This is a genomic window from Emticicia fontis, from assembly GCF_054779675.1.
The window spans coordinates 1-43,712 of sequence record NZ_BAAGXU010000019.1; the positions used below are offsets into that span (position 1 = coordinate 1).

At 39.4% G+C, this 43,712-nt stretch carries 59 protein-coding genes and 1 tRNA gene; 34 read left to right on the forward strand and 26 right to left on the reverse strand.

Annotated features, from left to right (window positions below):
* Window positions 1–47: 47 nt before the first annotated feature.
* The 5 genes from ACYVFA_RS10995 to ACYVFA_RS11015 form a co-directional block, all read right to left on the reverse strand.
* A complete protein-coding gene (locus ACYVFA_RS10995; RefSeq protein ID WP_460471866.1) occupies window positions 48–470 on the reverse strand; it encodes a DUF4256 domain-containing protein in 423 nt (140 codons plus the stop codon).
* Between the two features lie 41 nt (window positions 471–511).
* Entirely contained in the window at window positions 512–886 is a 375-nt protein-coding gene (locus ACYVFA_RS11000) for a DoxX family protein (RefSeq protein ID WP_460471867.1), read from the reverse strand.
* A 148-nt stretch (window positions 887–1,034) separates the two neighbouring features.
* Window positions 1,035–1,616, reverse strand: a complete 582-nt coding sequence (locus tag ACYVFA_RS11005; protein ID WP_460471868.1) for a YdeI/OmpD-associated family protein — start codon at window positions 1,614–1,616, stop codon at window positions 1,035–1,037.
* Window positions 1,617–1,622: 6 nt separating this feature from the next.
* Entirely contained in the window at window positions 1,623–2,090 is a 468-nt protein-coding gene (locus ACYVFA_RS11010; RefSeq protein ID WP_460471869.1) for an SRPBCC family protein, read from the reverse strand.
* Between the two features lie 6 nt (window positions 2,091–2,096).
* Window positions 2,097–2,420 (reverse strand): ArsR/SmtB family transcription factor, encoded by a 324-nt coding sequence (locus tag ACYVFA_RS11015; protein ID WP_460471870.1) that lies wholly within the window; start codon window positions 2,418–2,420, stop codon window positions 2,097–2,099.
* 222 nt (window positions 2,421–2,642) lie between these two features.
* Here ACYVFA_RS11015 and ACYVFA_RS11020 point away from each other — a divergent pair.
* The 5 genes from ACYVFA_RS11020 (at window position 2,643) to ACYVFA_RS11040 (ending at window position 6,015) form a co-directional block, all read left to right on the forward strand.
* Window positions 2,643–2,726: transfer RNA gene (locus ACYVFA_RS11020), tRNA-Leu, on the forward strand.
* Window positions 2,727–3,113: 387 nt separating this feature from the next.
* Window positions 3,114–3,371 (forward strand): hypothetical protein, encoded by a 258-nt coding sequence (locus tag ACYVFA_RS11025; protein WP_460471871.1) that lies wholly within the window; start codon window positions 3,114–3,116, stop codon window positions 3,369–3,371.
* Between the two features lie 80 nt (window positions 3,372–3,451).
* Entirely contained in the window at window positions 3,452–3,742 is a 291-nt protein-coding gene (locus ACYVFA_RS11030) for an HNH endonuclease signature motif containing protein (RefSeq protein ID WP_460471872.1), read from the forward strand.
* 4 nt (window positions 3,743–3,746) lie between these two features.
* The gene (locus ACYVFA_RS11035; RefSeq protein WP_460471873.1) at window positions 3,747–4,256 is read left to right on the forward strand and encodes a P27 family phage terminase small subunit; all 510 of its coding nucleotides are present in this window, start codon (window positions 3,747–3,749) and stop codon (window positions 4,254–4,256) included.
* Window positions 4,234–6,015, forward strand: coding sequence for a terminase large subunit (locus ACYVFA_RS11040; protein WP_460471874.1), 1,782 nt, complete (start codon window positions 4,234–4,236; stop codon window positions 6,013–6,015). Before ACYVFA_RS11035 ends, ACYVFA_RS11040 begins: the two co-directional genes overlap by 23 nt.
* Window positions 6,016–6,253: 238 nt before the next feature.
* On the opposite strand, the gene ACYVFA_RS11045 is transcribed toward ACYVFA_RS11040, so the two are convergent.
* Entirely contained in the window at window positions 6,254–6,574 is a 321-nt protein-coding gene (locus ACYVFA_RS11045) for a hypothetical protein (protein WP_460471875.1), read from the reverse strand.
* Between the two features lie 101 nt (window positions 6,575–6,675).
* On the opposite strand from ACYVFA_RS11045, the gene ACYVFA_RS11050 reads away from it, so the two are divergent.
* From ACYVFA_RS11050 to ACYVFA_RS11170, 25 genes are all read left to right on the forward strand, one after another.
* Window positions 6,676–7,944 (forward strand): phage portal protein, encoded by a 1,269-nt coding sequence (locus ACYVFA_RS11050; RefSeq protein WP_460471876.1) that lies wholly within the window; start codon window positions 6,676–6,678, stop codon window positions 7,942–7,944.
* Window positions 7,919–8,518: an HK97 family phage prohead protease gene (locus ACYVFA_RS11055; RefSeq protein WP_460471877.1), complete on the forward strand. Its 600-nt coding sequence runs from the start codon at window positions 7,919–7,921 to the stop codon at window positions 8,516–8,518. Before ACYVFA_RS11050 ends, ACYVFA_RS11055 begins: the two co-directional genes overlap by 26 nt.
* A 17-nt stretch (window positions 8,519–8,535) precedes the next feature.
* Window positions 8,536–9,828 carry a phage major capsid protein gene (locus ACYVFA_RS11060; protein WP_460471878.1) on the forward strand — a complete coding sequence of 431 codons (1,293 nt, stop codon included), beginning with the start codon at window positions 8,536–8,538 and terminating at the stop codon, window positions 9,826–9,828.
* A 139-nt stretch (window positions 9,829–9,967) separates the two neighbouring features.
* Complete coding sequence (locus ACYVFA_RS11065; protein WP_460471879.1) at window positions 9,968–10,150, forward strand: hypothetical protein; 183 nt, start codon at window positions 9,968–9,970, stop codon at window positions 10,148–10,150.
* Entirely contained in the window at window positions 10,150–10,722 is a 573-nt protein-coding gene (locus ACYVFA_RS11070) for a head-tail connector protein (RefSeq protein WP_460471880.1), read from the forward strand. The genes ACYVFA_RS11065 and ACYVFA_RS11070 overlap by 1 nt, the downstream gene beginning before the upstream one ends.
* Window positions 10,713–11,060, forward strand: coding sequence for a phage head closure protein (locus ACYVFA_RS11075; RefSeq protein WP_460471881.1), 348 nt, complete (start codon window positions 10,713–10,715; stop codon window positions 11,058–11,060). Before ACYVFA_RS11070 ends, ACYVFA_RS11075 begins: the two co-directional genes overlap by 10 nt.
* Before the next feature lie 2 nt (window positions 11,061–11,062).
* A complete protein-coding gene (locus ACYVFA_RS11080) occupies window positions 11,063–11,206 on the forward strand; it encodes a hypothetical protein (protein WP_460471882.1) in 144 nt (47 codons plus the stop codon).
* Complete coding sequence (locus ACYVFA_RS11085) at window positions 11,206–11,631, forward strand: HK97-gp10 family putative phage morphogenesis protein (protein WP_460471883.1); 426 nt, start codon at window positions 11,206–11,208, stop codon at window positions 11,629–11,631. The genes ACYVFA_RS11080 and ACYVFA_RS11085 overlap by 1 nt, the downstream gene beginning before the upstream one ends.
* Entirely contained in the window at window positions 11,628–12,014 is a 387-nt protein-coding gene (locus ACYVFA_RS11090) for a DUF3168 domain-containing protein (RefSeq protein WP_460471884.1), read from the forward strand. The genes ACYVFA_RS11085 and ACYVFA_RS11090 overlap by 4 nt, the downstream gene beginning before the upstream one ends.
* A 17-nt stretch (window positions 12,015–12,031) precedes the next feature.
* Window positions 12,032–12,442 carry a hypothetical protein gene (locus tag ACYVFA_RS11095; RefSeq protein ID WP_460471885.1) on the forward strand — a complete coding sequence of 137 codons (411 nt, stop codon included), beginning with the start codon at window positions 12,032–12,034 and terminating at the stop codon, window positions 12,440–12,442.
* Between the two features lie 13 nt (window positions 12,443–12,455).
* Complete coding sequence (locus tag ACYVFA_RS11100) at window positions 12,456–12,881, forward strand: hypothetical protein (RefSeq protein WP_460471886.1); 426 nt, start codon at window positions 12,456–12,458, stop codon at window positions 12,879–12,881.
* A gap of 50 nt (window positions 12,882–12,931) precedes the next feature.
* Complete coding sequence (locus ACYVFA_RS11105) at window positions 12,932–13,195, forward strand: hypothetical protein (protein ID WP_460471887.1); 264 nt, start codon at window positions 12,932–12,934, stop codon at window positions 13,193–13,195.
* Window positions 13,195–15,588, forward strand: coding sequence for a tape measure protein (locus tag ACYVFA_RS11110; RefSeq protein ID WP_460471888.1), 2,394 nt, complete (start codon window positions 13,195–13,197; stop codon window positions 15,586–15,588). Before ACYVFA_RS11105 ends, ACYVFA_RS11110 begins: the two co-directional genes overlap by 1 nt.
* Window positions 15,588–18,185, forward strand: a complete 2,598-nt coding sequence (locus ACYVFA_RS11115; RefSeq protein WP_460471889.1) for a hypothetical protein — start codon at window positions 15,588–15,590, stop codon at window positions 18,183–18,185. The genes ACYVFA_RS11110 and ACYVFA_RS11115 overlap by 1 nt, the downstream gene beginning before the upstream one ends.
* 35 nt (window positions 18,186–18,220) lie before the next feature.
* Window positions 18,221–19,399, forward strand: a complete 1,179-nt coding sequence (locus tag ACYVFA_RS11120; protein ID WP_460471890.1) for a hypothetical protein — start codon at window positions 18,221–18,223, stop codon at window positions 19,397–19,399.
* A 1-nt stretch (window position 19,400) separates the two neighbouring features.
* Window positions 19,401–22,670, forward strand: a complete 3,270-nt coding sequence (locus ACYVFA_RS11125; RefSeq protein ID WP_460471891.1) for a hypothetical protein — start codon at window positions 19,401–19,403, stop codon at window positions 22,668–22,670.
* A gap of 24 nt (window positions 22,671–22,694) precedes the next feature.
* A complete protein-coding gene (locus ACYVFA_RS11130; protein WP_460471892.1) occupies window positions 22,695–22,982 on the forward strand; it encodes a hypothetical protein in 288 nt (95 codons plus the stop codon).
* A gap of 2 nt (window positions 22,983–22,984) precedes the next feature.
* Window positions 22,985–25,300, forward strand: a complete 2,316-nt coding sequence (locus ACYVFA_RS11135) for a hypothetical protein (RefSeq protein ID WP_460471893.1) — start codon at window positions 22,985–22,987, stop codon at window positions 25,298–25,300.
* A 31-nt stretch (window positions 25,301–25,331) separates the two neighbouring features.
* Entirely contained in the window at window positions 25,332–26,195 is an 864-nt protein-coding gene (locus tag ACYVFA_RS11140) for a hypothetical protein (protein WP_460471894.1), read from the forward strand.
* Window positions 26,182–26,433: a hypothetical protein gene (locus ACYVFA_RS11145; RefSeq protein ID WP_460471895.1), complete on the forward strand. Its 252-nt coding sequence runs from the start codon at window positions 26,182–26,184 to the stop codon at window positions 26,431–26,433. The genes ACYVFA_RS11140 and ACYVFA_RS11145 overlap by 14 nt, the downstream gene beginning before the upstream one ends.
* The gene (locus tag ACYVFA_RS11150; protein WP_460471896.1) at window positions 26,430–26,840 is read left to right on the forward strand and encodes a hypothetical protein; all 411 of its coding nucleotides are present in this window, start codon (window positions 26,430–26,432) and stop codon (window positions 26,838–26,840) included. The genes ACYVFA_RS11145 and ACYVFA_RS11150 overlap by 4 nt, the downstream gene beginning before the upstream one ends.
* On the forward strand, window positions 26,837–27,292 hold the full coding sequence (locus tag ACYVFA_RS11155) for a lysozyme (protein ID WP_460471897.1): 456 nt from the start codon (window positions 26,837–26,839) through the stop codon (window positions 27,290–27,292). The genes ACYVFA_RS11150 and ACYVFA_RS11155 overlap by 4 nt, the downstream gene beginning before the upstream one ends.
* Window positions 27,293–27,322: 30 nt before the next feature.
* A complete protein-coding gene (locus ACYVFA_RS11160) occupies window positions 27,323–27,784 on the forward strand; it encodes a hypothetical protein (RefSeq protein ID WP_460471898.1) in 462 nt (153 codons plus the stop codon).
* Between the two features lies 1 nt (window position 27,785).
* Window positions 27,786–28,205: a hypothetical protein gene (locus ACYVFA_RS11165; protein WP_460471899.1), complete on the forward strand. Its 420-nt coding sequence runs from the start codon at window positions 27,786–27,788 to the stop codon at window positions 28,203–28,205.
* 19 nt (window positions 28,206–28,224) lie between these two features.
* Complete coding sequence (locus tag ACYVFA_RS11170; protein ID WP_460471900.1) at window positions 28,225–28,461, forward strand: hypothetical protein; 237 nt, start codon at window positions 28,225–28,227, stop codon at window positions 28,459–28,461.
* 57 nt (window positions 28,462–28,518) lie between these two features.
* On the opposite strand, the gene ACYVFA_RS11175 is transcribed toward ACYVFA_RS11170, so the two are convergent.
* The 19 genes from ACYVFA_RS11175 to ACYVFA_RS11265 form a co-directional block, all read right to left on the reverse strand.
* The gene (locus ACYVFA_RS11175) at window positions 28,519–28,770 is read right to left on the reverse strand and encodes a hypothetical protein (protein ID WP_460471901.1); all 252 of its coding nucleotides are present in this window, start codon (window positions 28,768–28,770) and stop codon (window positions 28,519–28,521) included.
* A gap of 345 nt (window positions 28,771–29,115) precedes the next feature.
* Entirely contained in the window at window positions 29,116–29,919 is an 804-nt protein-coding gene (locus tag ACYVFA_RS11180) for a ubiquitin-activating E1 family protein (protein WP_460471902.1), read from the reverse strand.
* Window positions 29,916–30,638: a PRTRC system protein B gene (locus ACYVFA_RS11185; RefSeq protein ID WP_460471903.1), complete on the reverse strand. Its 723-nt coding sequence runs from the start codon at window positions 30,636–30,638 to the stop codon at window positions 29,916–29,918. The genes ACYVFA_RS11180 and ACYVFA_RS11185 overlap by 4 nt, the downstream gene beginning before the upstream one ends.
* An 8-nt stretch (window positions 30,639–30,646) precedes the next feature.
* On the reverse strand, window positions 30,647–31,795 hold the full coding sequence (locus ACYVFA_RS11190) for a hypothetical protein (protein ID WP_460471904.1): 1,149 nt from the start codon (window positions 31,793–31,795) through the stop codon (window positions 30,647–30,649).
* Window positions 31,796–31,799: 4 nt separating this feature from the next.
* Window positions 31,800–32,021 (reverse strand): PRTRC system protein C, encoded by a 222-nt coding sequence (locus tag ACYVFA_RS11195; RefSeq protein WP_460471905.1) that lies wholly within the window; start codon window positions 32,019–32,021, stop codon window positions 31,800–31,802.
* A gap of 26 nt (window positions 32,022–32,047) precedes the next feature.
* Window positions 32,048–32,668: a PRTRC system protein E gene (locus ACYVFA_RS11200; RefSeq protein ID WP_460471906.1), complete on the reverse strand. Its 621-nt coding sequence runs from the start codon at window positions 32,666–32,668 to the stop codon at window positions 32,048–32,050.
* 213 nt (window positions 32,669–32,881) lie between these two features.
* Window positions 32,882–33,676, reverse strand: coding sequence for an AAA family ATPase (locus ACYVFA_RS11205; protein ID WP_460471924.1), 795 nt, complete (start codon window positions 33,674–33,676; stop codon window positions 32,882–32,884).
* Window positions 33,677–33,758: 82 nt separating this feature from the next.
* Complete coding sequence (locus tag ACYVFA_RS11210; protein ID WP_460471907.1) at window positions 33,759–34,637, reverse strand: DUF6291 domain-containing protein; 879 nt, start codon at window positions 34,635–34,637, stop codon at window positions 33,759–33,761.
* A 50-nt stretch (window positions 34,638–34,687) separates the two neighbouring features.
* Window positions 34,688–35,785: a DNA polymerase III subunit beta gene (locus tag ACYVFA_RS11215; protein WP_460471908.1), complete on the reverse strand. Its 1,098-nt coding sequence runs from the start codon at window positions 35,783–35,785 to the stop codon at window positions 34,688–34,690.
* Window positions 35,782–35,997 carry a hypothetical protein gene (locus ACYVFA_RS11220; protein ID WP_460471909.1) on the reverse strand — a complete coding sequence of 72 codons (216 nt, stop codon included), beginning with the start codon at window positions 35,995–35,997 and terminating at the stop codon, window positions 35,782–35,784. Before ACYVFA_RS11220 ends, ACYVFA_RS11215 begins: the two co-directional genes overlap by 4 nt.
* A 9-nt stretch (window positions 35,998–36,006) precedes the next feature.
* Window positions 36,007–36,300, reverse strand: a complete 294-nt coding sequence (locus tag ACYVFA_RS11225; RefSeq protein WP_460471910.1) for a hypothetical protein — start codon at window positions 36,298–36,300, stop codon at window positions 36,007–36,009.
* Complete coding sequence (locus ACYVFA_RS11230; protein WP_460471911.1) at window positions 36,284–37,246, reverse strand: reverse transcriptase domain-containing protein; 963 nt, start codon at window positions 37,244–37,246, stop codon at window positions 36,284–36,286. The genes ACYVFA_RS11225 and ACYVFA_RS11230 overlap by 17 nt, the downstream gene beginning before the upstream one ends.
* Before the next feature lie 211 nt (window positions 37,247–37,457).
* Complete coding sequence (locus tag ACYVFA_RS11235; RefSeq protein WP_460471912.1) at window positions 37,458–37,826, reverse strand: hypothetical protein; 369 nt, start codon at window positions 37,824–37,826, stop codon at window positions 37,458–37,460.
* Between the two features lie 4 nt (window positions 37,827–37,830).
* The gene (locus ACYVFA_RS11240) at window positions 37,831–38,289 is read right to left on the reverse strand and encodes a hypothetical protein (protein WP_460471913.1); all 459 of its coding nucleotides are present in this window, start codon (window positions 38,287–38,289) and stop codon (window positions 37,831–37,833) included.
* A 39-nt stretch (window positions 38,290–38,328) separates the two neighbouring features.
* On the reverse strand, window positions 38,329–38,817 hold the full coding sequence (locus ACYVFA_RS11245) for a hypothetical protein (protein ID WP_460471914.1): 489 nt from the start codon (window positions 38,815–38,817) through the stop codon (window positions 38,329–38,331).
* Between the two features lie 33 nt (window positions 38,818–38,850).
* A complete protein-coding gene (locus ACYVFA_RS11250) occupies window positions 38,851–39,090 on the reverse strand; it encodes a hypothetical protein (protein ID WP_460471915.1) in 240 nt (79 codons plus the stop codon).
* Between the two features lie 4 nt (window positions 39,091–39,094).
* The gene (locus tag ACYVFA_RS11255) at window positions 39,095–39,427 is read right to left on the reverse strand and encodes a hypothetical protein (protein ID WP_460471916.1); all 333 of its coding nucleotides are present in this window, start codon (window positions 39,425–39,427) and stop codon (window positions 39,095–39,097) included.
* Window positions 39,428–39,490: 63 nt separating this feature from the next.
* Window positions 39,491–39,778: a hypothetical protein gene (locus tag ACYVFA_RS11260; RefSeq protein ID WP_460471917.1), complete on the reverse strand. Its 288-nt coding sequence runs from the start codon at window positions 39,776–39,778 to the stop codon at window positions 39,491–39,493.
* The gene (locus ACYVFA_RS11265) at window positions 39,775–40,026 is read right to left on the reverse strand and encodes a hypothetical protein (RefSeq protein ID WP_460471918.1); all 252 of its coding nucleotides are present in this window, start codon (window positions 40,024–40,026) and stop codon (window positions 39,775–39,777) included. Before ACYVFA_RS11265 ends, ACYVFA_RS11260 begins: the two co-directional genes overlap by 4 nt.
* A 149-nt stretch (window positions 40,027–40,175) precedes the next feature.
* Between ACYVFA_RS11265 and ACYVFA_RS11270 the strand changes: the two genes are divergently transcribed.
* From ACYVFA_RS11270 to ACYVFA_RS11285, 4 genes are all read left to right on the forward strand, one after another.
* Window positions 40,176–40,610 (forward strand): helix-turn-helix domain-containing protein, encoded by a 435-nt coding sequence (locus ACYVFA_RS11270; RefSeq protein ID WP_460471919.1) that lies wholly within the window; start codon window positions 40,176–40,178, stop codon window positions 40,608–40,610.
* A 90-nt stretch (window positions 40,611–40,700) separates the two neighbouring features.
* Window positions 40,701–40,853 (forward strand): hypothetical protein, encoded by a 153-nt coding sequence (locus ACYVFA_RS11275; protein ID WP_460471920.1) that lies wholly within the window; start codon window positions 40,701–40,703, stop codon window positions 40,851–40,853.
* Window positions 40,854–40,906: 53 nt separating this feature from the next.
* Window positions 40,907–41,119 carry a hypothetical protein gene (locus ACYVFA_RS11280; protein ID WP_460471921.1) on the forward strand — a complete coding sequence of 71 codons (213 nt, stop codon included), beginning with the start codon at window positions 40,907–40,909 and terminating at the stop codon, window positions 41,117–41,119.
* 4 nt (window positions 41,120–41,123) lie between these two features.
* A complete protein-coding gene (locus ACYVFA_RS11285; RefSeq protein WP_460471922.1) occupies window positions 41,124–41,939 on the forward strand; it encodes a hypothetical protein in 816 nt (271 codons plus the stop codon).
* Between the two features lie 36 nt (window positions 41,940–41,975).
* On the opposite strand, the gene ACYVFA_RS11290 is transcribed toward ACYVFA_RS11285, so the two are convergent.
* Window positions 41,976–43,499 (reverse strand): tyrosine-type recombinase/integrase, encoded by a 1,524-nt coding sequence (locus ACYVFA_RS11290; RefSeq protein ID WP_460471923.1) that lies wholly within the window; start codon window positions 43,497–43,499, stop codon window positions 41,976–41,978.
* Between the last annotated feature and the right edge of the window lie 213 nt (window positions 43,500–43,712).

A 43,712-nucleotide genomic window follows, 5' to 3' on the forward strand; every position in this document is an offset into this window, starting at 1 on the left:
TACAGACTTACTCAAATCTATGCTTAACGATACCTACCCCACAGCTTTTATACTTGATCCTCGAAATGCCCCAATTGCTGTAGATCCTTATATTGTTGTTCTGTTAGTAATTCAATGCCCATTTCAGCAGCCATATTAATGGCACTATCAGCTGGCTTGTATTCTTTACGGGCATTCAGGGCTTGGTGGTCGTAACAAATACTTCTGCGACCTTTTGGGCTTTCTGCTGAGCAATCGCAAAATAAATACTCATTGGTCTTTTCATCAAATCCAACCACGTCAGGTTCACCTCCTGTCATTTCCATTTCATTAAGTGACCATAATTTATCTGTATTGCTTTCAATTCTTGATTGTATAGCCGACCATTCGATATTCTTATGTCTGCCAATGTTTTTCTCAAAGCGAGTCCTTAGTGTTTTAATTAGTTCACTTTGCTCTTGAATTGATAATTGGGATTTATTATTCTTCATGATTCTACGTTTTGTTTTTATTTGTGGAATTATTATTAGTGTTATGCGATAACTTTTCTATCTGCTGGTCTAAAATACCAAGACACAATTGTCAGAACAATAAGTAAAGTAGGACCAAATAGTTCTTTAAGTTCGTCTCCCATAACTATATGAGAAATTATAGCGCCGGTCATAGTAATAAAGAATCCCGCATATGCCCATTCTTTTACTAAAGGAAATTTAGGAACAAGTATCGCAATAACTCCAAGCATTTTCCACACGCCAATAATTGTGAGGAAATATATTGGATAACCCAGGTGAGTCATCATATCAACTTCTTCTTTTAAGTGTATCAATTGTACGACTCCACTAGATACCATTCCTAATGAAAGCCATATAGTGGCAATCCAGTAAATTATTTTATTGGTCTTTGTCATGGTAGTAAAATCTTTGTTTTGACTTTATAAATCTCTTGGGTGATTTAAATGTGTATTTGTATTATTTCGTTTATCCTGATATGAGCAAACCGTGATGTATAAACTTTAAAAACGGGATAATCTTTATAAATAGATAAACTCTTTACAATTAATCGTCCAAACCTTTTCCAATTAGAATTTTTTCAATATATTTCTCAACTCTCGCTTCTCTGGTTTTAGATTGTTTAGCTTGCGAAAAATGAAAAATATAGGCTCTTTGCCTCCCAGGTGTTAAGGTTTCAAAAGCAGTTTTTAACGCAGGCATTCCGTTTAATTTTCTTTGAAATTCTTCTGGGACTATAAAATCTTCTGTTTTCTTCAGTGTAACTTTTAACCCTGCTTTTTCTATCTCAATTGCTTCAAATATATAAGCTTTCAGGGTAGACTTCATTTCAATGATTTCTCCTAAACTAGTAAATCTGATTTGCCTTCCAGCCTGTACATTTTCTGTTTGCTGAATTAAAATACCATGAGAGTCATTTAATAAAGCGCCTTTAAAAAACAATAAGGCACAGTATTCTTTAAAACCATGCATCAGAACAATATTGGTTCGCTGATAAGTGTAGCAGGGTTCTCCCCATTTCAATTCCTCATTCAGCCCGCATTCCAAAACTATTAATCGCAACGCTTCAAATTCTTTTTTCCATTTAGAATCTTTATTGAAATAGAAATCAACTTTTGGATTTGTCATGATTTATTATTTTAGCTGACTAACGACACTTTCTAATCTATTATGAGCCATATTAATTCCTTGAGCGAATGGTAATTTTAAAACCTGGTCTCTGACGGCAACTGATTTGTAAACTATGTGCATGGTTAACTTACTGGTTTCTTCACTTAGTTTTTCAAATTCCAGAAATTCAAGCTGTGCATCAAATGGCGCATTGACCATTTCAAACGTTCTGGTAATTTTCTGATTAGGCAGGAAGTCATGAATTACACCATTTGCTCCAAATAACATATTTCCATTCTGATCAGTTGTTTCAAATTGCCAGCTACCATGCTTTTTGTTTTCAAGTTTCACAACTTTCGTTCCCATCCACTGCTCAATAATTTCAGGGTCTTCATAAGCTTTAAAAAGTAATTCTAAAGGCAAATCAAACTCTCTGGTTATGATTAGGTCTTGCTTATCATCTTCGGCGTGGACCTTTGTCTTTCTTTCCATGTCTTTTTATTTTTTTGATTGATAATTTTTCATGACTGCTTCTAATTTGTTAAAGCGTTCATCCCACATCTGACGGAATGGTGCGATAAAGTCTGCTACCTCTTTCATTTTTTTTGCATTGATGTTATAGTATACTTCTCTACCAGTTTGTTTTTGCTCAAGCAATTCGCACTCGGTAAGTATTTGTAAATGCTTTGAAACTGTTGGTCTCGCAGTATCAAAATTTGCTGCAATAGCCCCGGCCGTCATAGATTGTGAAGCCACTAGAAGCAAAATTGCTCTTCTGGTTGGGTCTGCAATGGCTTGAAAAACATCTCTTCTTAAATTCATTATGTAGTTATTTGGCTACAAATATATGTGTAGTTATTTGGCTACGCAAATTGATATTATTATTTTTTTGTTAAACACTGATATATTTTGTAGCCGCATTATTGAATCCCAAAAAAAGAAAGAAAAAGTATTTTGATAGCTTAACACCTGGATAAGTTAAGCAATTAAAAAGGCTAATATTTGGAATAATCTTATGCCTTGCGTAGTTTTGCATTTGCAAATGGCGATGTGGTGGAATTGGTAGACACGCTACTTTGAGGGGGTAGTGGGCGTTAGCCTGTGCGAGTTCGAATCTCGCCATCGTCACAATTAAGATTTAAGTTTAAGTTGAACATTTGTTATTAGATACCTGTTTGTCAATGACTTACAGGTATTTTTTTTTGCTTTTCTACTATACTCTACTTATATTTACCTACGTTTTACTGAAATATTACTGAAACATTTTAGCCTTTCATTACTTCAACAACTTCGTTATGGCAATTATCAAAGTAACGCACAAATTCGTTATGGCAATTATCAAAGTAACGCACAAACAGTTCTTAAATAGACATATTGCTTTTTTCAAGTTTGGTAACTCTATAAGTATATGGGTTAGAATCCCATTGACAAGGATGTGTATTCGCTTTAAGTACACCAAAGGCAGGAAAGCTTTATAGATAGTCTTTATGATTAAAACTCCAAAATGATATAGAGATGAGGTTATTAATTGATACAGATGCCAAGACTATTGAGGTCATAGGTACAGTAGATGTAACTGCATTAGGAGACTATTTACACAAGATAGGAATCAATCAAACCTACACTATCATATCAGGACTAATCAATCATGGTGCTTATATCCTAGATGCTTCTTTGAGTCCTTTAAAGTTATATATTATGTGTCAAAGCATGAATGGTCTGCATTTTTGCAATCCACTGGCGAGGTCATTGAATGAGGGGAGGGGGAGGTAAATCTTCAAGCCTCCATTCTTAGCAACCGCATCGGCAGACACGCGTATCTCTTGTCAAAATTCAGCGTTAGGGGGGGTGTTATGATTTTGGTTAAAAAAAATCCGGGAAAAAATTTTGAGAAAAAGGCAGAAAGAAACTCGGAGCCTAATCGGTGGGTGTATGATAATAAGCTTTGGCGGGGTAAGGATGGCGTGAGGTTGCAGCGCTTGATGATTGAGCCCTTTTGCCGTAACTGTGCAGCACCTGGGCAAATGGTTGACCATATAAAACCTGTCAACGAAGGCGGAGAGCCTTTTGATATTGAAAACACACAGACACTATGCAATAGTTGTCATGCCAGAAAATCAGCTATAGAAGGATATAAAAGATAATATTATGGGAACCGCTGGGCGTCCTGCCAAACCCTCAGAATTGAAAGTACTCCAAGGCACTGCAAGAGCAGATAGAATGCCGAAAAATCCTATCAAGTCGCAAAGGCTATTGAAGCGACCAAATAAAATTCCAGATACAGTAATCACTGAGGTTGGAAAGAAAAAGTTTAAAGAGATTTGTGATATTCTACTTTTTGAAGGCCGCTTATTTATTCCAGATCTGGAATTGATTGAGCGCTATGCTGGCGCTTATGAGATGTACCATAAGGCCAAATTTAAACTGGAGGGCAATGATTATCCATTCGAAAATATGGTGATTGAGCAAACAAATCAAGCTGGGAGTTCATATGAAACACTTACGCAATGGAAGAAAGTGTATGACCAAGAGGAAAAAAAGCTTTCAGTTTTAGCAAATGACCTTGGTTTGACACCTAAAAGCCGGGCTACTACTGGCAATGGAAATTCAGGAAATCCTTTAAGAAGTTTGATGGATGCACGTAAAAACAAAGAATGAGTTAGATACAGCATTCAAGTATGCTCAGGATGTACAGGACGGAAAGATTGAGGCCTGTAAGTGGGTGAAACTTGCCGTCAAAAGGTTTTATGATGATCTAGAAAAGGGTGAAGCGCGAAACCTCTGGTTTGATTATGATAGAGCTCAGGCAGATTTGTCGTTTTATGATTTTGTCAATATCAAGCAATTTGAACAGGTAAAAGATAGGAAAGGTAATATTGTTACCCGGTCGAAATATGATCCGTTTATATTGCAGCCTTGGCAATCATTTATCAAGGCCAATCTTTATGGATTTATGCAGGGTGACGTCAGGCGTTTTACTGAAAGTTGTGTTTGCGTATCAAGAAAAAATGGCAAAAGCACAGATGCGGCTAGTTTTGGGTTAAAGGCCCTGATGTTTGATGATGAGGTCGAAAGTAATGTTTTTTGTGCAGCCACTAAAAAAGACCAGGCAAGAATTGTATTTGATGAGGCAAAGAAAATTATCCGAATAAGCCCTAACCTGAGAGAGTTTTTCAGTAAGGACGATTTAACAAAGGATGCCATCGCTTTTCAGGAAACGGACTCGAAGTTTCAGCCCATGAGCTCAGATGCCAATACCCTTGATGGTTTGAATCCTCACGCTACTATTCTGGATGAAACACATGAATATAAGAATTCGGGGCTTTATGACATATTTGTAAGTGCGATGGGTTCCCGTTTACAACCTATTTTGTATCAAATCAGTACAGCCGGGTTTCATAAAGATTATTGGTTTTATGAGTATTTGATGAATTTGCTACAAATACTTGAGGGTAAATACTTAAACGATAACGTTTTTGTCATTTACTACACACTTGATAATGCCGATGAAATATATGACCCCACAAAATGGATCAAAGCAAATCCGAACCTTGGGGTAAGCGTCTTAGAAAAGTATTTGCGGGACCAAGTGAATCAGATGATTCAGATTCCCGGCCGGCGTACTGGGGTACTGACTAAGAACTTCAATATGTTTGTTGACAGCTCTGAGACCTGGATAGCATCAGAGCTTTGGGAAGAATTGACGCACGTTGATAGATTGAATGAGGTTGGCATAAAAAAAGTTTGGGGCGGTATTGACGGAGCAAGCAGTCGGGATATATATGCTTTCTCGCTCCTTTTTCATCTGGTAGATGATACGTATTTTATCAAGCATAAATTTTTCATTGCAGAACAGCAACTCAACAGACTTCCTATCGAAACCAAAGGGCTTTTTGAGCAATGGATAAGAGATGGATGGCTGACAACCACAGAAGGAAAAACGATTGACACTGAGCACGTAGAGTTAGAAATAGCAAAATCGTATAAAGAGTATAGTGAATATTTCGCATTTATAGGTTACGATCCGTATCGTTTGACAGACACAGTTAAGCGACTCAATGCAGAATTGCCCGAAGAGTATATTTTTGACGAAAAGAAAGGTGATTATGTGTTGATGGAGAGGTTACAGCCAGTAAATCAAAATCTTTTGAATATGTCTGCCCCATCAGCGCATTTTCAACATTTGATTGAAAATAAACAGATGTTTCATGATGGAAGCCCGGTTATGAGTTGGATGATGGGTAATGTGGAACTGATATTTGATTCTAACTTGAACTTCAAGCCAGACCGGAAGAACGCGAAGAAGAAAATTGATGGAGTAATGAGTACTTTAGACGCCATTAAATTGAAGTTGGCCTATACTGAGGTTGATGAGGAAGACGATAAAATTGTGACTGTTCCTAAAAAGAAAAAATAACAATGGTTATTCGGCCAAACACTATCTTTTTTAATATTTTCGACTCGGTGCAAAGTAAGTATGCGAGCCGGAGAGATGCTTATCAGGAAGCCGAAAGGCTTTTTGGTGAAAAGTGTTTGAAAGGGTTTGGTGTAGCTTTTCGAAAGTTCGATTCTTATGAAAGCTTTTTGAATGCTTATAACAGGGAAACCAGCAAAGTTATCACCAACAAACATTCAAGCACCTCTAATTCCCTTGATTACACCAAGCTATAAATACTCAATCCGGTTTCACGAGAGCGCCTGATTGTGGATTTACATTTTTCTATATCTTTGAGTCTTGTATAAAGATATTTGGCATCAATAAAGGATAAGCCTGAATTCATAGAAAGTTGAGCGACAATTTTTATATCACCCTTTTCCATTTCTCTCATTGAATTATGAAGAGCTGTAAGTTTTTCGACTGAATCGCCACCAACTAATTTTCGCACTTCAATAAAAGCATTGAATAATTTTGCCCGATTTTTATATTCTTCAGGCAAAACCGCTTCTTCTCTCAAAAGTTCAAGTCCGGCTTTCATAATTTCAATAGTTTTTTCTTGAACAAATATAACAAAAAACTGTGCATTTGTTTAGGGGTGCTGCCAATTTCTTATCCGAATTTTATAGCCAAAAGGGAGAAATGGGGCTAAAGAGTCAAATACGTAATTGGTTAGGTCTTGAAATCAAGCATACTCAGATAGAAAAACGCTCTGCTTCACTGAGTGATGGCGAAGGATTTCTGAAAATGCTTGGTATTGACCCTATCAATGTCACAGTAACTCCCGAAACTGCCCTTGGTTTGTCTGCTTTGTATCGTTGTGTGTGGCTCATCGCTTCTTCTATTGCTGTTGCGCCTAAGAAAATTTTCAAGGAAGAGCTAAACGGAGATACAAACGTAGACAAAAATCACCCGCTTTATACCTTATTCTATTTGAGGCCCAATCGACACCAGAGTTCTTTCGTTTTCTGGCTCACAGCCTGGACACACGTATTGATATACGGCAACTGTGTGATTGAAATGGTGGCCGGGCAATATGGCAGACCTAAAGAGTTGAAAATCTTATTGCCTTGGGAGTTCTCTTTTATGGAAACTGCAAGTGGCGAAATGCAAATATTGAAAAACACAGGTAAAATCCTGATAGAAGAGGATTTTATTCACTTGCAGGATTTGTCACTTGATGGGAAAATAGGTAAAAGCCGGGTAGGCTTGATCAGGAATAGCCTAAAAACGCAGATGCGGGCAGAGGCTTTCCTTGATAAGTACTATGAAAAAGGAACTTTCACTAATGGGTACCTGCAGGCAGATAAAAAACTGACTCAGGCAGATATGGAAGAAGCTTCGAATGCGTGGGATGATAATTTCGGAGGAATTGGGAATAATTTCAGAACTCCAGTACTGTCTTTTGGTACTAAATACGAATCAATCGCAAAATCGAACGTAGAAAGTCAGTTAATGGAGTTTTTAAATGCAGCTCCTACTAAAATATACCAGGTGTACGGTGTACCACCCCATCTGGCCAGTGATACCACCAAAAGTACAAGTTTTGGTAAAGGTATTGAGGATTTAATGATTCAGTTCTGTCAGTTTACGCTATTGCCACTCACTGTGCAGGCAGAGCAAGAGATCAACTACAAGGCATTCCGGACAAATGAAATAGGCACTTGGTATGTGAAGCACAATTTAGATGTGCTGTTGCGTGCGGACTTCAAGAGTAGAATGGAAGGTTTTGCTCAGGCAATTCAAAACGGGGTCATGTCGCCAAACGATGCTCGCAAACTCAATGACATGAATCAGTATACCGGTGGTGAAACTTATATGGTCAATGGTAATATGCAACGAGTGGAAGATGTGGCAAGTGGTAACTCAATCATGAATAAAAACAATGAAAACTCTGGACAAGGAAAATAGATTTTTTGACGGAAGTGAATTCCGGATAGTGAAAGAAGGTGACAAAACCTATCTGGAAGGGTATGGTATAGTTTTCAATTCTGATAGCCGATTGCTTTACGGTTTTTTCAAAGAACGCATTTTGCCCGAGGCTGTAGTTGGTGCGGATATGAGCCGCATGGTTTCTAAGTTCAATCATGACATTAATCAGGTTTTAGGCACTACTTGGGCTGGCACATTGACTTACACCACTGATGCCAGAGGGGTAAAATATAAAGTGGAACTGCCTGATACGCAAGTTGGGAGAGATGTAGCTGTTTTAGCAGAAAGAGGCGACTTACGTGCAAGCTCTTTCGAATTCAGAACAGAAGAAGATCAGTGGTTTACTGAGACTCATGAAGGAAAAGAAATTGATGTAAGAGTAATTAAGAAATTTTCTGCTATCAGGGACCTTTCGCCCGTCATTGACGAAGCCTATGAAGGTACTCAGGGACTTGGGTTGACCAAACGAGATTACGAAGAGTGTAGAGGAATGCCCGAACCTCCTACGCCACCAGAAAAAGACGGGTATTTAAAATTATTGTGCAATGTATAAGCTCTAAATAAATTACAATGAAAAGAACACTTAAAGAAGCCAGAGACTATTTTAACAGTTTGTTGGAGGCGAGAAACAATGCTAAAAAGAAAGCTCAGACAGAGGGCTTTGATAAGTTGACACCTGAGGAACGTGTGCATATTACCAAATATGACGATGAACACCTCGACGTTTTAGAAGAAATTCGCGCTCTCTCGCCTGATCCGACTAATCTCAACCTGAACAATGGCGTTCTAGGCAATCGCGATTTTTCAGAAGGTGATATGAGAAATTTTGGCAGATTCCGACTAACGCGCGCCTTACGGTCATTGTCGGACGGAAAACCGTTTGAAGGGATTGAAAAGGAAGTTCATGAAGAAGGTGAACGTCAGGCAAAAGACCAAGGAGTATCAGTGAGCGGCTCAGGTTTTGTAATGCCTGATTTATCGGAGTTACGTGCTGGACAGTCGGCAACCGGGCAGACATCAGCTGCAGGCGATCAGGGAGGTATTACAGTTCCTACTGTTCTTGGAGGTTTGATCGAGCAATTCTGGTCAAGATCAGTATTGCCATCTTTAGGCGTTACTCGTTTGACTGGATTGCAAGGAAATTTGAAATTCCCAGTACAAACAACAAAGCTAAGCGTTTCGGAACTGACGGAAATTGAAGCTTTGACAGATACTGAAATCTTGTTTGACGATATAGATATGGCTCCTAAACGCAGGGGTGTCACCGTGCCTTATTCAAAACAATTACTTCTACAAACATCGCTTTCTGTAGAGTCTTTCTTGCGCGAACAGTTTTTGAAAGCTTTTGGCGCAAAGGCAGATGTAGAGACAATTGCAAAGATTTTAGCTACTGTTGGCATCGGTGCAGTTGTAGGTGGTACCAATGGCGCGGCTCCTACATGGAACCACATTGTGGCTCTGGAAACTGCTGTGGCTGCTAATGATGCCGATCAGGGGTCATTAGGATACTTGACCAATACAAAAGTGAGAGGCAAACTGAAAACCACTGAAAAATATACAGGCACAAATGGTGCTTCTGTTTGGACTGATGGCAATGCGCCTTTGAATGGTTATCCAGCGTTGGTTTCAAATTATGTCCCTTCAAATCTAACAAAAGGAACGGCCAATGCTATTGCTTCTGCTATTATATTCGGAAACTTCCAGGATGTATTTATTGGTCAATGGGGTGTGATTGATTTTGTAGTTGATCCTTACACGCTGGCTAAAAAGGCTCAGGTACAAGTTACTGCCAATACCTTCTATGATATTGCAGTGGCCCGTGCAGTTTCTTTCTCAGCTATGAAAGACGCTTTAACCGCCTAATACTACCGATATATTGTAAAATGCCTCTTTCGAAAGATAGAGGCATTTTTTGTTTCGAAAAACTGTGCATTTGTTTAGGGCTACTCTAAAGCCCTATTCTGAAATTTATGCAATCATTCAAAACCCAAAATATCAGTTTATGTCAAAAGTACTTTGGTTGAAATCTCATCCGCTGAGCGGCTGCCATGTGGGAGAGATAGAAAATATTCAAGATGAAAAACGTGAAGCAACTTTGAAAAAAGGTGGTTTTGTACGTGACATCACAAAAGAAGAGGAAAACGCTCTGAGTAAGGAACAAACTGAAAAAGCAACCGGCAAGTAATGAAAAGAGCTTTTATATCTTCTTCTGCTACCTCTTCAATAGTGCCAACACTATTGCCTTATGCTACCCTGGACGAATGGTCGCGAGGCTATGGCACTACTGAAGAACATTCCCGTTTAGGACTGTTAGTAGAAGAGATACGGGCAAAAGTTGAAAACGAGTCTGGTTTGAGGATTGGATCAAGAACATTTACTGTAAAAACTGATCATTTTCCTCATAATGAGGTTTTCGATATATACCCGGTGACAGCTGTAACTAAAGTGGAATGCTGGAATGAAGAAACGGAAGATTATGAAGAATTAGCTGCTGATCAATACCAACTTGAGCACAAAGACGAGAAAATGAGTGTAGTCCTGTTTTCCGGTCAATTGCCCCAACTACCTTGCAAAGAAACGGCTGTTCAGATTACCGTTACAGCCGGGTGTGCGGATTGGGACAAAGTGCCGGCAATGGCCAAAGGCGCTATCCGGACTTATGTAGAAACCTATTTTCGAGATAAAATGCCGTCCGAGGTAAAAAGTGCAACAGAAGCAATTGACAGAAGCATCAATAGTTTGAGATTATGGCTTTGAGGGTTCGCTTAGATAGGAAAATTGAAGTACTGGCTTCTTCTACCATCATCGAAAATGGCGAATCTGTCACTACTTATACGCACCTTTTTTATACCTGGGCCGAACGAAAGGATTTGACAGATAAGCAAGGAGAAGAGGTAGAAGCCATGACGGTTAGTAGCAATACATATACTAACTGGATTATCGCGTATCCTCCGGATAATTTGATGCCTGACACAAAAATGAAGGTAAAAGAGCTGGCTACCAATGCTGAATATGACATTGAAAATATATCTGAGCCGGAGAAAAGTGTAAAAGAGTATCTGGTGCTAAGGTGCAAGCAAAAACAACAAAGATAGCCATGAAAATTTTAGCTATAAAAAATACAAGTACTCACTGCAAAGGGGTTGTTTACGATTTGTCTGACGAAGAGGCAAAAGTCTTGATTGATAGTAAATTGGCGATTGTATACGTAGAGCCAAAAGTTAAAAAAGCTAGAAGCTGATGTCTGGCTTTGGGTTCAATATAGGAGTAGATGGGGGCGATTCTCTTGATGCGCTCGCAGTGCAATTGAGAAATATCCCTAATCATTTGACTCCTGAAATACACCTGAAGGCTTTGACTAAGGCTGCACAACCTTTGAAAGTACGAATGGATTTGCTTGCACCTGAAGATACTGGATTGATGGCAGAAGACTTAAGGATAGCCAGAACAAAGTTCAAGAAATTCGGATCACATGAGGTGATTGTTGGGTACAGAAAGCTTAGAGGAAGACATGGGTATATTGCCCATTTTCCAGAATATGGAACTGAGAATCAGCCTGCCAAACCTTTTATGAGGCCCGCAGATGAGCAGACTAAAGGAGAGCAAGAAAGAATTTATCTGGACGAACTACAAAAAGAGGTTGATAAAAGGCTAAATGGGTTATGATTGAAGATGCATTGAGAAATAAACTATTGTCTAATTCTGCACTTTCTGCATTGATTGGAGATAGAATATATGTCCTTCAAGCTCCACAAGGTGTGCAAGGTAATTATGTAGTTTATCTGATAGTTTCTGAGCAAGGTGTTTATACTGCTACCGATCATTGCGACGAAATTATTATTCAATATAGCTGTTTTGCTGAGAAATACGCTGATGCCCGTTTGATGGCAAAAACAATCAGGGCCGAACTTGATAATTTTTACGGAGAACTGGAAGGCTTGTTTGTAGTATCTATCCGGTTCGATGGCAGGGGGGCAAATGAAAGAGAAAAAGATAGCCGCAAGGCTCATGTATCATACGATTTCAGGATTATTTTAAATAAATCATAGATATGGCAAAAGAAAAAATGCTTGGCAAAGAGGTCAGGCTATACTTAGGTACAATACTAGTTGGTTGCGCTAGAAAAATCAGCGTTGAAAGAACTGCTGCCGAACTAGAGACTAATTGCCAGGGCAGTGGTGATGAAATGACGTTTAAGCCGGGCAAAAAATCTACCAAATTTTCACTGGAAGGGCTGGCTAAAGTCTACGACAACACAGAAGAAACTACCAATGTTTCGGTGGTTGATCTTTTTACTGCGATAAACAATGATACAGAAGTGACTATCAATTATACATCGGAAACGGTTGGAGAACCTAAGTATACCATCGTGGGATATTTGACTTCTGTCAAAGAAGATGCAAGCGACACAGAACTTGCAACTTATTCTGCCTCTGGTCGTGGTAACTCGTTTACTTTAGGAGTAAAAGCAGCTTAACAATTATAAAATCATGACAAAAAGTAAAAACTCTATTACAATCAACATCGGAGGTGCTGATCGTAAGTTGACATTTGGAATGTTGACACAAGAACTCTATTTAGAAGAAATCGCTAAAAAAAGAAAGGATAAAAACTTCAATGAAGCTAATCCGGTGACACTTATTGTCCTCCTTTTCTATTGTGGAATGGTGATAGGCGACGGAGATAATAAATCGCTACCCAAAGACTTCAGTACTAAAGTTGTTGCTGGATGGATAGACGATTGTGAAGATGAGGAAGGCATAGAAAATGCGAAGCAACTGGCATTGACTGCTATGGGGTTTATTTCATTGGCAGAAAATTCTCAATTAAGTCGTCAAGTGGAACAAGCGCAAGCGATGGGAATAGATCTGAAGGAGAAGTTCAAGAAACAATTCGAAACTTCGATAGAGTCTTAGAACAGGCTGCCGAAATAGGCCTCGACATTAGTTCAGAGAGTTTCTGGTATATGCGTCCAGATAATTACCTGAGAATGGTTGAGGCTTATTATTATAATGAGCAAAAAGCATGGCTGCCCTGGAGAAAACTCTATACGATCCTAACAAACATCGGTGCAGAGGAGGGAGACTACATTAAAGAAACTGACTTATTCTGGCTTCACTTCATTGACGAAGCAGAAAAGCCAAGGACTAAGCCAAAATTAGCGTACATGCCATTGACTAAAGAAGAGATTCTGCAAATGAAAATTGCCGACGGTAAAATAAAAAATTAATGGCCAATATTCGATTAACAGCAAACGAGACACGATTTGTCAATTCAATGAACAATGCCGCAGGGTCAGTTGGTCGTTTGTCTGCTGAATTGAATATCCGTCTGGCTCGTGCGATGCGTGAGGCTGACAATATCGCACGAAACTTTCAACAAGGTATCGGTAGATTGGGGGATAGAATTGCGTCGGTTGGTAAAAGCCTTTCTACTTATCTGACTGCCCCTATCATTGCTTTGGGCGTTGCCGCGGGTGCGGTTTATGGTGATATTGATCAGTTGAAGCGAGGTCTTGATGTTTATGGCATTTCTTTAAATGAAATAAAGAAAACTGCTAAACTGCCCGGGTTAGGTTTAGAAGAGGCTGCAAAATCTACTATCACTTTCGCATCCGTGAAATTTGCGGCTGACTTGAGTTCAAAAGCTGTGAGGGAGTTTGGAAACGCCCTTGTGTATTCAGGAAGAGGAAAAGAAGAGCTGGCCGGCATAGCAACGGCCTTTGCGCAAATGAAGGGAAAGGGGAATGTAATGGCTCAAGAGGTCAATCAAATAGCCGAACGCCTGCCTATGATCCGGGACTTGATGCAAAAGGCCTTTGGTACTTCTGACACTGAGGTGATTCAAAAGAAAGGCATAAAGGCTGATAAGTTTCTGGAAGAAATTGTAAAGCAACTAGAAAAGCTACCCAGAGTTAGCGGTGGTTTCAAGGTTGCGATGGAAAACATTGGCGATTCTCTAAAAATCGGTGCCTACGAAATGATGAATGCCGCAGATAAAGCATTTGGGTTGACTACCATGTTCAATAAGGTATCAGAGTGGATTGATGGTATAGTAGAGACATTCAAACAACTTTCTCCTGAAGCACAAAGAATCATTTTTGTTATTGTAGGAATTACCGCAGCTATTGGCCCCCTTCTGGTGGTGATAGGTGTTTTTACCTCTTCTGTAATTCCTGCTCTGCTTACAGGATGGAGTAAAGTAAGGCTATTACTGACTTCCATCAATATTCCACTCCTAATCGCGATTGCCGCATTTGCCTTTGCCACAAGACAGATCATTCAGCACTGGGACTCAATAAAGGCTTATTTGGATAAAACCGGAATTCTGGACACAGCTATTGAAATTATCAATTATGGACTTGCCTTGATAGGTGACTTGGTGATGGTATTCGTCAACTTCTTTACCGGTGATTGGTCAAGTATGTGGGAGAATATCAAGAACATAGCCAAGCGAGCCTGGAACGGTATTATAACGGTTATTGCCGAAAGTGTAAAACTCACAGTAAAATTATTCAGAGGAGCGGTAGGGTTCTTTGGGTTTGATGGCATGGCCAAGGGTGCAGATTCTACGATTGCCTATATTGATGCTGTCACCTCTTCTATCAAGGCTACAGTGCCGGAGTCTATTTTTACACTGAGCAAATTAGGCGCAGCATTAAATGCTTTGACAAAGCCGCCTAAGACGACGGGCGGAGGGGGAGGAGGTGGTATTCCAGCACCTGAAGGATTAAAGGGTTTAAATATCAATGAATTAAAATTTATAGGTGACTTAGATTTAAAGGTAAAAGAATATGGTACTAGGGTATTAAACACTATTCATACTGTTGCTGTATCAATTCAAACTGGGTTTAGAGAGTTTGGACTAAGTTCTTTTGCTGCTAACAAGTTTTCAAATCAAATAACAGAAACTTGGAATAAAGTTGGAATGGATTTTACGAAGGCTGGAGATAACCTAAAGAAAAAATACGATGCCTTAGTTGAAAAGTTAAAAATGGGTCCGGCTGAATTACTCAAACAATCGTCAAAAGGCTTGAATATTTTAGTCACAAACTCCAAGACACAACTTGACCAGCTAAATGATCAGTTTGATCAAATGTTTACAGAATTGCAGACTAATTTATTGACTAATGTAGGGTCTGGGTTCGGAGAGGCATTAGGTAAGGCATTGACTGGCGGCGGGTTTGACATGAGTAATATCTTTAAAAGTATCCTAATGACCATCGGGGATTTTATGATTCAGTTGGGACAGCAAATGTTAAAGATGGGGAGTTTAATAGAAGTAGCTAAAAAACTTTTCGGTACAACGCCAGGTATTGGCGCGGCCATAGCCGTAATTGCTGGTGGTGGATTATTGAAAGGGCTAGCCGGAGGTATGGGCAACAAAACCCCAAAATTCGCCAATGGTGGCTTGGTTTACGGCCCTACGATGGGATTGATGGGAGAGTATCCGGGAGCTAGAAATAACCCTGAAGTAATTGCGCCCCTCTCAAAACTGAAAGATTTGATAGGCAGCGGTGGCGGTGGAAATATAGTAGCCGGAGAAATAAGGCTAGAAGGCGAAGCAATAATAATACCACTGAACAGATACTTAAAAAGAAACGGCTTGCCGACTCTAGGATAATGGCATTTGCAACTAAATACAGGGTAAGTTTTAAGACTTTAGAAGGTCCTTCAAAAGTTCCTGCTATTTATACATTGGTATTCAAGAAAGATGGTTATGCAGGTATTATTACTGATTTACCAGACATGGGAGCCGGGAATGTTACTGCTAAAATTAATAATTCTCAAGATGAGTATATAGGGATAAGAGATAAAACGCTATCTATTGATATACTCACAAGTTCCGATTTGTCAGAATTATTAGTAGCAAACCCTAAAGAATGGCTGGTTGAAATTGAAAAAACAGTAGGCCCAGCAACCACTTTAGATTTCAGAGGTTATTTACAGGTATCAAAAGACTCTACCCCTTACCAGGATGGCCGTATAAACTATAAATTACAAGCCTGTGATGGTCTGGATTTTTTAAAGAATATTGATTTTGTTGATGATTCAAGTGTTTATTATACAGGATTGTCGTCGATTTTTGATATTATTCGATTGTGCTTGATTAAGGTGGGAACATCTTTAAATCTAAACACAATCAATAACATATTCAATATAGATGATGATAAAAGCGATTCTTCAGATAGTTTAAGGCAGAGGTATATTGATTTGGATTTATTCAGGGGTGAGAATGAGCCGCTTGATACGTATAAGGTATTAGGTGACATTCTCAAAACTGAAAGAATGCGGTTGTTTCAAGAGGATGGTGAATGGTGGCTTGTGTATGTGCCTGAACTATCCGACGGACAAGCAAAATCAAGAAAATACTATTTAAATGATGGCGCGCAGATTAGCTATGGCGATTTAGACCTTTCGGTTAATGCCATACATAATTCAGTGAATTATCAGCCACTTTCCGGCGGAAGTGTTTCTAATTTATCTCCTATCAAATACGCAAAGATTACACATAAGCTTGGCAAATGGAAGAATAAGCTTATTAATAATGATTTTAGGACTTGGAATGGAAGCTCTTTTGATGGGTGGGAAGCCTTTGGGGGTGCAACTATCGGGCGGACAGGTGATGGAACATCCGGGAATCCATTTGGAGTTTTAATTCCTGGTTATTATGTGTCGCCAACGGTTAAAGGTATTGCTCAGACCGTTACAATATTCAATGCAGGAGATCCTCTTTTGAATCTTGAAAAAAATATAGTTTTCTCTGGCAGTGCTTACACACGAGACATTGAAACGATTTCAGTTGCGTGCTATGTAAGGATAATTACATTTGACTATGGCGCATTTGTCTTTGGACTAAACGAAGATGGAGAGTGGGAGCGAAATAAGGGAAGTATAATAATTAAAAACTCTGATGTAAACGGGCACTCAAAAAAAACGCCTGTAACATGGGATGTAACCAGTAAAAATGTTGCTGATTTACAGGTTATTTCTGTTGTAGATGGGACCATCTTTAACTGGAAAGGCAATTTACAGAAAGTTGAAATAATTGTTCAATTAGCTGAAGGGAAAACACAGCTCAATCCTTACCCTGGAGAAACTCAAGATTCGGCCGTCTGGTTCAAAAACCTCACGCTAGGCTGGATAAATGCCGATACCAATCTCAACTTAAAGGAGATATATTACAAAGCTACTCAAGCTGCATATAGCCCTAATAATGAAGAGTTAGACGCAATTTATGGAGATTATACCGATGGGGGTAACTTGTCGGCTTTAAGGAATAATGCCGGGTTTGTTACAAAATCATGGATAAGCCCTACTGAAACAACAGGAAGGAATTTTCATTCTATTGGTGCGCAGGATATTTTATATACCCAATCAAAAACACAGAAAGTTTATGATGGCGATATATGGGGACTGTTGAAATACCGGCATATTGTTGATATGAGAGGCTTTGTAAATAAGGGATATATCGTTTCTTATTCTTATAACTATGCACAATCAATAGCTAGTGTCAGAATAATAGAGTTTCAGGATTCAGTCAGTGTAATACGTAAAAAAACAGGAGTCCTCACTGATGGCACGGAGATCAATATGGTTGACGAAACTGTGCCCTCGCCTGGCGTAGGAAACGGGACGGGAGGAAGTTTTATCAAAAACCTCTTCGACTGGGTTAAAAAACTTATCAATGGTGTAGTAGTAGATGATGAAGAGGGGAATATCGGGATATTGAATTGGAGTAATCTGGTAAATGGTCAAATTCATGATATGGGTTCAGTTGTCCGGCAAGATGGTAAATTAAGGGTTGGGAAAGACGACGATAGTATTGAAATCGGCAAAAGTGATTCAATCACTAAAGTAGTGGGTGATTTTGTCTTGCAAAATATCAACAATGCAAAAGCTTTCTTCAGTCTTGATTTTTTGCAAACAAATAAAAATTACACATTCAAATTGCCGGATGCTAACCCGGACGGCATTACAGTGCTGAACGACTGGAATTATTTGGTGAATGTACCCACTTTTTTTTTTACACAGGATACCGCGGCTAATACGTGGATTATTCCACATAATAAAGGCCAGAAGTGCATGTGCCAGACTTTTGATGAAACAGGCAAACAGATTTTTGGCTCAATCATGCAAATCAACGATAACGAATTACAAGTAACATTTAATAGTTCTGAAACCGGATACGCTCTATTGATGGGCATTAAAAATATATAAAAATGGCAAATTTAGAGTTTTTAAGTAACATAAATATGAATCAGAACCAGGTTATTAACGTGGTTCTGGATGCATTGGCCACTGCTCCGGCAACGCCGGTATCTGGTCAGATTTATTATAACACTACTGATTTGACTTATTATTACTGGAATGGAACAGCATGGTCAAATATTGGCGGTGATATAACGGGAGTAATCGCTGGAAGTGGTTTGACAGGTGGCGGGACTTCTGGAACAGTGACCCTTGCTGTGAACGTAGATACTATTTCGGTAGAAATATCTGGTAATGCTGTCAGGGTAAAAGATGGGGGTATCTCTACCGCTAAACTGGCAGATGGAGCAGTCACTACGATTAAGGTAGCTGATAAGAACGTCACCTTCGGAAAGATTCAGGATATACCTACTATGACCGTTATCGGTCGCACAGCGGGTAGTTCTGGTGTGCCTTCGGCTATTCCTATCCTCAACGAAAACGACTTCGCCAGTAACAGTTCGACAGGTATTCCTAACCAGTCAAGCGTGAAAGCCTATGTAGATGGGCGCATAGCAAGTATAGGAACGCTGCAAGGGGGATTTGATGCTAACGTTGCTACTAATCTACCAGGAACAGCGGGCACTAAAAAAGGTGATTACTGGTATGTAACAGTTGCAGGAACAGTTCAGGCGCAGGTATTTAACGTAGGGGATGTGATTGTTGCTAATCAGGATGCTCCTACCACTACCAATGCAGCTCATTATGTATTTCTGGAATCTAACAGAGGGCAGGCAAGTACTACCCAGTTAGGACTTGTTACGCTTGCCACCAATACAGAGGTTCAGACAGGTACAGATACATTAAAAGTGGTCACTCCAAGCTCATTAGCCTCGCTTACCGCCACCGAAACGCGGGCAGGTTTAGCAGAAATAGCCACACAGACAGAAACAAACACAGGAACAGACGATACCAGATATATTACTCCACTCAAATTCAAAACGTTTTTTGATTCAAAGGCAGGGGCTTTTGTGGGAAATGTGGGCAATGGTTCTGCAACTGCTATTGCAGTTACTCACAGCTTGGGCACGGTAGACGTAGCAGTAGAGGTTGTAAAAGTAGCTACCGGAGAAACTGTATATGTGAATACAGTTCGTACTTCTACAACAGTTGTGACACTGAATTTCAATACAGCCCCATCAACAGGGCAATACAGAGCACTCATCAGAAAAGTAGTAGCATAAAATGGAGTTTAAAAGCGACATAAGTATTGATGGTAAATTAACCATTTCGACGGTAGCGACAGAATCTACCTCTATGGCCGCGCTTTTCCGTGCTTCCACCGGAGATGTCACTACTCGCGTATTGGGTTCGATGGCTTTGCAGGGTACGGGGAGCTATTATGACAAAACTACGGCCGACAATAGATATTTGCAAAGTGTTACATTAGGATTGCCTGCTTCTCTATTTAGTATTACTTCTTCTGTTGCTACTGCCGGGAGTCCTAATCTGACTGCAAGTTTTGTGAGCCAGAACGCAAACAAGGTTTTTGCAGGCCCATCCGCCGGAGCAGATGCTATTCCAACCTTTCGTCAATTAGTGATAGATGATGTAAGTGGATTGCAAATGACTTTAGATGCAAAAATCTCAGGAAGTGGCTCAAGCGGATATATTCCCAAATTCACAGGTACAAAGGTTTTAGCCCCTAGCCTGATTTATGAATATAATGGAAGGATAGGTATAAATAATAGTAACCCTAGTTCTTATTATACAGTCGACATTATAGGCGACTTAAAAACAACAACTCTTTCCGTAGGAGATAATCGCAGTTATGGACTTAGTATAGGCATGGCTAACCCATTGGACAACTATGCACAGATTGGAGTCGGCGCTGATACACTCAGGCACGTGGTAATAGCTAATTACACCTGGTCTACTTTTTCGGGTGGATTGAATTTTACCCAACGCATGAAACTGGATGCAACTGGACTGGCAATAGGCACAGGAACGGCGGCATATCCGCTTGATGTATCTGGAGATGTGCGTGTAAATGGTGGTGGAATTTTAAGATTCTGGCGGTCAGACAATGCAACGCAAGCATTGATTATCAATGCAGGTACCTCTAATAGTTTTGTGACAGCGACAGTTGGCGGGTTGATTTTATCGTCAGCTGGCGCGATGAGTTTTGACTCTGCCTCTGGCCATAATTTCAGGTCTAGCGGAGGAACTACTACCTATATGACTGTATCGTCTACGGGTAATGTAGGGGTTGGATTTTCTTCGCCTTCCTATAAACTGGATGTAAACGGAACAGGGCATTTTGTAGGTGCGGTTTTGTTTGATGCTATACCATCGACTCCCATTGCCCCAACGACTGGCAACCACATTACAAACAAAACCTACGTTGATGCAAAAACGTGGACAGCCTCGGCCATAACAGACCTGCAACCACTTTTAGACGCAAAGGTCAGTGGAAGCGGTACAGCGGGGTATATAGCAAAATATACGGGCATTTTGACGCAAGGAAATAGCGTTCTTTTTGAAAGCGCTGGCGGCAATATAGGATTAGGTACTATTTTGCCTACGTATAAACTGGATGTATCAGGTGATATTCGTGTGAATGGTGGTAGCTTATTGCGACTTTGGCGACCAGACAGTACTACACAGGGATTAACAATCAGCGCAGGTAGCTCTAATAATTTTATTACAGCAAGTAATGGCGGGTTGATTCTAACCTCCGCAGCTGCCATGAGTTTTGATTCGCCGTCAGGTCATAATTTCAGGTCTAGCGGAGGAACTACTACCTATATGACTGTATCGTCTACGGGTAATGTGGGTATTGGATTTACCTCTCCTTCATACAAGCTAGATGTAAACGGAACAGCTAGATTTGCAGGTACAGCGCAATTCGACGTTATTCCTACTTGCTCTATCAGTGCAACATCAGGAAGTCATTTAGTTAACTTTACTACCCTTCTGGCTTATGCCTCCGGTATCCGCTACGACAAAAACAAACTTAAGACAGTTGCCATGTCTAATATTACCCTTAGTGGGCATCAAACTATTGCGGGTTATACAACAAGTGGTACAACTGACAGGGTTTTGGTGATGGGGCAAACGGATGCCACTAAAAACGGAATCTACATTGCTAATAGCTCTACCTGGACAAGAGATACGAATTTCAACGATGACAATGAAATGCGAGGCGCGATTCATACGATTGAATCAGGGACTTATGCCGGGTATAAGTATGTGAATACAAATACTACGGCTATGACAGTCGATGGAGCTGGCGCTTCTAATATTACTTATGCAGAGTTTTCTAATCTGGTTGAGTCGGATCCTGTTTGGACTGCATTTCAGACTTCTCAGGATATTACACCTACAAGGGTAGGCCAGTGGAATTCAGCTTATTCGGTCACGTCAGGTATTACACCTACAAGACTGACCAACTGGGATGCTGCATATACATTTTCTACTACGTTGACCAGTACAAGTGCCTTGTTAGAAGGATCGAATTTGTATTTCACTAATGCCCGGGTTCGTTCGGCTACCTTAACTGGATTTACAACAGGGGTCAATACATCGATTACAGCTTCAGACACGGTATTGACTGCTTTTCAGAATGCTCAAACGCAATTGAATAATAAGTTGAGTTTTGGAGGTGATTCAAGAGGTGCTTCTATTAGTGTAGGAACCAACGATAACTTTGATTTTATCCTTGAAAGAAACAACTCTATTCAAGCCACTTTTAAATCTGGTGTAGTTGATTTCAATTATGATGTCAATGTATTAGGCAAGATTAAACTGAATGGGGCTACTGGTTCTGACCACCAATTCATCAAGTACAACGGTTCGGGAAATGAATGGACCTATCTGAATACGGGTGAATTGTCGGATAAAGATGATATTGTCATGCTCCAAAACATCGCAGGGGAACGTGGTTTTCAGATGTATAGCGATTCTGCCAAAACGTATGCCGACGCGTTTATTTTTACAAATACCGTTTCGGGTGTTGCTTTAGGGATTCACGGATACGCCAATGATGATACAGACACATTGAAAGAGTTCGGGCTACAATTAGCCGTTGACGGGCTTTTGTATCATAAAAAACTGGATGGTACGCGTAAACAGATTGCGACGGTTGATATGATTACGGGGGGCACGACTAATAACTGGAACGGCGGCGCTGTGACCGGAGATATATATGTTCCATTTGGAAAAAGTATCTGGTGGGACTTCGAAAACGCAGGGAGCTTTATAACTATGTATGAAGCCGGGCAACCGCCTATTTCAAGCGCGAGAACTATGTGGATCAATAGTAATAATTATCTAACTATGAGTGCGTCTCAAAATTTATCACTAAAGGCGCAGAAAATATTATTCACAACCGGAACGGGCTCACAGATAGAGGTTGATTTTAGTAATGCTAGTTCATTTTCGGATGGTCAGTATTTAAGATTTCAAAAATCTACTTCTGGAGGCATGATCAAACTAACAATAGTATCAGATTAATAACAAAAAACAAAATAAACGACAATGAAACTTGATTTTAATCAACCAATCGTCAGTTTAGACGGAACAGCAATTGAAGGTACAAATATGGGTAAAGTCTTAGCTGACCATTTAGCTCTGAGTACCAAGGGAAATGCTTTAAAAAACTGGGAGTGGGCGCTGAAACTTCATAAAGGGGAAGTTATTGATCTGGACACAGCAGACCAGACTACAATAAAAGAATTCATTGATAAACATGAATCTCTCCCTAGCTTAACCAAAGCCCAGCTATTGTTGGTATTTATCGAAACAGAAAAGAAAACTAAGGCTTAAAAATGGCTACCTCAATACCTGTATATCAAAATTATGTCTATCAGAATGGCAGCTTGTATTGTGCCCTGTATAAGCGCAGGGTACTTAATACGAGCGGAGTGGGTACGAATCAATGGTACTGGATGCCGACCAATAGTAGTGGCGATATAATTGATTTTCGGGAAAATGCCATGAACGGAGGTACTTTTTATTCATCCGAAGCAAGCGCCCTGGCTAATGTGCCTTCCGGGTATGGTACCTTGACGGTTGATAGGTGGCAGACTGATAAGTACCTCTCTTATATGAATCTGTATCCTTTTCGGGATATAGGCGCGTTTAAAACTGGCGTAGACTGGTTTGTGGCTAATGGTGCAACAAATATTTTAATTCCTGTACTTTGGGGAGATATATTCGACTCTTATAGTGGGACAGGCAAAAGGCAAGACCAGAACCTTAGTTCGTCTTTTGACAAGCAGAATACGGCAGTTGATTACGTAAAAAATACTTATCCTAATGTCAAGATTAGTTTGTTGCCCTGGATAAAATTAAGTAGTTCGCTTATTCCGCAATTCTGGGGCACTTCTACTAACGAGAAAGACTGTTTTGGTAATGACTTGGGTATAGAGGGCTATGGAGATGCACACCCCGCGCTTTCAGATAAGAGCGCCGGCTCAGGGCGTAGTATGGCGGTAGATTTTTTCACAAAGGTTACTAACTATTATGCCAATAGATTAGGCAGCCAGTTCAATTATATCATTCCGGTAATTAGCCAGCAAGCAGAATACGGGTTTAATTATGACAATGGTATAAGCGCGCCGTATAAAATGATAGAAGGTTATTCGAGTGCGACTAAGGCAGCGTTTAGGGCATGGTTATTTAATGGCACTGCAAACCCGAATGCGTATGCAGACCTGACGGCATTAAATACAGCATGGGGAACTACATATACCAGTAACGGACAGATAGAACCGCCTAATACAAATCTGACACAGGGAGGAAGCGACGAAGCCTATGTACAAGGACTTAATAGTATCTTTGCCTCTAAAAGAGGTGTTGACTGGTATTTATTCCGCGAGAGCATGCTGGTAGATTTTGCAGTTGATTGTAAAAATGCGGTTACTAATGCAAACAACACTTACAGCACAAGAATCAAGTTTGTTCTTTCTTTCGGGGGGGTATCTCCTAACGATTCTTTGGTAGCCTTAAGAGGTAGTTATGATGTAATCAAGTGGTCGGCTATTAGTGACGGGCTGAAAACTGCCTTTGCTTCAGATAACAGAGACTCATATACCACTCTGACGCTGGATTATGTGCAGAACTATTCAAAAAAGATAATGACTGAACTGCATTATATTGACTATGGAGGAAATGATAATCCACCTCCGGCATATAGTACGGTAAGGGACAATATGATTAAGTCGGGCATTGATGCGGTTAAAAACGGCGTAAAAGACTTATTATTTATTGGCGCGCCCTGGCAGGATCAATGGTATACTTCTGTTACGCAGCCCGTTTTTTTAGGTGTAAAGGCGGAGTTTCTGAAAGACCAGGGCAACGTGAGAGTAGGGTTGAATGGTTCGACTGCAATAAACTTAGGAGAACTGCTATACACAGGAAATAATTACGGAGGCAAACAAAAATGGATTGCAGGGGGTGGTAGTTCTGATAATCGTATCAGAGTCACTTTTACCAACACAATCACCTCTGGCAGTGATGCTGATTATCCTCTTTCTTTTCAGGTAAAAGACAATCAAAGGTATTATATCAAACAAGAGGATATTAAAAACTCCTATTATGGTTTCAGGTCTGAGCAGGACGAAATAAACGGTAAACCTTATACTACCCTTCAACAGAGCTATAACACTACGCGAGTTCCAATACTATTGAGTGCTTTTGGTATCACTTATAAAGCAGGGTCGCCGTATACATATAGCACTATTGAAATTGTAGACCAGTCCGGCGTGAAATGGGTGAAATGTGTTCAGAACTCACCGGGAGTTTATGTAAATGCTCCTACCAAAACGAATCTGGATTACGCCAACAACCACCCGGAATACAGGTATATGAACAATCCGGCCATAACGGAAGATTGTCGTTTCTGGCTGCCCTTGCCGACCTCGTATTACGACGTAACGATTACTGTATATGGCGCGGCGTGCTTACTTGAATTATATCACGCTGACGACAGAGCACCGGGGGGTATTGCTTATACACCACCAACGGCGAATAGTGATGCGGCCGGAACAAGTAGAACCATCCGCTTATCAGCTAGTCAATTAACGCAAACAAACGTAAATCAGCGGGTAGTCAAGATTAATAATAACCGCTGGGATTTATAATCAACAATTGTTCAACTTAAATAAATAAAAAATGAAAAAACTCCTGTTTTTAGGGCTATTTGCCCTTGCTAGTCTGTTTTCGACAGCTCAGAATCTTGTTGCCAAAGATGCTACCAACGCTTTTTTGGTATTTCAGAGAGGTGATGGTATTGACACCTATTATAAAATCAATAGTGTAAAAATATTGATTGATGAGGCGACGATAGGCCGAATCATTGAAGCTAATTCGGGGATTGAATTAGTAGGTTTTGCACGCACCCAACAGGTAAGCCCTAATATTTTTGATTTTGTAGATAAACCTCAAGAATTACCTACGCCTGTTATTTCTATTCCTCAACAACCAGTTTATCAGATAGGGAAAGTGCAGTTGCATATACCCGGATATGATGCCGTCTCAGCTATTACTTTAGCCGATGAAAGTTTGAAAATAAAAGATGATCATCGATTGAATATTCAGCTTGCCACACATAGCATCAGCCTGGGCGAAAATCTGGGAGATAAACGAAGCAATGTTGATTATACCATCACCGACCAGACAGGCAAAGTGTGGGTAGAGGTGATTCAGAAAGAAACAACTATCGAGGGGCGTTTGGGTGGGCAATTTGGTAATAACCACCCGGATAAACAGTATTTACCTCAGCTTTCGGAAGATTGTAATATTTATTTGCCGCTAGGGAATGTATACACTGTTTCAGCAAGAAATAAGGGAAATATGGCCGTAGACTTCTGGATAATTCATCCATGGAGCTCGGACGGTACCGAACGTCGGTTACATCGGGAAGATATACCGCCCTCCTCTGTTGCTTATTATTCAATTGATACTAATCTTTTAGGATTAGCGGGTATGCCTGATTATAAAAGAACCATCAAAATAAACTGCAATGGAAGATTATAAAGCTGTTGTTGTCGTTTTGACTTTCGGTGTTGTAGCGTTGTTTGTGTTTTGTGTGATTCTTTTTGTATTGCTCTATCGGTCTATGCAAGACAATGCAACCCTACAATACCAGAATGCTTGTTTTACGGCGGAGAGCTCGCAGGAGAAGACCTTCGGAGAAATTTACAATGAACTGGAGAAGGTTTATAAGGCGGTGAATAAGAAACAATGTGAAGGTTGTAAAGTAAAAAATTTATGAAGCCTATACACGCCAAACCTAGTTTTTATGCGCTATGCTTTGAAGCTTTAAAGGAAATAGCTAAAAAGTATGGGTATAATTTAGTCTTGCATGGTAGCCTCAATCGAGATATGGATTTAATTGCAATTCCATGGGAAAAGGAGATACTTGACCACACTGATATGATACATGAGTTTTGTAGTTATTTGGGAGGCGAATTTGTGCCTCAAAACCAAAGAATGGATGCGGAAGGCAAGAAAATTATTGGAGACCCTTATGAGGTTACCAACCACGGTAGGATGTGGTATATTATCAATTTAAATAGAGAAGGTAAAATGGTCAATGATATCTGGACTGACCCACAATACTATTTAGATATCTCAGTCATTCCATCTTTGGATACAACAATCAAAACGGCAAAATCATGAACCTATCAGCCAACGGATTGAACGAAATTAAATCCTCTGAAGCTTTCAGGGCGCGACCTTATCAGGACAACGTAGGTGTCTGCACAATCGGTTACGGAAGTACATTTTATCTGGATGGTAAAAGGGTAACGAAAAACGATCCTCCGATAACAGAGCCTCAGGCCTGTTTGCTTCTGAAAAACGTTTTTGAAAAGAACTTTGCCAGACACATACCTACAAACGTCAATCAGAACCAGTATGATGCGCTTGCCTCCTTTATATATAATGTAGGGGCAAAGGCTTTTAATACCTCAACCTTGAAAGCTAAGGTACTTTTGAACCCGGATGACCCGACTATCAAAGAAGAGTTTATGAAATGGAATAAAGGGACAGTTGAAGGCAAAAAAGTAGTGATTGACGGATTGACGAACAGAAGAAAAAGGGAGGCTGAATTGTATTTCAAAGCAGAATAGTAAACAAATAACCACTAAAATAAACACTACATGAAAACTTTACAGATTGCTTTGAATTTTATTGCTGATTGTGTGGGCAAATTCCTTGAAATTGCCAGCTACCTGATGGTGCCGGTTGGTATCATTTTACAGGCTACCTTGCAAAACCTTGAAATAAGTGTAGTAATGCACTGGCAGAATATGGCCATGCTTTTGTTTGGTGCTTCTGTCTCTACTTATATTACAAGTGATACAGAGCATTTGACACCCAGACAAATGTACCTGAGAGCCGCTTTTGCTTTTGCCTCTGGGTATGCTGGCGTTGATCAGTTAGTCAGTTCATTGCCCTGGCTCAATGTTAAACTAGCCTATTTTATATCTGGATTGGCCATGTTAGTGATTTGTACGATCATTCTCAAATTTCTGAAAGACTTTGAGGCAAAAGCTATACTCACTAAATACATCAAAGACAAATTAGGTATTAAAGAAAAAGAAAATCAAAACATCGAATAAAATGTTTAAATCATTAAAATTCTGGTTAATTGCTTCCGGTGTTGTAGGAGTGCTGGCCGTTGGTTGGTATGTCAAGGCTTTATTTGATAAAGCTAACGAAAGAGATTTTTTCGCAGAAGAGAACAAGGCTTTGCGGATTGATTCAAAGAAAGTCAGTGATTCTTTGAACGCTCAGGTAAAGGTATTCAGAGATTCGACAGAGCTATATAAATGGCAATTGATTAAGACTGTTACTGAGGCGAAGAACAAAAGCGAAATAGATGCGATTAAAGTCAGTTTAATTCCTTCGATACAATCGGTTGTTGGGGTGATGCGGGATAGTGTGATAAAGATAAATAAGGACCGGGCAATTTTGGAAGGCAAAGTGCTAGAGCTGACAAAAGACCTTGAACGGGCGAAGAAGAAAAGAAAATTTTTATAAACTTTTAATATTTATTATCATGCAAAATTCAGTTAGAGCAAAATTCAAGGTTAATTCATTGGAGCATTTAGAAGGTGGAAATAAAAAGGTAAAACTTTCGGCGATTTACGGAAAGGAGGGTGAAAACGCAGATTTTACAAAATATACTCCATGTGGCAATACTGATATGATGATTACGCCTGAAACGCCAGCCAATGAATATTTTGAACCTGGAGACGAAGTGTATGTAGACTTTACAAAAGTCGCGAAAGAATAAATAGCTTTTTACTTTTTGGGTTACTTGAAAAGCCTCCTCGGTTGAGGAGGTCTTTTTTTATAGAATCTCTCTTACCACTAAAGCAATCAATGAACTTGTTCTGCGAGGCCCGTCAGTCAACCTACCAGCGACTTCAACTCCTCTGACCAGAAATTCTTTTCCCTCATAAACGATAATATCATCAATTTTAATTGGGATTTCTTCAATCCATTTATCAGCCACTATTCCACTTTCTACTAAATCAATTTTAAATAGTAGGCCTCTTCCGGTAACAGTGATGGGTTCGATTATTAGATTTTTATATTTCATCTGAGGTGTTTTTATTGATTAGTTTCATGGAGTCAAGTAATCATTGTAATCAAAGTACTGGCCCGAATTCAATTGGCGTAGCATTGGCAAAGGACTACCTTTGACTTGTGCTTCTGTTATTTTTAGGCAAAACCAAACATGAGAGATGTATTCTTCCTCGCTGATTTCTACACTTGGAAGCTTTTCTGTTCGTATTGGGTACACGATTTGATTATATATTCTCGCCCAACAAGTGCCATGTGATTGAGTGGTACATGCATAATGAACAACTACTTCGTCAAGGTTGCCAAATACCAGAATGTCGCCCGTAGACCCTATATATTTTCGTTTCATTTAATCTCATGGTTAAACTTTGATTGGATGAGTAGTAAAGTCTTTTAGATTATGAAAGAAACCCCGGTATAAAGTCAGACCGTTTCTGAATAGATTCCACAGGAGTGAGCAGCCCATCTGAGCGAGGGAACTATTTATAAACAAGTCCTGCTTTGTCAAAGCCTCTGCCAAAGAACAACTTGGCGTGTTGTCAGCTGATTCAGACTGTTTTAGAAGTTCTCCGAATTCATCAGTAATCATAGGTAGTACTTCGATTGCTGTATATTTTTCTGACTTCGGTTGCTTGATTTTTCCGATTGTAGATAATATCACTTGACCAGTGTATTGACTATTGCCAAAGTCCATCCAGTAGCGTGGGGCGTTGTAATGTTGTTTATAGTAGCCCAACTCCTGCAGCATTTCTGAGATTTCAAATCTTGCTTGCACACTATCTACACAAGTAATATTAATTGTTGCCTTATGATTATCCGATATTTTGCTTTTCCCTTTTTTGGCAAATTTTATGGTTTCAGCTTTCCAGTTTGTACCGAAAAATCGGTTCGCCCGATTGATCAGTGCGACAGATTTATGCAGGCCAACTTCGGAGGAGGCAAAACGCTGCCTACCCAGGTTTGCTTCGGTTATTATATCATCATCCCACAATCTAACCTGCAACCCCGGGTGTTGTAAGGCTAAAAGAGCATGATTCATTTGCAATAAAGAAGTAAGTACTACTGAGCCTGTACCCCCTGCCCCAATCAGATTTATGCTTATTGGGTTAGTTGCATTTAATAGGGAATTATCGGTAAAATGCGCTTTTATTTTCTCGTTTGTCATTGCAATAGGTTTTTAACTTTTTTATTGTTTTTGACCAGTTGGTCAATCGGGAAGGCTTTGCCAGTTAGAATAAGTTCTTTCCACAAGGCGATAGAATTGCCCTTCGTAGGACTATTATTGTTAAAATGACTGAAATAGCTATTGAAAAAATAGTTTTCCCAGGCGGTCATAAATTCCTCTACCGATGCAGAACTTTGAATTTGCACGTTCACAGTACCCATGCAAACCCGTGCATCTTGAAATACATTGAAGAAAGGGGCCTGATAAAGTTGTGTATTTCCTGTAGGTCGCTTGTTGGTATCAATAGCATAAACACTAAGACTATCTTTCGTCGCACTCCAAAGCATAGAAGGAACAAAGGCCTGTCCATTTCTAATACCAAGATTTTCGCTAAAAAATAGTTGTCTCTTTTGCGCTTTTGTATACCACAGCAAGCAGCCATTTTTACCTAAATTATAATGTAGTACATTCAAAGGCATAATCCCTTTCGGTCGTAAAAAGGCTGTGACCTCTTTCTTATCAGTGTCAAGGGCATTTACTAATTTCTGGGCCTCAATCACCGTCAAAGGGTGTGCATTGATAGGCTTGCCGTCTGGACCTATATCATAATGCTCTACATACATAGGTTCGTTTACTTCTTCGCTTTGAAAGAAGACCAAGGCCGAAACAGGATGATAGGTTGTTTCAAAGTTTTTAGTTATGTCCTTTTGATTGCTCATTTTATGGATTATTGATAAGTATCAAGTAATTGAACTAATTTATTTAGCAGGTCGAAAATTCTAGTTTCAAAATCGAAATTTTCATCCGGCATTAAATTGCCGTCAAAATGCCTGAAAATAACAGGATCTTCTCCGTCACCATATTCGCCAAAATCAGCATTCACATAATCACATAGACGGTCAAAAAGAAATCCTACATCACTGGCAATAAATGAAATACATTTATCCATTGTCAATACCTCATCTTCGTATTCATCAGATTCTTTCCGTTCAGGGATACGATGAAAAATATTTGTTTCAGGGTAGTCTTTATAGATTGAAAGAGCCTGCAAAGCAACTTTTTGTGCTTCTATTTCAAAATTGTACCTTGGCTTAAACCTTTTAGTACGATACTCAAATAGTCTCAGATTTTCCGGATTACTTATTAATTTTTCTATCCGGTCGCCAATCATTTGAGCTTCTTCTAACTCGCTTTTAAATAGGTTGATGTAGTCTGCATCAACTTGCATTTCTTCCTCCTCTTCCAACATATCTCCAATCGATTCGTATTGCCAGAACATAAAACTGTTTTGTTGACGATAGTACGGAATGTCTACGATGCGATAGAGATAACTGAATACTGATACAAGTAACTGCGATACCTTGCGGCTTTTAGGCTCTTTAAGCATTTGGTATAGCTTAAAAACTGGTATGTAATACAAGTCATAACCCCTGTAAAAACGCTCTTCACTCACAAAAAATACTTTTTCATCATCCTGATACAGCCTCAATTCGTATCCCTGATTTCCCACCGCTTTTAACTTTTCTTTCGCCTCATTCAATGCGAAACTGATATTATGCGGGTAGCCATGGCTTTTAGCCGGTGCCAGGTCGATTTTATAATATTGTGATAGTTGGGAAAGGGATTTGTTAAAATCCCTTTCTAGTTTCCCATCATTTGAAGTTGGTACACAAAGCTTAGGCAGAAACGAACATCTTAAAAAAGCATCGGCAGCATGCTTTGTGGCACTGACCTTTGCTTGTCTTTTAATACCTCGCTGGCGTCCCGTGGTTTTTGCATCCAGTGAATGAAGTTTGTCAGCTGCTGATATAATATTTGTTGATTTTCGTCTTGAGGCGCTATTGTGCCTGCTTGAATTTTGCGTTTCATAGTTCATTGTTTTATCCTTTAGTACCCATTACACTTTCAAATTTGTACTCTACATTGTCACCCTTGATTGTGGGGCCAGATACCTTGGCGGTGGTAAGTATCGGATACGTGTTTGCGTAATGATTAAGTACTGCATCTGTGCTCCAAGCTGGCTCAGGATCTGTTAATCGAATTTCATTACCATTGTCTTTCATGATAAATACTCTGGCAAAATGAGTTGCTATTAATGACATGATTGTTTTGTTTTAAAGTGAAATAATTAATTGTCTTCGCCTTCTTCTTCCGAATCATCCTGATATTCGTCTTCCTCCTCGGCCTCATCAGGTAGTTCCTCTATTTTGCTTTCATCTCGTTTTTCAGGCTCATTCGTTCCGAAGGCTGCAAAAAAAGCGTTATTTGATTTCGCGTTCAACTCGGTTTTTTTCTTGTTGATGTCGGCTTCGCATCCCGGGAATTGTGCTGGGTCTGGAAGTTTGCTGATAGCCTCGCTGATTTTGCCTGCCTTTTCCAAATCTGCCACTTTTTGCATAGCATCTTTGTACTTTTTATCCCTCTCTTTTTCTTTATCAGATTTTCCTTTTGTCATCTCAGACTGCTTTTTAGCCTCTTCAGTCTGTTTCAAATATGCCTCCATGTTGGTCATGAGACCCGAAGTCGATTGGATGGGGGTTGATATGATTTCAAAATAACCCTCGTCAAGTTCTTCCGCCGACCCCCGGACATTCAGAGGTGTGATGAGGTTTTTCGCTTTGTCACCACACGCCTGGTTAGTAAGCATTGTTGAAACGACAAGGCTGTTTTCTGCACCTTTGGAGATTGTAATTTGTAGAGTTCCGGAAAGCCCCAGTTGCTCTATTTGTTTGAAAAAGTTTGAGTTCATTGTTATTGAATTTTGATTGCATTTTCTATTGATTGATTCGCTTATATTTCAAGCCTTAACTTTCCCATAGTTCCAGCTTCATAGGTAATTTAGAGGGCATGAAAGAGATGGTGTAAGGGATGATAGATTTACCCCAGACCCTGTAGGAGATTAGCCCGTCAGGGTAGTTTATTGTTCCAGCCCAGGGTCTGTGCTTGAGATCGTTTTCTTCGTTCATGTAAATCTTCTGTTAGGTGAATTAGGATCCTGTGTAATAACATTGAACTTATCGTAAATTCTGCTTCCAGCAGCTTTGCCGTATATAGCCGATAGTTTATCGACATACTTTTCAGTGCCTTTGATTTCGGCGTTTGAAATCATGTGTACCCGGACATTGGGGCGATCATAGAGTTCCATGAATATTCTCTCCATCACGTTGACAGGTGTGCTTTTGTAAGCGTCACCTCGTGGGATAACCGACAATTGCTCTCTGCCTACTTCTTCAATCAGGATTTCGTATCGAGTGAATCCATACTCGTTCACCTGATCAGGCAGGGACTTTTCGGCTAGCATCCGGTTTATGGTTGCTTCCGGATTGTCTACGTAACTTTCGACAATCTCCTGAGCCTTGACAATTCTGAAAGAGGCAAAAGGATTGTCTTTGAAAGCAGTCAGCAAAGTAGATTTCCCTGTGCCCACCGGCCCTAACAAACAAATGCCTTTTTGGCGGTTGAGTACGGTTTGGCTGCCCGGATGAAAGTATTGCAGAAATAATTCAAAACTTCTTTTTGAGAATTCATCAAGCAAAAAAGATTTATCCGGATTGCGTTCTTTTACCAAGAAATTCAGATTTTCAAGAATCCGGACTCTGAAATCTTCAATCGTGATGTTTCGTGAGGCTTCAATTTGTGCCGCCATAAAGCTGGCCTTCTTTTTTTCAAGCTCTGATTCGTCAATCTTTTGCTGTTTTTTTCGAAAGTCGAATGCTTTTGAAAAGAAATCAGAGGTCAGTTTGTCTGCCAGATGCATTATGAATTCCTTTTTCAGGTCTTCGCACAGTGTTGAGGTGTTTTCGTTTGCAGACAGCACTGGCCAGATGGCAGCGAATAAATCAGCCCGCAAAGGTTCGAACTCCCGTTTCCGAAACTCTGTATAGTGCTCCGTCGGCCCCAAGCTCGAGGGTGGTGTTATCTGTGCCGGGTTGTTCGACGATGTCACGCCCGGTCTTAGGGGTATTTCGAGGTTTCCCATATTTTTCATCGTTGTTGTGCCAGGTAATCAGCCTGGCCGCTAATTGAAATGCTTTTTCTGTTTTCCACAATTCTTTTCCTTTTCCTGGCCCTTTCTGGACGATGGCAGTCCAGTGCAGGATAAAATGCAAATACATCTGATTTGAATACTTGTTCGGGTTGTTCAATGCAAACTCCCTCACTAACACCTGCAACGTGCCATCACCATATTGGGGAGGGGGGGCGGGCGGAACCGGGGGGTTGGGGTTTTGAGTTTCTGTTTTTACAGATTGATCAAAATCATCACCCGAGAGAGAGGCCGGAATTTTCGACAGAAAATTTTCGGCACTACTCTCACTACTATGTAAATCAGAATCATTTACACTATCACTTACAATTACAGAAACACTATCAGATACAAGTACAGATAGGCTTTCGTTAGGTTTTTGATTTTCGTTAGGTTTTTGATTAGGTTTTTTTAGGTTAATTAGGTTTTCTTCCTCCGTTTTTTTAGGCCTTCCTCCCTTTTTTCCGTTTTCACTGGAAGTATCAGATCGTTTGTCATAGGCTTCAACGTTGCGCCTGAGATTAGGCTCTATTAACTTCCAAACCAATTTAACCGATAGGTTTTTTAGGTTAATTAGGTTTTCTTCGCCTTTGTGAAAATGAAAGAGGTTACGAAAGATTGTGGCCTGGTCTGTATCCTCAAGCTCACAAATTGCCTCTGCCCATTCTGTCCGTATGATAAATGTTTCTTTCATTGTAGTGATATGTGGTTGATTCAAAAGTTATATTGTGTGGACTCATGTAGCTAACCCATATGCAATGGCATCGAATAAATAGATCCTTGGTAATCTTTGTGTGGGACTTTATCAGACAGGGAGAATAGCCTATTGTAAGCGGTCAAACCCATTTCTACGGTTTCCGTTTCAAGTAGGGATATAAGCTGGCTAAATTGTTTCCCATTTGTGCCAATTGAGATTTTATCTGAAATATTGACTAACGGAAGCGTTTCGGATGCTTGCTTTGTTTTGTCTGCATCCTGATAGCTGATTTTCAAAGTATCTGTAAAATCCAGGATGGTAACATCAGCCTGTTTTGCTAATATTGACACTCGTTTGATTACAGAAGAAAAAAGCTCTTTATCTATTTCAGCGATTATTCCAAACTTTTCAGGAATCATTGACTGATAGCTGGCATATTTTTCCAGTTTCAACAAACAAGAAAACACTACATTGTCAACTTCAAAAAAAACGCCGTTGCGACTGACCTTGACAGTAATGTCAGGTACATTTGAAAGGATTCCTTTCAAGATATTGACTGATTTTCGGGTCAAAATAATATTGACCTCTACTTCTGTCGGGTGATTGATTGTAAACACAGCAAAGCTTGGAGGATTGGCAGAAACAAAAGTCAATTTCTTGTTGACTGTATGAATGAATAAACCCTCATAAGTGGTGTAAATTTCATCTGCGGGCATCGTATATGCAGTAAAATTGATTGCCTTGAATAATAACTCGCCATCGACATTGAAGGTTGTTTTTACCTCTTCGATTTTCAATTTAGGGAATGTCGTGTCCTGTTCAAGAACCAGCGTTTGTTGACCACTCAAATACTTTATCTCCAGGCTAGTTTTGTTGATTACAAGGTCGATTGGCTGATTAGGCAGGGCTTTGATAATCTCGAAAAAAGGTCTTGCAGGCACGAGTAAGACGCATAAGCCTGACGACTCAATAGGCAAGGTTACTTGTATTGCATTGGACAAGTCTGAACCCGTAATTTTCATGACTGGCCCATCAATCTCAATCAGGAAATTACTTACTGCAGGCACAATGGCATTTTCTTTTACTACACTGATGGCGCCACTCAATCCTTTGAGCAGGTTGCCGGATAGAATGTTTATTTTCATTGTTGAAATTGCGTTTCTATGAGTTCTATTAATTTTGTTGGGCTGCCGAATTTCATTTTCTCACGTAGAACTTCTAAAAGTCTGACGTGCTCGGCCGAGGCGTTTTCTCCGAACACCAGATTACTTGCTCTGTGCAAAGGCCCATTTTTTTTGATGGGGTGATGATGGGGGAGGGCTGGTTTTTCAGCCTCTTCGAATAAGGTATTTTCCATGATGTTGAATTACGTAAATTGAAAAGTTTGATTATCCTGAACGATGGTGGTTTCAAAAGGGAAACCGTTTTCTGGTACTTGTTTGATTGATTCTATCAAAGAATTTGAGCCGGTGAAAATGACGTGCTTTTCTTTGTTGATCTCGATTTGCATGAAAAGGCATTTGCCTGTGTTGAGTTTCGAGTCTTCAATTTTGAATGCATGTACTTGTATTGTTCGGTTCAATACTCTTTGAATTTTTATTTTGTCTCCAACAAAAGTGTTTGTGACGACTTTGATATTAAAGTCACGAAACTGATTCATAAAATAGCTTCTTTAGTAGGTTTTTGGTGTCAGCATGAATAGCCCAACCTCGGTAAGAAGCGAGACTTTCTTTTCCTTTGCCAGACTTTACAGCTCTGGCAAATCGTTGTTTTATTGATTTCCTTAATAAGGTGTGCGTATGAAAGCATTTATATCCTACGTAGTCTATGCCTCTGGATGAGACAGGAAAAATCTGGTAATTCGGCTTTATCTGTAGTTTCAGATTGTTAGCCAGATAAGCCCGGCATTCAGCTAGCAATTGATGTAAATAGACCTTGTCACCTGAGAGGATCACTATGTCATCAGCGTATCGAAAATAATACTTTACACCTTTTACTTCCTTGAGCCAATGATCAAAGTAGGTAAGATAAAAATTAGCGAAAAATTGTGATAAATAGTTACCAATCGGTAAGCCTGGCGCTGAATTGATTATTTCATCCAATAGCCATAGCAAGTCTTTATCTTTGAACTTACGACGAAGCAAGGCTTTGAGAATATCGTGATCAATAGACGGGTAAAACTTTGTTATGTCGAATTTCAAGCAATAAACTGTATTTGCTTTATCTTCCAATGCTTTTCTGACACCTCTCAAAGCGGCGTGAATGCCCTTGCCTTTGACACAACTGTAACTATCGTTTGTGAATACTCCCATGAAAATTGGTTCAAGAATATTCATAACAGCGTAGTGTAAAATCCTATCAGGAAAATAAGGCAAACGGTATACATCGCGCTCCTTAGGTTCATAAACCTTGAAAACCGTATAAGGTGAGGTTTTATAGGTTTTGTCAATGAGCATTTGATGCAAGGCGTTAATATTTTCATCCTGATTGCGGTTGTGCACAATTACGCCATACTGTTTTGATTTGCCTCGTTGCGCTAGTCGGTCCGCCTTGTAAAGATTACTGATATCATAAATTGCTGGATATAGATTGCCTATTCTTTTCATATTTGCCTCTGTTTTAGTCGGTCTTTTTCTCTTGAGGTACTAGAGACCTTTTAAACTCACGTGATTTTTTGCAATGTTTGCAGGGTATATGCTACTAAGATTTTTCAGATATGGGAGCTGACATTCGAATTCGAGTTATCGTAGTTGTAATCGTTGTACGAAAAGCCGGAGGCCGAACCGGACGCAGCACAGCAGCATACTACCCAAAGCCTTATCTATGCATAAAGTCTCTATATAAATCCAGATGCTTATTGCCTACGAATTCCGCCGCCTCCGCGCTCGGATAAACGAGGCGGGAGCCGACAGTCGAATACGAGAGAACGAAGAAGAAATCGTTGAACGAAAAGCCGGAGGCCGAACCGGACATTCTAAACCACGGGTAGTACTTGTACTGATTGTGGTTAGTCCAATCTATTACTTTGCCTTCTGCTTTCCATGCAGCTTTGCTGAGAATGAATAGTTTGTAGGTTGACTGGATAGCTTTACCGTCACCCTCTTCCAGACCTTCAATGCCTGGCAATGTATTGGGATTGATACCTAAAAAGGCCGCAGCCGCTTCAAATGTTTCTAAGTGTTTCATTGATTTAATTGATGTATTGGTTATAAATTTCAATAAACTGTGTGCCTGCGTATTTGGCTATTTCAGCTGATTTGCAGGTGAGGCGGGAGCCGACACCCGAAAGCGAGTTACCGTAGCCGTAATCGTGGTACGAAAAGCCGGAGGCCGAACCGGACGCATTGAACCATGGATAATACTTTGCTACGTTTGTATCACTGTAATCCATCCAATCGCCGCCATTTAGGGCTTTTATAATGTGAACAAGTTGCAAGTAGGCTAAAGCATGTGGATCAAGGTCTTTGTGCTTTTCAAGAAATTCTGCATAGTCAATGCTGAGGAAACTGAAAGCGTCCTCTACTGTTTTGATGTCGCGGAAATCAAAAGGCTTTTTCGATTTCTCAAACAACTCTTTCACCTGAGCTTCTGTGAGCTCTATTTCGGTGTCTATTCCGCTGACAGGAACTTTGATTTTTATTGAATCCATTGTGCTAACGATAAATTATATGCGTGATTAAAATAATACTCAGTAAACTGTGATTTTCTGAATGTGCTGACCCCAGAAGATTTTCTCATCAAAGTGTTTCTTGCCATTCAATCCGGAAAATTCAGTTTCTATTTTGATTGTCAGGAGATAGGTAATCCCCCTTGGTTCATAGGACACAAATTGCCCATAATACTCTTTGTTTTTACCAGCTGAGTTTTTTGCTGTAGTAGTGATGTTGACAGACTGGTTAGTCTTCAAGGACTTGGCTATTTCGTTGACAGGTGCCATGTTTGTAGTAACAAGGATTGATTGTATATTAGCCAGCGCGAATGTCATGGCAATTTTTTTGCCGTCTCTGATTTGGTGGATGACTATCCAAATCGGGTATTTGTCAGACTCCGATTGTCGAAGCGAATGAAACGTGCCTTCTTCTGGCAATAGGTTAGTACCTATGCATGGTATCGGGTTAGAGAATATGGTAATATTATCACCTTCACAAAGGCAATCGATTGTTTCCTGAAGCGTCATGGTATTTTGAAATTGCCGGTTAGTTTACTTTTTCTAATTGATCAGCAGCACTAATACTACACAGGTAACTATGATTAAAATGCCTTTCAGTAAATCGCTGAATGAATCATAGTCAAACTCCTGACCGTCGTTCTTTTTGTTGTAATACTCAGGCTTTGGTTTTTGCTCTACTTTAAATGTGAAAAGCATGTATAAGCCCAGGGTACCAAGAAAGAACAATATCAGCAAATGCAGGTTGCTGTCGTAAATATTGAGATTGATGTAGGTTCTCATGATGTCAGGCGTTTAAAAGTTTTTGTAAGAGTTGATTATCGATAACTTTCGTTACTCCGAAAATGGCAATTGTTCCGGTTGCTTCTTCAGGCAAGTGAGAGTCGTAATGCGTGTGAGTCTCTTTTTTGGTTCTATTGTCAGACTCTAAAACTGCTAATGTTTCAGTGCCGTAGTCAATCATGATACTGCGGGTGGTGAGGCCTTTGTAATTGTGAATGTATAGAAAGGTTTCCTGGCCGAATAGTTCAATTAGTTCGTTTTCTTTGAAGGTCTGCACTACCCAGCCTGCGCGGTTGAAGACTTCTAAATGTTTTTGCGATAGTTGGTTTGTTTTCATATATTTGTCTACTATTTAAAGATTTTACTACGAAATGCTTCTGCCCCTGGTGGAGGCATTTTTTTAATTATAGTCTCGCATCTTCCGGAGGTAATTCATCAGATCCTCTAGCAGATAGGTTTTCTTTTTATCTGTGTGGTTGACCGGCTTGATGTAGCCTTGCTGCACGGCCCGATCAAACAGTGGCCTGCTTAACTGCACAAACTCCATAGCCTCTTCGGTAGAGAAGTTCTGTTTGCCGAAAAACGGGTTTTTCTCTATGGCTTCTGTTAGCTTCTGTTGGTCTTGCTTGAATTGTTCAAAGCTATCAGCCGAGATTGCTATGAAACTGATGGGTTGAATCTGGCTCATTCTTCTTCTGGTTGATTGATAAAAAGCTTGATTACTTTCAGGTTGGCGGCTATTACTTTGCGCACGGTTGATTTCTTTGCTCTACCTCCATTCATGACATTGTAATAGCTCCACCGGCTAAGGCCGCTGTATTTTATAGCCTCCTCTTTGGCTCCTTTTCTTTGGGTTAGTTTCTCTTGATACATTTCGACCTCAGCGGCTGAAAGTGCGGTTGTATTTATCGGGATACCTTGTTTTGGATTCTCCATTTTTTTTGCTTGCTTTGTATGTATGAATCATACTCTGTTTTGAACTATGCAAATGTAGGCATTTTGCATATATATATGCAAGACATTTTGCATATATTTTTGCATACGTATATATATACTATATCCAACCGTCTAAAAAATATTTATAAATGATTAGTAATCAATATGTTATCGTGGATAACATTCAAAGAATAATTGATGAAAAAGGAATAAATGTTGCTGAACTGTCCCGTATTTCGAATATAGAATACACCAGTTTGTCTACTATAATGAGAAAAAAGCGACGAATAGGAGATGCATTGTTGTTGAGAATCTCTAAAGCTCTCAATATAAATATCGAAGAACTTAAGAAAGAGCAAGAGGGAAAACCCTTACAAACTGACACGTATAAATCCGTAGATGACCGTATTTCTACGTTAGAGGAGAGCATGGTAAAAGCCCTCGAATTGACGGGGGAAACTCCTGAATTTAAAATTTATAAAAAACTGGAATATTTGCTGGTGTTGGGTGAAATGAAGGAGAAAGGGCAGCTGACAGAGGATGAGTTTATTAAGATTAAAACTAAACTGATAGCGCTCATGTGAAAAAGTTTCCTCAAAGTTTTGAAATATACTTTTTTTGTTTTTAAATTCAGACCTATTTTTTGCCTATAAATAATTTTATGCTGTTTCGAAATGAGGAAAAAGATGCGCCCGACCCATGAAGCAACTTTGCTATTGTTAGAAAATGCCCACCAACTGCTGACACCTGAAGAAATAGTGATTGTGACTAAAAAAATACAGGGAGTCTACAAAAAAGAGTCTAAAAGAGAATTACTAGCCGCTTAAAAAAAAACTTAATCGCATCGACAGATAAAATAGCCTATCTGAATACTGAAAAAATGAAATACAAAACTAATACCGGATACGGTAGGACCTTGCTATGCCTCGCTATGCTTGCTGGAGTGATTTATTACTCTGGCCGGGATATGCCAGAGGATTATATTGAGCAAAAGTATAAGGAGGCACGTGAGTATGAGGAGTATAGAGAGGATGTGCTTTTGTATGATGCGCAGTATAAAATGGAAATTGATAGTTTGAACATAAATCAATGAGATTATGAAAATAGTTTTGCTATTGTTATTTGTGATGAATATCCCCTCATTTGCTCAAAACTTCACAGAATATTATCAAAGAGCAAAATATAATGAATATAAGGGCTGTCTATTGAAGGTGAGAAATGATAAGCGGGCTGAAGATTTCTATTATTCATTTTACGATGCAATACCAACTTATAGGAAACAGGGGTTTGATAGGCCTGACCTTAAATTATTGGCTAATAGAGTTTTTCGTGTTGATAGTGTTTTTATACACAAATACAAAATCAACTCAAATGATTATGAAGAAAGTCCATTTTTTAAATTGTCTGATATAAAAAACAAGGAGGTTTTATATTTTAGGTTTGACGTACTGAGTAGTGAAAGGTTTGTGTTTCTTGTTGCAGAACTCAAATTTACTGAAAAGATGGTCAGTGAAGATATAGAAAGATTTGAAGACAAGTTTACAGGTGAAGTTTTTATTCGTTCCCCATTAAATAATGATGCCGCAATTATCAAGAAAATTTTCAAAGGTAAGGTGCAATACTTTTTGTTGCTGAAAATTAGTAGAGAACGTTCTGTAACTTATTTGAACAAGGGCGTAATTGTTTTATTTACGGATGGCAAAAAGTGGCAAAGGCCAAATGAAAAAGTGGGCCTTAATTACAATGAAAGTTTTGAGTATTCTGCCTTTATTTTGTTGACACCTCAAGATATTGAGGTTTTTCAAAACAAGAACATTGAAGGATTTAGGCTGAATATTTACGACCAAGATATTTCGTCTATTGATTCGGAAAAGTTGAAGTACTATTTGAGAGTAATTAGGAATTTGAAATAGCTCAAAAAATCCACACAAACATGAAAGGATTTCGTATCAATCCTCAAATATAGCCTTCATTGCGTTGTCTAAACCATCTATATCCAGTGAATCCAGATACCTCATAGTTGTTTCTATTTTCTGGTGTCCCAATGCTGACTTGATATCAAAGATAGTAGCTTTTCCTTGTTTGACAGCTCTACGGGCTTTTTCTGCAAAAGAGTGCCTGCTGATGTGAAAAGTGAGGGGTTTATCGTGTTTGATGAGTACAGCAATGTCTTTTAGTTTTTTCTGTATCATGGCTGCGAAAATATCCATGTCGCTGGACATTCGTTTTTTGTCTTCAAATGATAGTGCTTTTTTTGATTCGTAATCTGTTGCCGGGTAATAGGTCTGGTCTGATCGGAGTAGTCCGAAAATAGTATTCAAAGGTTCTGAAGGAACGAGGGTTTTCATTTGCTCAACGATATCTAATGACTTTCGACTGAGCAGGATTGATTTTTTTAGTTTGGTTTTGCCCATTTGATATTCTAGGCGGCTATCAACTATATTTTTGAAACGTAGCTGAATGCAATCGCCAATACGGATACCAGCATTATACAGGCTAAACAAAAACATCTTTTGGGCTAAGAATAGGTATTTATCAGTATTATAATCAATAATCAGGTTTTCAATAGCTTTTATTTGGAGGTCATTTAGTCGGTGGCGGTCGACTGGAGAACGTGAAGGGTATTTTGCGCCTTCAACCGGATTCTTGTCAATCAGGTTTTCATCGGCTGCTGATTGGAGAATCATACCTATCCTTTGTACTTTATCTATGATGGTATTGTTTCTGAGGTCTTTTTCTGAGTCTGATAAATGAATGATGTATTCATTGATTGTTTTGGGGGAAATATCTTTCAGTTTCATCTCTTGCCCAGCAAACGCAAGGAAGCTATTTGCTTGTGAGTTGACGTGCCTGATGTATCCGGGAGATTTGTTGAGTTTCTTTGCGTTGAGGATATATGATTCGGTATAGTATTTGAATAAATCAGACTTGCTCCTGATATAGTCATTGACTTTATCTTTTATTAGTTCATGAGCCGCTGAAAGAATTGATGATTCTTTCAGAAATATTTTGTTGTCGTCTTTCAGATGTATTATCCTGACTAAATGATCAAGAGCGAACGATTCAAAGTAGGAGGTGTCAGCCTTTAACTTTATTGAAGATGTTTTAGATAATAACTTATTGAGTTCCGATTCAAAAGGGCTTATTACTTGTTTCAATTGAATCAATGAATTTTCTATCAGGTTGATAGATTGTCTGATAGAATTCAATTCATTGTATAGGTCATCAAGCGCAAGTGCCTGAGTATTGTAATGGTTGAGGATTTCTACTAATTTTGAATTGATGTTTTCGTGTCCAATTTCCTGAGAGGATACCCATTTGCCGTATTTAGCAGAAGTCTTGAAATGCTTTTTGTTATTGATAAGTATATCTGTCTTTTCTCTGACAAGCTTCCTATTTTCAGTGATACGGACATAAATACGATAAAGACCAACCTTATTAGGTCGACTATCAATGTCGAGGTTAAATGTCATGTTTAAAGATTTTACTGAAACAAATATGAATATTTTACTGAAACAATCCTATAAAGTGGTTTAAAATAATTTCATATGATTTAATAAAATAAGGAGAAATGATATAAAAATGGTAATTATATCTAATACGGCGAGGTGTTATATTATAGAAGTAATCTCGCCATCGTCACAATTAAGATTTAAGTTTAAGTTGAACATTTGTTATTAGATACC

What these genes read in the sequence shown, in the direction of transcription:
- ACYVFA_RS10995 (WP_460471866.1), bottom strand. Translation starts at nt 470, where the DNA reads ATGAAGAATAATAAATCCCAATTATCAATTCAAGAGCAAAGTGAACTA.
- ACYVFA_RS11000 (WP_460471867.1), bottom strand. Translation starts at nt 886, where the DNA reads ATGACAAAGACCAATAAAATAATTTACTGGATTGCCACTATATGGCTT.
- ACYVFA_RS11005 (WP_460471868.1), bottom strand. Translation starts at nt 1,616, where the DNA reads ATGACAAATCCAAAAGTTGATTTCTATTTCAATAAAGATTCTAAATGG.
- ACYVFA_RS11010 (WP_460471869.1), bottom strand. Translation starts at nt 2,090, where the DNA reads ATGGAAAGAAAGACAAAGGTCCACGCCGAAGATGATAAGCAAGACCTA.
- ACYVFA_RS11015 (WP_460471870.1), bottom strand. Translation starts at nt 2,420, where the DNA reads ATGAATTTAAGAAGAGATGTTTTTCAAGCCATTGCAGACCCAACCAGA.
- ACYVFA_RS11025 (WP_460471871.1), top strand. Translation starts at nt 3,114, where the DNA reads ATGAGGTTATTAATTGATACAGATGCCAAGACTATTGAGGTCATAGGT.
- ACYVFA_RS11030 (WP_460471872.1), top strand. Translation starts at nt 3,452, where the DNA reads ATGATTTTGGTTAAAAAAAATCCGGGAAAAAATTTTGAGAAAAAGGCA.
- ACYVFA_RS11035 (WP_460471873.1), top strand. Translation starts at nt 3,747, where the DNA reads ATGGGAACCGCTGGGCGTCCTGCCAAACCCTCAGAATTGAAAGTACTC.
- ACYVFA_RS11040 (WP_460471874.1), top strand. Translation starts at nt 4,234, where the DNA reads ATGCACGTAAAAACAAAGAATGAGTTAGATACAGCATTCAAGTATGCT.
- ACYVFA_RS11045 (WP_460471875.1), bottom strand. Translation starts at nt 6,574, where the DNA reads ATGAAAGCCGGACTTGAACTTTTGAGAGAAGAAGCGGTTTTGCCTGAA.
- ACYVFA_RS11050 (WP_460471876.1), top strand. Translation starts at nt 6,676, where the DNA reads ATGGGGCTAAAGAGTCAAATACGTAATTGGTTAGGTCTTGAAATCAAG.
- ACYVFA_RS11055 (WP_460471877.1), top strand. Translation starts at nt 7,919, where the DNA reads ATGAAAACTCTGGACAAGGAAAATAGATTTTTTGACGGAAGTGAATTC.
- ACYVFA_RS11060 (WP_460471878.1), top strand. Translation starts at nt 8,536, where the DNA reads ATGAAAAGAACACTTAAAGAAGCCAGAGACTATTTTAACAGTTTGTTG.
- ACYVFA_RS11065 (WP_460471879.1), top strand. Translation starts at nt 9,968, where the DNA reads ATGTCAAAAGTACTTTGGTTGAAATCTCATCCGCTGAGCGGCTGCCAT.
- ACYVFA_RS11070 (WP_460471880.1), top strand. Translation starts at nt 10,150, where the DNA reads ATGAAAAGAGCTTTTATATCTTCTTCTGCTACCTCTTCAATAGTGCCA.
- ACYVFA_RS11075 (WP_460471881.1), top strand. Translation starts at nt 10,713, where the DNA reads ATGGCTTTGAGGGTTCGCTTAGATAGGAAAATTGAAGTACTGGCTTCT.
- ACYVFA_RS11080 (WP_460471882.1), top strand. Translation starts at nt 11,063, where the DNA reads ATGAAAATTTTAGCTATAAAAAATACAAGTACTCACTGCAAAGGGGTT.
- ACYVFA_RS11085 (WP_460471883.1), top strand. Translation starts at nt 11,206, where the DNA reads ATGTCTGGCTTTGGGTTCAATATAGGAGTAGATGGGGGCGATTCTCTT.
- ACYVFA_RS11090 (WP_460471884.1), top strand. Translation starts at nt 11,628, where the DNA reads ATGATTGAAGATGCATTGAGAAATAAACTATTGTCTAATTCTGCACTT.
- ACYVFA_RS11095 (WP_460471885.1), top strand. Translation starts at nt 12,032, where the DNA reads ATGCTTGGCAAAGAGGTCAGGCTATACTTAGGTACAATACTAGTTGGT.
- ACYVFA_RS11100 (WP_460471886.1), top strand. Translation starts at nt 12,456, where the DNA reads ATGACAAAAAGTAAAAACTCTATTACAATCAACATCGGAGGTGCTGAT.
- ACYVFA_RS11105 (WP_460471887.1), top strand. Translation starts at nt 12,932, where the DNA reads ATGCGTCCAGATAATTACCTGAGAATGGTTGAGGCTTATTATTATAAT.
- ACYVFA_RS11110 (WP_460471888.1), top strand. Translation starts at nt 13,195, where the DNA reads ATGGCCAATATTCGATTAACAGCAAACGAGACACGATTTGTCAATTCA.
- ACYVFA_RS11115 (WP_460471889.1), top strand. Translation starts at nt 15,588, where the DNA reads ATGGCATTTGCAACTAAATACAGGGTAAGTTTTAAGACTTTAGAAGGT.
- ACYVFA_RS11120 (WP_460471890.1), top strand. Translation starts at nt 18,221, where the DNA reads ATGAATCAGAACCAGGTTATTAACGTGGTTCTGGATGCATTGGCCACT.
- ACYVFA_RS11125 (WP_460471891.1), top strand. Translation starts at nt 19,401, where the DNA reads ATGGAGTTTAAAAGCGACATAAGTATTGATGGTAAATTAACCATTTCG.
- ACYVFA_RS11130 (WP_460471892.1), top strand. Translation starts at nt 22,695, where the DNA reads ATGAAACTTGATTTTAATCAACCAATCGTCAGTTTAGACGGAACAGCA.
- ACYVFA_RS11135 (WP_460471893.1), top strand. Translation starts at nt 22,985, where the DNA reads ATGGCTACCTCAATACCTGTATATCAAAATTATGTCTATCAGAATGGC.
- ACYVFA_RS11140 (WP_460471894.1), top strand. Translation starts at nt 25,332, where the DNA reads ATGAAAAAACTCCTGTTTTTAGGGCTATTTGCCCTTGCTAGTCTGTTT.
- ACYVFA_RS11145 (WP_460471895.1), top strand. Translation starts at nt 26,182, where the DNA reads ATGGAAGATTATAAAGCTGTTGTTGTCGTTTTGACTTTCGGTGTTGTA.
- ACYVFA_RS11150 (WP_460471896.1), top strand. Translation starts at nt 26,430, where the DNA reads ATGAAGCCTATACACGCCAAACCTAGTTTTTATGCGCTATGCTTTGAA.
- ACYVFA_RS11155 (WP_460471897.1), top strand. Translation starts at nt 26,837, where the DNA reads ATGAACCTATCAGCCAACGGATTGAACGAAATTAAATCCTCTGAAGCT.
- ACYVFA_RS11160 (WP_460471898.1), top strand. Translation starts at nt 27,323, where the DNA reads ATGAAAACTTTACAGATTGCTTTGAATTTTATTGCTGATTGTGTGGGC.
- ACYVFA_RS11165 (WP_460471899.1), top strand. Translation starts at nt 27,786, where the DNA reads ATGTTTAAATCATTAAAATTCTGGTTAATTGCTTCCGGTGTTGTAGGA.
- ACYVFA_RS11170 (WP_460471900.1), top strand. Translation starts at nt 28,225, where the DNA reads ATGCAAAATTCAGTTAGAGCAAAATTCAAGGTTAATTCATTGGAGCAT.
- ACYVFA_RS11175 (WP_460471901.1), bottom strand. Translation starts at nt 28,770, where the DNA reads ATGAAATATAAAAATCTAATAATCGAACCCATCACTGTTACCGGAAGA.
- ACYVFA_RS11180 (WP_460471902.1), bottom strand. Translation starts at nt 29,919, where the DNA reads ATGACAAACGAGAAAATAAAAGCGCATTTTACCGATAATTCCCTATTA.
- ACYVFA_RS11185 (WP_460471903.1), bottom strand. Translation starts at nt 30,638, where the DNA reads ATGAGCAATCAAAAGGACATAACTAAAAACTTTGAAACAACCTATCAT.
- ACYVFA_RS11190 (WP_460471904.1), bottom strand. Translation starts at nt 31,795, where the DNA reads ATGAACTATGAAACGCAAAATTCAAGCAGGCACAATAGCGCCTCAAGA.
- ACYVFA_RS11195 (WP_460471905.1), bottom strand. Translation starts at nt 32,021, where the DNA reads ATGTCATTAATAGCAACTCATTTTGCCAGAGTATTTATCATGAAAGAC.
- ACYVFA_RS11200 (WP_460471906.1), bottom strand. Translation starts at nt 32,668, where the DNA reads ATGAACTCAAACTTTTTCAAACAAATAGAGCAACTGGGGCTTTCCGGA.
- ACYVFA_RS11205 (WP_460471924.1), bottom strand. Translation starts at nt 33,676, where the DNA reads ATGCATCTGGCAGACAAACTGACCTCTGATTTCTTTTCAAAAGCATTC.
- ACYVFA_RS11210 (WP_460471907.1), bottom strand. Translation starts at nt 34,637, where the DNA reads ATGAAAGAAACATTTATCATACGGACAGAATGGGCAGAGGCAATTTGT.
- ACYVFA_RS11215 (WP_460471908.1), bottom strand. Translation starts at nt 35,785, where the DNA reads ATGAAAATAAACATTCTATCCGGCAACCTGCTCAAAGGATTGAGTGGC.
- ACYVFA_RS11220 (WP_460471909.1), bottom strand. Translation starts at nt 35,997, where the DNA reads ATGGAAAATACCTTATTCGAAGAGGCTGAAAAACCAGCCCTCCCCCAT.
- ACYVFA_RS11225 (WP_460471910.1), bottom strand. Translation starts at nt 36,300, where the DNA reads ATGAATCAGTTTCGTGACTTTAATATCAAAGTCGTCACAAACACTTTT.
- ACYVFA_RS11230 (WP_460471911.1), bottom strand. Translation starts at nt 37,246, where the DNA reads ATGAAAAGAATAGGCAATCTATATCCAGCAATTTATGATATCAGTAAT.
- ACYVFA_RS11235 (WP_460471912.1), bottom strand. Translation starts at nt 37,826, where the DNA reads ATGAAACACTTAGAAACATTTGAAGCGGCTGCGGCCTTTTTAGGTATC.
- ACYVFA_RS11240 (WP_460471913.1), bottom strand. Translation starts at nt 38,289, where the DNA reads ATGGATTCAATAAAAATCAAAGTTCCTGTCAGCGGAATAGACACCGAA.
- ACYVFA_RS11245 (WP_460471914.1), bottom strand. Translation starts at nt 38,817, where the DNA reads ATGACGCTTCAGGAAACAATCGATTGCCTTTGTGAAGGTGATAATATT.
- ACYVFA_RS11250 (WP_460471915.1), bottom strand. Translation starts at nt 39,090, where the DNA reads ATGAGAACCTACATCAATCTCAATATTTACGACAGCAACCTGCATTTG.
- ACYVFA_RS11255 (WP_460471916.1), bottom strand. Translation starts at nt 39,427, where the DNA reads ATGAAAACAAACCAACTATCGCAAAAACATTTAGAAGTCTTCAACCGC.
- ACYVFA_RS11260 (WP_460471917.1), bottom strand. Translation starts at nt 39,778, where the DNA reads ATGAGCCAGATTCAACCCATCAGTTTCATAGCAATCTCGGCTGATAGC.
- ACYVFA_RS11265 (WP_460471918.1), bottom strand. Translation starts at nt 40,026, where the DNA reads ATGGAGAATCCAAAACAAGGTATCCCGATAAATACAACCGCACTTTCA.
- ACYVFA_RS11270 (WP_460471919.1), top strand. Translation starts at nt 40,176, where the DNA reads ATGATTAGTAATCAATATGTTATCGTGGATAACATTCAAAGAATAATT.
- ACYVFA_RS11275 (WP_460471920.1), top strand. Translation starts at nt 40,701, where the DNA reads ATGAGGAAAAAGATGCGCCCGACCCATGAAGCAACTTTGCTATTGTTA.
- ACYVFA_RS11280 (WP_460471921.1), top strand. Translation starts at nt 40,907, where the DNA reads ATGAAATACAAAACTAATACCGGATACGGTAGGACCTTGCTATGCCTC.
- ACYVFA_RS11285 (WP_460471922.1), top strand. Translation starts at nt 41,124, where the DNA reads ATGAAAATAGTTTTGCTATTGTTATTTGTGATGAATATCCCCTCATTT.
- ACYVFA_RS11290 (WP_460471923.1), bottom strand. Translation starts at nt 43,499, where the DNA reads ATGACATTTAACCTCGACATTGATAGTCGACCTAATAAGGTTGGTCTT.